This is a genomic window from Peribacillus simplex NBRC 15720 = DSM 1321 (assembly GCF_002243645.1).
Taxonomy (GTDB): Bacteria; Bacillota; Bacilli; order Bacillales; family DSM-1321; genus Peribacillus; species Peribacillus simplex.
The window spans coordinates 1,981,302-2,038,972 of sequence record NZ_CP017704.1 but is presented as its reverse complement, the minus strand read 5'-3'; the positions used below and the strand labels follow the sequence as shown (position 1 = coordinate 2,038,972).

Here is a 57,671-nt window from a genome sequence, read left to right as displayed (position 1 = left end):
AATCATATGCAAAAGGCGGCAAAATTTCTAGTATCGTTCCTTTCGTTTCTCATGTGGATCATACTGAACATGATGTGGATGTATTAGTGACAGAGCAAGGGATCGCTGATTTACGTGGTTTGGCACCAAAAGAGCGTGTAGAGTTAATCATAGAAAACTGTGCGCATCCTGACTACCGTCCACAGCTTCGTGCATACTTCACTGAAGCTGTTGCGCAAACGGGTGGGCATCAAACTCCACACATTCTTGAAAAAGCATTTTCATGGCATACAAACCTAGCTAAAAACGGTACGATGCTTGAAGCTGTACTTCAAGATCAAAAATAAGACTCAAAAAAACCCCGCCAATACAGCGGGGTTTTTTTTTGGGGTCCGTGTCCCGTATTGGCTGGAAACCGATGAATCTTTCGTCACACAGATGCAATATTGAAAGGTAAATAGATTATTTCTCCTAAGTAATTTGTATGATGTTGCGATTAGTTCTTTTTCCTACAACATATAACAGATTTAAAGTGTAAAATGAAGCTTAACCATTAAAAAGATAGGGAACTGTATCTTTAGGCTTTTTTCTTTTGTTTTTGTATATAATTATTCATTCAAGTTATAGAAATATGGTAAACTGCTAACAATGAAAGATTATCATACATAGGATTTTTCGTATTTATGATGTTGTTTCCTTAGAAATAGGGAGTTAAATAGAATGCTCATAGTGGAGGAGATAATTTGTTCAAGACAAAATTACATTTTTGGACGTTAGAGTTATTACTATTGTCTTTACTTTTTTATGTTGGTACAAAGATTTCTTTTCTTTTTGAACCAATAGTCATTTTTACATCTACATTGTTCTTTCCAATCTTGATTTCGGGTTTTCTCTACTTTTTGTTCAACCCCACTGTTGAATTCCTGGTTAAAAGAAGAGTGCCTAGGGGATTGTCGATATTATTGCTATATGTATTTTTCCTGGGATTGATTAGTTTGTTGGTCGGTCTGGTTGGCCCGTCACTGTCCAAACAGGTTACGGATTTAATCAATAACCTCCCGGAATATTTCAATCAAACAAGGAAGTTTATTGAAGATTCAGCTGATTCAAAATGGTTTTTGTGGACGATGGAACAAGACTATGTTTCCCTGAAAGAAGTGGGCGACTCGCTTCAGAAATATTTGACTGATTTACCTAGTAATATTACGAACAGTTTATCTTCCGTTTTCAGCGTAGTGACGAATATTACTTTAGTGGTCGTAACGGTTCCTTTCATCCTATTTTATATGTTGAAGGATGGGGATAAACTTCCGGCCGCCATTATGAAATTCGTTCCGGTTCGCTATAGAAAACCAGCTTTAACAGTACTTCAGGAAACTGGAGGGACGCTTACTACATACATACAAGGGCAGATGCTTGTTTGCATGTTTGTCGGGATCGGAACGTTCATCGGGTATGTAATCATTGGTTTGCCTTACGCGTTCTTATTCGCACTGATTGGTGCTGTAACCAATATCATTCCATATGTAGGTCCGTTTATCGGAGCCGCTCCTGCTGTCATTGTGGCATTGATTCATTCACCGACCGAGGCGTTATTGGTCATTCTGGTTGTAACGGTCATTCAGCAATTGGATGGTAATTTCATTTCACCGTTAGTCATCGGGAAAAAATTGAACACACATCCGCTTACCATCATCATCTTATTGCTCGTCGCCGGAAACATTGCCGGTATCATCGGCATGATTTTGGCCGTTCCGACTTACTCCGTTGTTAAAACGATTGTATTGAATATCGTAAAATTCATCAGGATCCGAAAAGAGGAAAAGCTTGAAGAAGATATATTGGAATGAAAAAACGGGTCCGACTCAAATGAGTCGGGCCCGTTTTCTTAGTGAAGGAGCAAAAGCGCCTAAATTGGTTACAAACCTAAGGAAATATATTTTACTTCCAGGAATTCTTCGATGCCTTGGTGTCCACCTTCACGGCCGAGCCCACTTTGCTTGAATCCTCCAAATGGAGCTTGAGGAACGGAAGGAAGTCCATCGTTCAAGCCTACAATACCGAATTCAAGTGCCTCGGTGAATTTTATGCCCTTGGTGATATTTTCAGTGAAGATGTAAGCTGCCAAACCGAAGATGGAGTCATTTGCCCTCTTGATTGCCTCTTCATCAGTCTTAAAGGAGGCAATAGGAGCTAGAGGTCCAAATGTTTCTTCCTTCATGCAGAGCATGCTGTCATCAATGTTGGACAGTACGGTTGGTTCAAGAAAAAGACCGCTTATTGATTTACCGCCAGCTTCAAGCTTAGCTCCGCTGCTGATTGCTTCATCAATTTGTTTTTGAACCTTATCCACTGCATTTTGATCGATAAGCGGACCGATATCGACGCCATCTTCCAGTCCATTTCCTACCTTTAGTTCTTTGACCTTGGCAACAAGCTTTTCGATGAAGGCTTCTTGAATGGCTTCGTGGACATATATGCGATTTGAACAGACGCATGTTTGTCCTGCGTTACGGAATTTTGAACTGATAATGCCATCAACCGCTTTATTAAGGTCGGCATCCTCAAGAACGATTGCGGGTGCGTGACCTCCGAGCTCAAGCGAGATTTTCTTTACCGTGTCAGCTGAGCCCCTCATAAGGGTTTTACCGACTTCTGTAGAGCCGGTAAACGTCAATTTACGAACCCTCGTATCTTGAAGCCAAGTTTCACCGATTTCTGATGATTTTCCTGTCACGACATTGATTACTCCTTTTGGAATGCCAGCTTCTTCAGCTAATTCAGCCATTTTTAAAGCTGTTATGGGAGTCAGGTTTGCCGGTTTAATGACGACTGTGCAGCCGACGGCAAGCGCTGGTGCAACTTTTCTTGTAATCATGGCTGCAGGAAAGTTCCAAGGCGTAATGACAGCTACAACTCCGACGGGCTGTTTAGTCACGAAAAGCCGCTTATTGGACACGGAAGCAGGAATCGTTTCGCCGTACACCCGTTTTCCTTCTTCGGCAAACCAAGATAAAAAGCCATTTGCATATGTCATTTCACCAAGAGCCTCTTTAAGGGGCTTGCCTTGCTCTTCAGTCATGATTTTGGCTAGTTCTTCTTTATTATCATCAATCAATCGATGCCATTTCCAAATTAGTTCAGCACGTTCGTAGACTGAGAGTGCAGCCCAGCCCGTAAAGGCTTCATATGCGGCATCTGCAGCCTTCGCTGCTTCAGTTGCACCGCCTTTAGGAACCGTGGCAACTATTTCATCCGTTGCCGGGTTTCTCACTTCAATTTTATCCAATCCAAAATCCGACCACTCACCGTTAATAAATAATCCGTAATCCTTCATGATAAAACCTCCTAATTTGGTTAAATCCATCAAACTACTAAAACTTGTAACTTTATACTTTTACCTGTTACATAAAAGTATAAACACTTTTCTGTGATTCTGAAATTTATTTGATTGGCTATTTATAGAAAATTGGCTATTCATCGATAGAAAGGGAGCATTACATAAAAAAAGAGGTGCAAGTTGCACACCTCTTCATTCAAATTCGATTATTTTTCCGATGAGACGGCCACTTCACTCATATCACCTGAGATGGCTTGATTTGGATTGAATTCACCTTCTGATTTAGAAATGACCACTGTAGCAACACTGTTACCGATTAGATTAGTGATGGCACGTGCTTCAGACATGAAGCGGTCGACTCCCAGCAGTAATGCCATTCCTTCAACTGGAATCATTGGGAAGGCAGCTAATGTTGCAGCAAGTGTAATGAAACCGGATCCCGTTACACCGGCAGCTCCTTTGGATGTTAACATCAAGATTCCTAGAAGGGTCAATTCCTGCCAGATGCTTAAATCGACACCATAGGCTTGGGCGATGAAAATCGCTGCCATGGATAAGTAGATGGATGTGCCATCAAGGTTGAAAGAATAACCAGTTGGGACAACTAAACCGACTACCGATTTTGAGCAACCGTATTTTTCGAGTTTTTTCATCACGCTTGGTAAAGCGGATTCCGATGAAGATGTTCCTAAAACTAAGAGGATCTCTTCTTTTAAATAGGCTATGAACTTGAAAATATTAAAATTGTAGATTTTTGCAATCGAACCAAGGATAAGAAATATGAATAGTGCCATGGTGATATATACGCTACCCATTAATTGTCCTAAAGAGCTTAAAGAACCAAGGCCAAACTTACCGATTGTATAAGCCATTGCTCCAAATGCGGCCAATGGAGATACTTTCATGATCATACCGACGATGCCGAAGAAAATATCGGCAATATGCTGAAAGAAAGAAACGACTGGCTGCACTCTCGGTCCCATTGCCGCCATTGATAATCCGAATAAAACGGCAAAGAATAAAATAGGGAGTAAGTCTCCGCCAGCCAGTGCGGCAACGGCATTATCAGGAATGATATTAGAAATGAAAGCAACGGCTCCATGTTCCGTTTCGGAAGCGGCCGTTGTATATTGTGATACATCTCCGCCCTCGACTGAATCGATGTTAAAGCCTTTACCAGGTCCCAGCAGATTGACTACGATGATTCCGATGGCAAGTGCGAAAGTGGTAACGATTTCAAAATAGAGCAGGGCCTTTCCGCCGATGCGGCCAACCTTTTTCATATCACCCATACCGCCAATTCCGATTACGACGGTTAAGAAGATGATTGGTGCAATGACCATTTTAATCATTTTAATAAATAAATCAGCTAATATCTTCAGCTGTTCACCGAAAGCAGGGAAGAAGAAACCGACTGTTATACCCAGAATGATACCGATGATGACCTGAACTGTTAGATTTTTTAATATTTTCAAGGTGCATTCTCCTTTGTTATATGATAGCGCTTTCGTAACTTGATAATAGTGTAACAGAAGAAAGAATCAGAATATTCTTTTGGTGATATTGTTTTCTTTTTGTTCTTTTTGGTCTTGGGGATTTTTTAATAACTGAGGGGTGGAAGAGGAATTAAAAGTGTCTATTAGGATATAGATAGATTACTAAACTGCAATAAAAAAATACCGGTGGAGTGCCGGTATTGGGGAAAATTAATTTTCAAATGGTTTTATAAGTGCATATAGGGTTCCGATCACAGGAAGTTTCAAACCGACCTTGTCGGCAAGGCGCAGTGCACCGCCCTGTAAATGTTCCACTTCTAGCGTTAGGCCCTTCCGGCGGTCCTGGTGCATGGAAGAGGTAGACTCTTCAGGTAAACCTGCCATGTTTTCCAACGCCTGAGCAATATTCTCCACAGTAATTCCGACGTCATAAGCATTCGCAAGCTCCTTCATTTCAACAAGGACCTTTTCTAGCAATCCATTGGTTTCCGGGAATCTCCGTATCGTGCCGATAGGGAGGTTGGAGGCAGTTGTCACACCGGAGAAAGCGGTGATGAACATGTATTTGATCCACATCCTGATTAATATGTTTTCCGTTCTGCTTACCTTCATGATAGCTGATCCGGCCGCCTGTTCGAATTCATCACAAATCTTTTTTTGTGACGGATGAAGCGGGCCATAGATTAAATCGTGATTATCATTGGAGTGAATGACATGACCTTTTTCATCAAGGGTGGCAATGATGAAGGCACTTCCTCCCAAGACGGCCTCATCGCCCAGCTCGTCCTGTAAAATGGATACATGTTCTAATCCATTCAAAAGCGGGAGGACCTTTGCGCCCTTTTCAACAAGGACCTTTAAATCTGTAAGGGTACCTTGCAGATGCTGGCCTTTTACGGCGAGAATCACGAGGTCGACCTTTTCTATATCACTTACTTTCTCTGTGATATGAAGGTCGTTAAATTGGTAGTTTCCATGTGGGCTGGTTATGCTGATGCCGTTTTCTTTCAATTGTTTGGCGCGGTTTTTACGGACAAGGTATTGAACATCCTGCCCGGCCTGCTGCAACCTGCCTCCAAAGTAGGAGCCGAGTGCCCCGGCCCCTATAATGACAATATTCAAAGTGTACACCTCTCTTTTGATTAAGATGTACTAATCATAACATTGACTGAAATTTCAGTAAATATTTCCGATTGAAGATAAACTGGTTGTTTAGATGTTTGTAAGAATGGGAAAAACAAAAGACCAGCCTGAAAGGTTTCAGGCTGGTACTTATCATTATTTATAGATTTTTACTTTAACGGTTTTTCTGCCCCAATTGATAGCTTTTGAGTGAGAAGAATAGAAGACGTCAATTTTATTCCCTTTGATTGCGCCGCCTTTATCTGCCGCAATGGCATCCCCGTATCCTTCTACATGAACTTTTGTTCCTAGTGGAATGACCTTAGGGTCGACTGAGATCGCTTTTGCGTTAGGGTTTTTCTTTAAGTTAAGACCTGATGCTGTAATACCGCTGCAACCTTTGCAGTTCGCAGTGTAAGCTGTAGCCTTCACGGTAATCGTTTTATATTTCTTGGATGATGACGTTTTAGCTTTAGCCTTAGGTTTAGCAGAGGTCGAAGTCTTCTTGACCTTTAAAACTTGTTTTGGATGGATGTTATCTTTTTTTAGGTTGTTCCAACTTTTGAGTTGATTGACTGTTATATTATGTTTATTGGCGATACCCCATAGTGTGTCGCCGCTTTTAACTTTGTATGTAGTAGTAGCAGCCGATGAAACTCCGGAAAAACTAAATACCAGGAAGAAAGCAGTGAATAGTGGAAGTAGTATTTTTTTCAAAATGAATAGTCTCCTTTGTTTTAAATCGTAGACTTAGAATAACAGGTCTTTATGACAAAGATGTTTCGGTGGAATAGTAATTGTGTTACAAAATCGTTTCCCTTGATAAATAAATGTAATATAAACTAGGACAAAGGGACTTATCTATTAAATGTAAATATATTATTTATTATGTCAGTATAAGCGTATTTTTGTTAAATAGTGTTGGTGTTATGGCGTATCCTGTTTAATGAGGTAAAATATGGAGATGTATTCCCTGGTTTTAAAGTCCTGTATATTTTGTAAAAAAACAACGTAATAATAGACGATTGAATGCTGTTTATTTTAGTAGGAGAGGATATTCGGAACATGGAAAAAGCCGACATCTATGTGATGCCGGCTTTTTTCATGATTTGGATTAATTTAAAACGAATGCAGAAGCGAAATCGACTAGCATTTTTTGATAGACTGCTACCGATTCAAGATTGACGTATTCCCTATCTCCATGCCAGTTCTCACCTTTTGGTCCGAATTCAATGGCTGGGATACCATATGCCGCAAAAAAAACGGTATCTGCGGAGCCGTGTTGTCCAAAAATGACAGCGTCTTGCTTGGTGTTTCTTTCGATAATTGGGCGAAGCAGAGTGATGAATGGGTCGGACTCTTCGGTTTTTACAGGTTTACTGTACATATTAAGGTGGACATTAGTTCCTGTCACACTTTCGATCTGAGCAATGATTTCTTCCATTGTTTGCGTAGGAAGATAGCGGATATCAAGACTTAGCAAACAGGCATCCGGTACCTTATTATAGACATCCCCGCCTTTTATTTTTGCTAGGTTAAGGGAAGGGGAAGAGTAAAGGGGAGTATGATCCCGGGTGAAAGGAAGTTCCTTTATTTTTTGATAGAGATCATAGGCCTTTTCAATTGCATTCACGCCTTCCCATGGACGGCTTCCGTGTGCCGATTTGCCGGATACTTCAATATCGAGACGAAGGGCACCCTTCGCCTGGAGTCCGATTCCCAATTGCGTCGGTTCAGCACAGATTACAAAGTCCCCTCTATAGCCATGTTTCGCTAAATATCCAGAACAGTTCAAGCCACCAATCTCTTCATCTGATACGATCTGTAGCTGGATTTTCAAACCTAAGTCCTTATCTTTCACATCGGTAAATGCACACATCATCCCTGCAACTCCAGCTTTCATATCGGCTGTCCCGCGTCCATATAAGTTTCCTTCATGAACCTCAGGGAAAAATTGATCCGGCGTTCCGCTGACAACATCGACATGGCCATTCCAAATTAGGGTTTTATCTCCGCTGCCAATCTCGCTAACAAGCATTTTATAACCGTTATTTACAATCACATTCACGGTAATTCCTTGTTTTTTAAGCCAGTCCGCACAGTAATCAACTGCTTGGTTAGCTCCTTCTTTCGATGAACTGTCAATAGATACTAAATCTTTAAGTAACTCGATGAGCAAAAAGAAAACCTCCTAAAAATATGCATACTATTATTATATATACCCTTTCCAAGTAAGGGCTAACTCAAAAATATTTTCCTGTTAAATAACGTTTAGCCTTTTCATCCCCTGGGGTATGTAAAGGGGGAGCGACAATTTACATTCTTTAAGGAGGATGATAGATATGGATAAACGTATAATTGGTGTATATGAAACTGGAGAAGAAGCCATAAAGGCTGTTGAGTCATTACAGGCCCAAGGGTATAATCGTGAAGATATTTCAGTGGTAGCTAAAGATAAAGAAGAATTAAAGTCAGTGAATGAAGAAACGGGTACAAAAGTTGAAGAGGGGCTCGCAGCTGGTGCGGCGACCGGAGGTATTTTGGGTGGTGCGGCCGGATTATTAGCAGGTGTGGGTGCGTTGGCGATTCCGGGAATCGGACCGGTACTGGCAGCTGGGCCGCTTGCTGCAACATTAGCCGGAGCGGCTGTAGGTGCTGGTACAGGAGGATTGGCTGGTACATTAATCGGTATGGGCATACCTGAAGACGAAGCGAATCGTTATGAAGCGGATGTAAAGAGTGGCAAGCTGCTTGTATTAGTCGATTCGGATGCGAGAAAATCCAGTTCTTCTTACTCAGGAATAACTGAAACCGATGAAACGCTAACGAACAGTAGAAGAACTCTATAAGTCGTAAGTAAAAAAGGACGGATCCCTTAGGACCCGTCCTTTTTTTGATTAGAATGTGAATTTCTTTATTTCTTTGTGCATTTCCTGGGATAGGGCATCCAATTCACTAGCCAGGGCATTTAATTGTTCCATGGAAGCATTCGTTTGTTCTACGGAAGCAGATACTTCTTCAGTTCCTGCTGCAGTTTCCTGACTGATCGAATTTAATTTTTCTGCATTGTTCGCCATCCTTGTGACCTCGTTTACCATATCGTTCATCATCTTTTTTATTTCATCAAAATTGCTGAATGTGTTTGCGATAATGGATGCAATGTGACTGAAGGCATTTTCCGTATCCGTTACAGAAGTATCCTGAAGATGGACTTTTTGATTGACTTGATCAATCAAATGAACGGTATTGGTTGTATCGGTTTGCATGGCTTGAATGATTTCAGAGATTTCTTTCAGTGAGTTTTCCGTTTGTTCGGCCAATTTCTTCACTTCATCGGCAACAACTGCAAACCCTTTTCCGTGCTCGCCAGCCCTAGCTGCTTCGATGGCAGCATTCAGAGCGAGTAAATTCGTTTGTCCTGCAATCCCGCTTATGGTCTTTACTATCGCACTAATATCATTGGACCGTGCATCCAAAGATTTGACTGCCGTACTCATCTTGCTGGATATCAGGGACGTTTCATTGAATTGTTGTTTTAGGCCCTGTACTTGAGTGATTCCGTCTTCGGAAGCCTTGAACATATTTTCGGATTCCGTGGCCATTTTGCCCGCTTGCGCTTCAAGATCATTGATTTTGTCAGCCAATAGCTTTACTGCCATTTCGTTATTCTGCCCGACTTCAATTTGGTCTATGGCACCGGCCGCTATTTGTTCCATCGTCATGGCCACCTCGTTAGCCGCCGCTGAATTTTCTTCTGCGCTAGCCACTAGTGTCATGGAGGAATCCGATACTTTATCGGAAAGGTTGTTGACAACCCCTAACATATGACTCATATTCCTTGTCATTAAGCTGGTGTCTTCTGCAAGTTGCCCTATCTCATCTTTCCTGGAAATGGAATTCTTGGATGTGAAATCGCCGTCAGCCATTTTCCGTATGGATTCCTGCAGCTTTTTAATAGGATTCGTTAAAGAACGGGTGATAAAGATGGCGGATAGTGCAGTGATCGTAAAGACAATCAACAGTGTGATGATATTATCGATTATCATCGGGCTTGCACGGACGAGCACTTCATTTTCATCCATTACCCCTGCTATTCTCCATCCAGTGGTAGGATTTGTGGCGTATCCGACGATCCGGCTTTGCCCTTCAAATTCCTCGATCATTGATCCGGATTCACTTTTCATTTTCTTGAAAATATTTTCCTTTGATATATCCTGTTGAATTTTTTCCTTGTCTGGATGTGTAACGAATGCCCCCTTCTTATCCAGCAAAACCGTATAGCCCGTTTCGCCGAATTTCGTTTGATTGACCATCGTGATCAATGTATCGATCGAGATGCCGACACCGAGCACGCCTATTAATTCATCACGATCATCATATATGGCTTTTGCTGCCGTAATGACAAGTGTATTCGTCGCCTGATCAGTATAAGGTTCCGTCCAAATGGTCTTGTTTTTTTGTTTCAATGCGGATTGATACCAATCCCTTTGTCTTGGGTCGAAGTCAGCCGGCAATTCAGCTTTTGGGAATATTAGTGTTTTTCCATTTTTCTCTGTGCCAAGGTATAAACCATTTATTTCAGAACTGCTTGACTGTGTATGGGAAAACTCATCTATTATGGATTCGGGGTTCTTGCCATAAGTACTCATGATAGGATACTTACCGATCCTATCCAATTGATTTTCCGTTTTTTGAAAGAAGATTTCGAAAGAATCGTTCATGGACTTGACTTGCTCTTCCGTCGTTCCGGTAAGTTCCTGGGTCGTCAACTCGATACTATTTTTATAACTCATGTAAGAGATGGCCATTCCGCTTATCATGATCAAAGCTAAAAAAGGAATCAATATTTGTTTTTTTAGCGAATTAAAATACCAGTCTGTCAGTCTTTTCATATGGACAATTCTCCTTATATACCTCAAATTAATTTAAGCTTCTATAGATATTTCGGTCTGCTTTGACTTTTTTGAAGTTTCAAGTTAGAAAATTCCCAATATTAATTTTGACGTGAGTCGACGACATATATTCTATGTATGAGGGGGGAATATATAGTGGATAAAAAAAGAGCTGACTGCGATGGTCAACTCTTTCATTCATTGATTACTATTCGACTTGGATATTTTTTGTCCTGCCCATATACCATGTGTAAAACTCGTCAGCATATTCAACGGATACATCTTGGAGCTTTGTGTGGTGTACAGGCTTGGAGCGGTTGATTGTTTCAATTGTGGCAAGCCCGAAAAGCTTTTGCAGCTTCGAACATTCCACCTCAATTTGAATGACCTTGCTTCTTTTGGTAATGAATAGTGATGTTTCCAAACTTCCGGATTTGAACTGAATGAACTCATCATTTAACAAGTAACGGCTATTCTTGTAATCCATTATTCTCAATGTATAAATGAGGACGAGTAGAGTCAGCGAGATATACCATAGGGAGGGTTTGAAATAATAGATTGCCAATGTTGTAAGAATCCAGAAAAAGCTGGGCCGCAGCATTCGGATTTTGAAGGCCTGTTTCGATAATGACTCCATTGACCGTTCCACTTTGTATGCGGGTAAAATCTCTTCTACCATCCCATATGCCCGATCAATTGATAAAAAAGGATAAAGAGTATTCGTTTCCAGCTCTTCATCACCCGTGCTTCCTGCACTGATCAGTTTCACTTCTGCCAACCCTAGCAATCTTTTAATGATTGATTGGGTGATTTCGACTGCTTGTACTTTTTCTTTCTGAATGGAAAAAGCAGATTCATCCAGTACGCCTTTCTTGATATATATACGCTCGTGATCGGATGAAATTTCATATTTTCCATATTTAACGAAGGTGGAAACGATTCCGAAGGTAACGGCGACACATATGAGGCCCGCAATAACGATGGTTATGATCCACCACGTATCCAATAACTTGGCAAGGAACCCTTCGGCATTCTCCAAATCGATAAAGTCATCGAGTGTATTATATAACGTAGCCAATATCGGGATAAGAGCCAGGAAGCTGAGTGATGTAAAGGAAGCTTTCAGCACATCTTGTTTGCTTGGCGTGAAATGGATCGTTTTTTCATTGATTGGTTCAATATCCTCAGCTATTCGTTCTTCGGGAATATCCACTTCGATAAGTGGAAGTTCCTGTTTTGAAGCATATTCTCCCTCAAGCCGTTCGGCCTCTTTTCGGGAAATCATCTCGAAAGGTACGGTACCCTGATCACCAGTCATACCGGTTTCGAATGTTAAAGAGGTTAATCTGAAAATCTTATGAAATAACGTCGTGCGTTGCTGAACATTCTGAACCTTATGAAGCGGGACAGTTCGATACGATTTCGAGATAAGCCCTGAAGTAATATATAGGGTACCTTCTTTGATTTGGTATGTATACGTATACCATTTAAGGATGACATAAATGACTTTCCAAATCAGATAAACTAGAAAACCGATTTGGAGTACCTTCATGTACATCTTTTCAGAACCGAAATTCAGGACATAAAGCATGATTATGAAAAACACATTTCCTTTCAGCAATTTCCAAAATTCGAAAGGGATTTTGAAAGGGTGTAATCGTTTTGTTAGTTCTTCCATCGTTAATCCACTTCCTTAATTTTTGCGAAATGAGCAATTTTATCTCGTAATTCATACGCCTCTTTCTCGGGGATGGCAGGTATGTCATGAGAGTCGCCCATTGTTCCGATGCTTAGGGAATAAAGGTTATATTTTCGCAAAAACGGTCCTTGGTTCAATTTGACGGATTGAACCTTCGTCATCGGAATGAGTTCATGCGTTTCACTCCAGGCTCCACGTTTTGTTTGAATGAATTCTTCGTTCACGTCGTAACGCCAATACTTTTGCAATAAAATCGGTTCAATGAAGATGGACCAGAATGCATTTAAAAAAGATAATACGATAAGTCCGTTTAAAATCCATCCAATCCATTCTTTCCAAGTGAAATAATCATCAACAAATAATAGGATGCCAAGGACGGCGAGGATAATAAGATTGGTAATGGCTTCAGTCATCCGCCAAACCTTGACTGATTCTTTGGAAATTTTCTTCGTTGGTGGCTGTATCTTGGAATACATATATTCACTCCTTACTATGTCTTTATACTTATACGGATTATCTTACAAAAAAGTTCCCTATTATCCGTACATGTAAAAGAAAAGTCTGGACCACTGATGGATTCCATGGAGTGGCGGCCGAATAATCCTGCGGTTACCTGAGTATGTATAAACTAGTGGATCTTTTCTTTTTATATGACCGTAAAATGGACAAGATAGAAGTGGTGAGTTTTTAGAGTGGGAGTGATAGGTTTGACATATAAAAGGAAGTTGAGTTTTATATTCTTCCTGTTTTGGATTTGTTTTTTTGATGGAGAATCGATGCAGGCTGCTAATGAGGATGGAAACCTTGGGCAGAAAATTCAACAAATATTGAATGATTCGCCGGGATTGGCTGGGGCGTTGACGGGAATTTCCATCCGTTCAGCTGAAACGGGGGAAATGATTTATGAACGGGGGTCGAAAACGAGATTGCGGCCTGCTTCGAACCTTAAGCTATTGACTGCAGCAGCTGCGCTGGAAACTTTAGGGGAAGATCATGCTTTTCAAACGGAACTATACATAAAAGGAGTGCAGGGTGGCCATGTTCTGCAGGGGAATGTATACCTGAAGGGAAAAGGCGATCCTACCTTATTGGAAAAGGATTTTGATGAGCTGGCAGCTACACTGAAGCACAGGCAAGTTAAGCTGGTTCATGGGGATCTTATAGGCGATGATTCCTGGTATGATGATGTTCGCTATTCCCAAGATTTAGTTTGGAGCGATGAACAGGAATATTACGGAGCAGCCGTTTCAGCTTTAACCGCTTCCCCGAATGAAGACTACGATACCGGTACCATCATCTTGGAGATAACCCCTGGGGGAAAGGCTGGTAAAAGGGCAACGGTGAAGCTGAAGCCGGAAACGGATTACGTGAAGGTCATCAACAAAACGAAAACTGAATCGGAAGACGGCGATAAAAAAATTGAAGTCGAACGGTCTCATGGCACACAAGTCATTACGGTGACCGGGACCATTCCGGTGCATGCCGGTGTGATTAAAGAGTGGATCTCGGTGAAAGATCCAACAGAATATGCCCTGAGCCTATTTGAAAAATCAATGAAGAAACATGGAATTAAAGTGTTGGGAAAAAGGAAAAAAGGGAAAACGCCAGTAGGAGCGGAAATGATTGCCACTCATCAGTCCATGCCGCTTTCACAAATGCTTATTCCTTTCATGAAATTGAGCAATAACAGCCATGCCGAGGTTTTGGTGAAAGAAATGGGCAAAGAGGCAGAAGGGGAGGGAAGCTGGAAAGATGGTTTGAAGGTTGCTCGAAATCAGATGAAGAGTATGGGTCTCAATATGCAAACGATCATGATGCGTGATGGATCTGGCATTTCCCAAGTCAATATGATCCCAGCGAATGAAATAACGAAGCTGCTGTATGCCGTACAGGAAAAAACGTGGTTTCCTGCTTACTTGAATGCTTTGCCGATTGCAGGCAACGAAAATCGGATGGTGGGCGGTACGCTAAGAAAGAGGATGAAAGGGACATATGCAGCCGGGAATGTTCGCGCGAAAACAGGGACGATTTCAGGAACGAGCTCCTTATCAGGTTATGTGACGACCAAAAGGGGGGAAAAAGTCATATTTTCGATCATATTGAATAATTTTGTAGAAGAAAAAGGCATCACGGCAATCCAAGATAAGATAGCCGTGATGCTCGCAGAACAGGAAAACCTATTGGGGAATGGCCTTTAGTATCCATGGAAAGCTAAGTTTGAAGTTCAGAAAAATCTGCGAGAAACAGACCCGCAACGGGCAATTCATTTTCTTCATCTAATCCGAATTGGCAGCATACAGCCGATAAGCCATTTTTCTGTGATGCCTCGATGTCGGGTTTCAATCGCAGATCCGAATGGCGTATTCAAATCGACAGTCATTGCAAATTGGATTTTATTCAATACCAGCACCTTCTTCTTAATATTTTCACTTTATCCTCTCAAGGAAGGAATTTAAGGGAGGATGAATAGAAATAAGAAGTATAGGGGGAATGCTTATGAACTTTCCAACACTTAATGGACAGTATACGATTAGCAGTCTTATAGCTGAAATTCACGGAATTTCCAAAAAACGATTTCTCTATATAGTGGCCATAGATGGCCGGGGCGGGTCTGGAAAAAGTACACTCGCTTCCCGTATCCAATCAGAATGTCCAGGTAGCGCGGTCGTTCATATGGATGATTTTTATTTGCCATCATCGGATAGGATTCAACTGCCTCCATCCCAAAAGCAGGTTGGTGCGGATTATGATTGGGAACGGGTTTATAACCAAGTCCTGAAACCGCTTACAAAAGGGAGGGAAGCAAGGTATCAAAGGTATGATTGGGAAACGGACACTATGGCCGAATGGCATGAGGTTCCTGCTAAAGGCCTTGTCATTATAGAAGGAACGTATTCTATCCGAAAAGAATTGGCAGGATACCATGATTTCACGATTTGGGTGGAATGTCCCCGTGATCAGCGTTTGAAACGGGGCCTTGAGCGGGATGGTGAAGATGCGCGTCAAATGTGGGAGGATAATTGGATGGTTCATGAAGATCTCTATGTGGGCGCGCACCAAGAAAGAGCGAGTCTTGTTGTGGACGGAACGAGCTGAATCCGGAGATATCTGGATCTCGCTTTTAATTGTAAGGGTTTACCTATAAAATATAGTGTATGTTTAGATAAATTTCTGGGGAGCCGGAAACATGGGGGGGAAACTATGTTTACTAATGAAGAACAAGCTGCCGTATATAAAGCCATTTATAACCGAAGGGATATCAGGAGTTTTTTGCCTAAGCCCATTTCAAAGGATATACTCCGCAGAATTTTGGATGCTGCACATCATGCGCCGTCTGTAGGATTCATGCAACCTTGGAGTTTCATCGTGATTTCATCTCAGGAAACCAAGAACAGTTTGGCATGGGCAGCGGATAAAGAAAGAAGGGCACTCGCAATTCATTATGAAGGAGGTAAAGAAAATAAGTTTCTTAGTTTGAAAGTGGAAGGGTTAAAAGAAGCACCATACACCATTTGTGTTACATGCGACCCGACACGGGGTGGCTCCCATGTTTTAGGGAGGAACTCCATTCCGGAAACCGATATCCTATCCACAGCCTGCGCGATTCAAAATATGTGGCTGGCTGCTTGTGCTGAAGGATTGGCAATGGGATGGGTAAGCTTTTATAAGAAAAATGACATTCGAGATATTTTGGAGATTCCGCCGCATATAGAACCTGTTGCACTCCTGTCGATTGGCTATACGGATCAATATCCGGATAAACCCATTCTTGAACTTGCTAATTGGGAAAAAAGAAGGCCGATGGATGAACTTATTTTCGAGGATAAATGGGGCAATAAATAAAACTATATTTTTTGTTACAAACCTTGTTTATTAAGCCCCTGGTTCAGGGGTTTTTTGTTGTGAGGTGATTATTTTACAAAAAAATGATATGAAGCAGTGAAAATATAGAAGACTCTTACGATAGATACATCCTTTGTAAGAGTCTTTTAAAATACGTTATTCCATAATGTGGACACAACATATAAAACAAAATTTGGTTTGATTTTAAAATCTGCGCCGTTTTGAAGATCCGGGTATTCCGAGATCTTCACGGTATTTTGCAATAGTACGGCGAGAGATCTTCGTCCCTTCATTTTCGAATATTTGACAAAGTTTCTGATCTGAAAAAGGCTTTATTTTATCTTCATCGGCAATCAAGACCTTTATTTTTTCTTTGATGGTGGTCGTTGATTCGGCTGCTTGGCTGTTCACGCGGTTTAACCCTCTAGTAAAGAAGTTCCTTAGTTTAAAGAGGCCATGCGGAGTCTGGATATATTTATTGCTCGTCGCCCTGCTGATTGTCGATTCATGAAGCTGAAGTTTTTCCGAAATGTCCTTCAATGTCATAGGTTTTAATCCCGTAATTCCCTTCATGAAAAACTCTTGCTGCTCGTCCACGATTGATGCTGTCACTTTGTAAAGTGTCATTTGCCTTTGTTCGAGCCCTTTTAAAAGTAATTGGGCATCGTTTATGTGCCCCTTTATATAATCTTTAGCTGGATTATCAGGATTCATAGCGATTTGGTTCTTGTAGTAAGGGTTGATGGAAAGTTTAGGTGTGCAGCTATCGTTGACTGTTATCAGAAAACCTTCTTTTTCTTTTTCCACGTAAACGTCCGGAACGATGTAATGAGTCATATCATTGGAATAGTGACTGACGGGACGCGGGTTTAACGTACGGATTAAATCCGAGGCCTCTTGTACTTCCTGAATGGTCACTTGGTAAAGGGCGGCAATTTTCCTGAAGCGTTTTTCTGCTAAATCTGTTAAGTGCTTTTTAACGATCTTATACGCCAATTCATTGTGATCCTCATGCTCACGCAGCTGAATGAGTAAACAATCGGTCAGATCTTTAGCCCCGACTCCTATTGGGTCAAGGGATTGCAATACGTGAATCATATTTTCTATTTCTTCCACGGATACGGAAAAATGCGAGGCAGCCCAATTGGCATCCAATTCAAGAAATCCATAATCATTTAAGTTCCCAAACAAAAATCGGAGAATCTTTTTTTCAAATGCTTTCAACGAACTTAGTAAACTCAATTGTTCCAGTAAATGGCCTTCCAGTGTTTCTGTGTTGATTGAATAATTGTTGATTGGATTGTAATCATTGTCTCCGTTGAAACTTTTACTTATAGAGGAGGATCCACGTATCTGAGAATTTATTTTTTGTGTCCGAATGCTAGATTCAGTAAGTGATGCGAGGGGTTCTTTAAAGCTAATTTCGAGAACGGGATTTTCGTGTGCCTGCCGGTTTATGAAATCTATTAGTTCATGGGTGGAATATTGAAGGATATTGATCGATTGCTGTAATTCAGGGGTTAATGACAATTTCAAGGTTTGTTTTTGGTACAGTTCAAATCCTACCTGCATATATATCAACTTCTTTCGTTTAGATTAACATAGCGGCTCAAAGGGAATGAAAAAATATTAACATGATAATAATACAAATCTTCCGAAAATTCAACATTGTGTGTCAGGTTTTATAACATCATTTAGAAAATAAAGAGGGGGATTCGAAAAAATGCATGTAATCTAATGAATGGGAATTAAATGATTCGAATATGAATCAAATGATTTATATATGAATCAACACATGCATCTATTGATTTATATATGAATCATTTAAACTTGAATACCTTTAATATAAGGCTCATATAATTTGGCATGCATCTTGCTATATCTATATATATAAATATAAAAATTAACTAACTTGAAAAAAATCTTACATGAGAAGGGTGTTTTTTACATGATTAAAGAGACGACGGGTATTCAGGAATTAATCGATTTGGATAAAAAGCATTTTATTCATCCGACTACGGCAATCGAACAACAGCAGGCAGATGGTCCAAGTTTCATCTTTAAGGAAGGGAAGGGAATATATCTTACGGATGTCACGGGCAGGACTGTCATTGATGGCATGGCTTCACTTTGGAATGTGAATATTGGACATGGACAAGAAGAGATGGCTGATGTCGCGAAGGAACAAATGGCGAAGTTAGCTTTCACCTCAAGTTTCGCCACTTTCAGCAATGAGCCGGCAATCCGTTTAGCGGCCAAAATCGCTTCCATCGCGCCTGGGGATTTGAATGCAGTTTTCTTCACTTCAGGTGGATCGGAGTCGAATGATACGGCCATCAAACTTGCTCGTCATTACTGGCTTTTGAAAGGGCAGCCTAATCGTCAAAAAATCATTTCCCGCTCGAAATCCTATCATGGAGTGGCAATGGGAGCTACAAGCGCGACTGGCCTGAAGCCGTTCCGTGACTTCACGAATTCAATCGCACCGGATTTTTACCATGTGGACGGTTCCTCCATTGAGGAGTTGCGTAAGGTCATAGAACAGGAAGGACCGGAAACGATTGCGGCATTTATCGCTGAACCGATTCAAGGGGCCGGTGGCGTGAACCTTCCTCCTGAAGGATATTTTAAGGAAGTAAGGGAGATTTGTAATGAATACGGCATTTTAATGGTGACGGATGAAGTCATTACAGGTTTTGGAAGAACAGGGACTTATTTTGGGATTGAACACTTTGGTGTTGTACCTGATATGATGTGCTTTGCAAAAGGTGTGACGAGCGGATATGCACAGTTAGGCGGGGTCGTCCTGAATGATAAGATGCATCAGGATTTCATTGCCCTTTCAAAAGGTACGCTTTTACACGGCTACACATACAGTGGCCATCCTATGGCTTGTGCGGTTGCTTTGAAAAATATTGAAATAATTGAACGTGAAAACCTTATAGAAAATTCGAAACAGCGTGGTGAAGAGTTGCTTGCCGGCTTTAAGAAGCTTCAAAGCAAACATCCGATTGTTGGTGATGTTAGGGCACTTGGACTAATTGGAGGCATCTCCATCGTAAAGGACAAACAAACAGGCGAAGGCTTTGAGACACAACTTGCTCCAAGACTGGTTGCTGAAGCGGCGAAGAATGGTTTAATTTGCCGGTCTGTTACGTTTGATCAAGATACACTCGTATTCGCACCGCCTTTAATCATTACTAAAGCGGAAGTCGAAAGAATAATTGAAATCCTTGATGAGACATTTACTGCTGTCGAAAAAGAAATTTTATAAGAGGTGAAAGTGATGGTCATGACAGAAACGCTGAAAAAGAAATTATTCATTAATGGTAAATGGCAAGAAGCTGAAAAGTTCACAACACTAAAGTCTCCCTATAGCGGGGAAGTTCTAGCGGAAATTCCTTCAGCAAGCCTTGAAGATGTCGAGTTGGCAATAGAATCAGCCTATCAAGCTAGAAAAACAATGGCAGCTTTACCTAGTCATAAACGGGCTGCCATCCTTGAAAAGCTCGCTAGTCTTTTGGAAAGCCGCAAAGATGAGGCAGCTGAAATTATTGCAAAAGAGGCAGCGAAACCGATTAAAACGGCAATGGTTGAAGTATCCCGGACGATTGCCACATATAAATTTGCAGCAGAGGAAGCAAAAAGGATTCATGGAGAAACATTGACGATGGATGCTACAGCTGACGGAGAAGGAAGGATAGGATACACAGTCCGTGAGCCTCTAGGCGTTGTGGGTGCGATTACACCATTTAATTTTCCGATGAACCTGGTTGCCCATAAAGTAGGCCCTGCCATTGCTGCGGGAAATACACTTGTCCTGAAACCTGCTAGCCAAACACCGCTATCTTCGCTATTTCTTGCTGAACTATTAGCCGAAACGGATTTGCCGGCAGGTGCGTTTAATTTAGTTACCGGAAGCGGTTCGGTAATTGGTGATAAATTAGTCACCGATTCACGGGTGAAGAGCATTTCATTTACTGGAAGTCCAGCTGTCGGAATCGGGATCCGTAATAAGGCCGGGTTAAAGAAAGTGAGTCTTGAACTAGGTTCGAATGCAGCTGTCATCGTCGATAAAGGGATAAATATCGATAAAATCATCCAACGCTGTGTATCGGCAGCATTCGCTTTTCAAGGTCAGGTCTGTATTTCCTTACAGCGTGCATATGTTCATGAAGAGGTATATGATGAGTTCGTCAAAAAATTCACAGAAGCAACGAATGGCTTGAAACTTGGAGATTCTTTGGACCCGTCGGTGGACATTTCGGCATTGATCAGCGCTGGTGATGTACAGCGAAGCCTGGATTGGATCGGTGAAGCTAAACAACACGGTGCAATTGTTGCAGCAGGAGGTAAATCTGAAGGAAATATCCTGCATCCCACTGTGTTGCTGGAAGTGGATGCAATGCTTAAAGTATCTTGTCAGGAAGTCTTCGCTCCCATTGTTTTGATCAATAAGGTTTCGTCCGTTGAGGAAGCGATTGATTTGGTCAATGATTCCGAATTTGGATTACAGGCCGGGATTTACACAGAAAATATCAATCTGGCTCTTTCTGCCGCAGAAAAATTGGAAGTCGGCGGTGTTATCATTAATGATATCCCAACTTACCGTGTCGACAACATGCCATATGGCGGAGTCAAAAAAAGCGGAACGGGCCGCGAAGGGCTAAAATATGCCATTGAAGAAATGACGGAAATGAAACTGGTCATTATTAACCGAAATTAATCAAAAAAGAGATGAGCAGCTGCTCATCTCTTTTTTTTGAGCTGCGGGTTTCATTTTTCTATGAATCTTGAAAGAGGCTGAGATGAAGGATTGTCCATATGTTATGCAAAAATGAATAGGTAATTCACGGTTGAATTTAAATGAGACAGGAAAGGGCAAAAAAACGAGAGTTACCTAATATTTCAAACTGGCATGAATCTTGCTCATATCTAATATATAGGTAGATAACTTAAAACCGAGGAGGAATTTACATGCAGGAAACTTTGCAAAATAATACGAAAAAAGAAGGAACGGGAGCACTGGACTTAAAGATGTTCATCAATGGGGAATGGGTGAATTCGACTTCAGGTGAGAAGAGGGATGTATTGAATCCGGCTACGGGGGAAGTTATTGCCAAAGCTGCGGAAGGAACACAGGAAGATGTGGATGCAGCGGTCGAGGCAGCAAAATATGCTTTCTATGAAGGTGGTTGGTGGGGAACTCCTGCGGTGGAAAGAGCGCGCATTTTATTCAAAATAGCCGACAAAATAGAAGAAAAAGCTGAAGAACTAGCTGCGTTGGAAACATTGGATAATGGGAAACCATTGCGTGAGGCTCGTTATGATATAGCGGATTCAGCAGCCTGTTTTAGATATTATGCAGGATTGGCTACAAAACCGACAGGTCAGACTTTTGAAGTTCCTGACGGTCAGCAAGCGATGGTCGTAAGGGAACCAATCGGTGTATGCGGGCAAATCGTTCCTTGGAATTTCCCTCTAATGATGTCAGCCTGGAAACTGGCTCCGGCGCTTGCTGCAGGAAATTCCGTTGTGTTCAAACCATCTGAGATTACTCCGGTGACAGCGGTCAAACTATTTGAAATCATGGATGAAGTCGGATTGCCAAAAGGTGTCGCAAACCTTGTGTTAGGAGCGGGGCCAGTTGTCGGACAAGCCATTGCCGAACATGAGGAAATCGATAAAGTAGCCTTTACAGGAGGAACGGCAACAGGACGTAAGATCATGGAGGCTTCAATGGGGAACCTAAAGAAAGTGACATTGGAGCTCGGCGGGAAATCGCCTAATATCGTATTTGCGGACTCTGACTTTGAGACTGCTGTTGATTATGCTCTATACGGGATTTTCTGTAATCAAGGACAAGTGTGTTCAGCAGGCTCCCGTTTATTGTTGGAAGAGTCCATTTACGATCAGTTCATTGCAAGTCTTACTGCGAAGGCGAAAAAGATCAAAGTAGGTTCAGGTTCTGATGAAAACAGCCAGATGGGACCTATCGTTTCAGAAGCCCATATGAACAAAATATTATCGTATATCCAAATCGGAAAAGAAGAAGGTGCCAAAATAATCGTCGGTGGAAATCGAATTAAAGAAGAAGGCTTGGATAAAGGTTACTTTGTCGAACCTACTATTTTCGTTGATACGACACCGGACATGCGGATTGTACAGGAAGAAATTTTTGGACCGGTGCTTGTCGTTCAAAAGTTCAAGGATGAAGCGGAAGCTCTTCGACTTGCCAATGATACGAAATATGGTTTAGCGGGAGCGGTGTTCACGAATGATATCGCAAAAGCGTACCGTGTCATTAAAAAAGTGCGTGCTGGCATCACGTGGATAAACTCATATCATCCTACTTATAACGAAGCTCCTTGGGGAGGGTTCAAACAAAGCGGAAATGGACGCGAACTGGGAACTTTCGGTTACGAAGCTTATACGGAAGTGAAGCAAATCAATAACAACTTGGATATCCAGCCAACAGGTTGGTTTGATGAAGAGTAAATAGCTTACTGAAAAGGCTGTTCCTTGTGGAACAGCCTTTTTTTGTGGAATCGGAGATATATTCCTAAATTCGCAGATAAAATGCCGGAACCGCAGATATAATCCGAAAACCCGCAGATAAAATGCCGGAACCGCAGATATAATCCGAAAAACGGAGATAAAATGCGGGAATCGGAGATATATTCCTAAATTCGCAGATAAAATGCGGGAATCGGAGATATATTCCGAAAACACGCAGATAAAATGCCGGGATCGGAGATATACTCCTAAATTCGCAGATAAAATGCCGGAACCGCAGATATATTCCGAAAAACGGAGATATAATCCGAAAACCCGCAGATAAAATGTCGAAATCGGAGATATACTCCTAAATTCGCAGATAAAATGCCGGAATCGGAGATATAATCCGAAAACCCGCAGATAAAATGTCGAAATCGGAGATATAATCCGAAAACCGCAGATAAAATGCGGGAATCGGAGATATAATCCGAAAACCCGCAGATAAAATGTCGAAATCGGAGATATACTCCGAAAACCGCAGATAAAATGTCGAAATCGGAGATATAATCCGAAAACCCGCAGATAAAATGCCGGAACCGCAGATATATTCCGGGAATCGGAGATATATTCCGAAAACCCGCAGATAAAATGTCGAAATCGGAGATATACTCCGAAAACCGCAGAAAAAATGCCGAAATCGGAGATATATTCCTAAGTTCGTAGATATATCCAAATCTTGATTACCAAACATGGATTTACTTTTGTTGGACTTTTTCAAGATCCACCCGTCCTGAAAAGAAAACGGCGCCATTACCCATATCTGAGAGTCGATCTGGGGTAAGGGAATTGATGTGTTGTTTTGTTTCAGGTGTGTTCTGCCACAAGCCTTGGCTGACAAGAACGCCGGGTAACACATTTTCACCGGGAGCAGCGGTAAGCAAACATTCACCGCGACCGTTCCAGATTTTAACCATATCTCCTGTGACTATCCCCATTGTTTTGGCATCAGCGGCATTCATGTGCAGTTTCGGTTCCTTTTCCAATGAGATATGTTTTGCATTATTTGAAAAGGTTGAATTCAAGAAATTGTGATTAGGTGCCGGAATGAATAAAAATGGCAGGTCGCTGTCTTTTATGATTGGCGTATATGTTGGCAAAGGCTCGTATCCATGCTGCTTCATCCGTTCGGAATAAAGTTCGATTTTACCGCTTGGTGTCGGGAGTTTGCCTGGGAACATCGGCTGCATCTTGGCTTTGACAAATTGATTCCTTGAAAGGGTGTCATAGGTGATGCCTTCTAAATGCGGGTTATCGGGAAAATTCAGTGCCTGCCGTATCATATCTTCCTCTGAATCTCTAAATGCTTGTTCCCCAAATCCCATTCCAACGGCTAACAGTTTGAACAATTCAACATTCGATTTTGACTCGCCATATTTTTCAACTACAGGTTTTTGTATTTGTACGTAATTATGCCAGTATGAATTATAAAAATCCTCCGTTTCATAAGATGATGTGGCAGGAAGGACGAGGTCAGCAAACATGGCCGTTTCGGTTAAGAATAGGTCATGTACAACTGTGAATAGATCTTCCCGCATTAGACCATCCTGCACCTTATTTGCATTCGGAGCGACAAGTGCTGGGTTGGAGCCATATACAAACATGGAGCGAATCGGGTTTTCTTTTTCCAGAAGAGCTTGACCGATTTGGTTCATATTAATGGTCCGGGTAGCTTTATTATGCAATAAATCAGGACGTCTTAAGGCATTTGTATTAAAAGCCAGATATCCTGAATTCCCTTTGATGGCTCCGCCGCCTTCAACCATCCATTGGCCGGTAAGTGCAGGCAGGCAGGCAATGGTACGTATCGCCATGCCGCCATTGTCATGGTGCTGCAGGCCATTTCCTATCCGAACGAATGATGGTCTTGTGGTGCCGTACATCCTGGCTAATTCATATAAGTCATCAATAGGAACGCCAGTGATCGCGGATACTGTCGCAGGATCATATTGGCGGACGTGTTCGCGCAATTCAGCTGCACCCACTGTGTATTCATCGAGAAAGGGCTGGTCGACTAAATTCTCGGCATATAGAATATGCATTAATCCGAGGGCGAGCGCACTATCGGTGCCAGGCAGAATTGGTATGAACCAATCAGCCCACTTGCCGGTTTGATTTTTATGTACGTCAATGACAATTACTTTGGCCCCGTTTTTTCGGGCTTGTTGGGCAAACGTAACTTGGTGCATATTAGTGCTCACAGCGTTAATGCCCCACATGATGAAAAGCTTTGTGTGAATCGTTTCTTCTGGGTCGGTGCCGAATGAACCACCCATTGTATAGCTGTATCCGACTGAGCCGGCCGCGTTACAAATGGAACGCTCGAGCATGCTTGCACCGAGTTTGTGGAAAAAACGGCGATCCATCCCCTCTGCGCTGAGGTTGCCCATGTTTCCGTAAAAGCTGTAGGGGAGTATGCTTTCCGGTCCGTGCATTTTGATCAGGTCTTTCCATTTTGAAGTGATTGTGTCAATGGCCTCATCCCAGCTGATTGGAGCGAAATTCCCTTCTCCTTTTGGACCGATTCGTTTTAATGGCTGCTTTAAGCGCTTGGGGTCATATAGGCGGGCAGTCATGTTTCGGACTTTGTTGCAAATATTCCCTTTGGTGACTGGATGATCAGGGTCTCCTTGAACTTTAATGATTTTCCCGTCTTTTTTGTGCAGCAGTAAACCGCATTGATCAGGGCAGTCAAGAGAGCAAACAGAGGGAAAGACTCCATCTGGCTGATTGATATAGGATTGCATGGCGTATTCCTCCTAATAATTTAATCTAATAAAATGAATTTTCTTAATTATATTGAAAGTGAAATCGTTGATAGGTGCAAGAACTTCTTAACATATGTTTTTTTTTCTGATAAGCTTACAAGATGAAAATTAACCTATAAATAGGAGGATTCATTTTTGGAATATGGAATTATAATATCAATTGGAATATACATGGCAGGCATGCTGTTAATTGGTTATTTGGCCTATCGGAGAACGGCCAACTTAACCGATTACATGCTTGGCGGCCGGAACTTGGGCCCAGCTGTAACTGCATTGAGTGCAGGTGCTTCCGATATGAGCGGCTGGCTGTTGATGGGTCTTCCCGGTGCAATGTACATAAGCGGGTTAAGTGCTGGCTGGATTGTCATCGGCCTGTGTGCAGGGTCTTATTTAAACTGGTTATTCGTGGCGCCGCGACTTCGGACATATACGGAAGTGGCCGGCAATTCGATTACGATTCCCGACTTCTTGGGAAATCGGTTTAAAGATGGCTCCCGTGTCTTAAAAGTGGTATCAGCATCGGTCATTTTAATTTTCTTCACCTTTTACACCTCTTCAGGCATGGTAGCAGGCGGTGAGCTTTTCCGCTCGGCTTTCAATTTGGATTACCGGTGGGGCATCTGGCTGACGGCGAGCGTCGTTATTCTTTATACGTTATTTGGTGGATTCTTGGCTGTTAGCTGGACGGACTTTGTACAAGGTACAATTATGTTCATTGCCTTAATTCTAGTACCAGTTGTCACGATTGTAAATATTGGTGGCTGGGATCCTACCTTCAATGAAATAAAATCGATTAACCCGAACCTATTGCATGCATTTGAAGGAACATCGACCATTGGCATCATATCTCTTCTGGCATGGGGGCTTGGTTATTTCGGGCAGCCTCATATAATCGTTCGATTCATGGCGGTTTCATCTGTTAAAGAATTGAAAAGTGCACGGCGAATCGGTATGGGCTGGATGATTTTTGCTATCGTCGGAGCGATGTTCACCGGATTGGTGGGAATAGCTTATTTTAACCTGACAAACAGTCCTTTAGGGGAAAAAAATGCTGAGTCCGTCTTCATCATTTTAGCAAAAGAACTATTTCCTTCTTTAATTACAGGCTTCTTGTTGGCTGCGATTTTAGCAGCGGTCATGAGTACGATTGCATCACAGCTGTTAGTATCGGCAAGTGCTTTGACCGATGATTTCTATAAGCAGTTCATTCGGCCGAAGGCATCTGATAAGGAATTAGTGCTGGTAGGTCGGTTTGGTGTATTGGCGATATCTGCCATTGCCCTATTGTTGGCTTTTAATCCAAGCGGTACGATCCTTAAATTGGTGGGTTATGCATGGGCTGGTTTTGGAGCGGCATTCGGTCCTGTCATTCTGTTAAGCCTGTACTGGAAACGGATGACGAAATGGGGAGCCCTTGCGGGAATGATTGTCGGTACGGCAACCGTGATCGTCTGGGATATGATCGATAAGTTCGCTGAAGTATACGAAATCATTCCTGGTTTCATCGCTGGTTCAATAGCGGTGGTCGTTTTCAGCTTATTATCGGCCAAGCCTACAAAAGATATAGAAGAAGAATTCAATCAAGCCATTAAAAACCTCTCTTGATCATTGAAGTTCCAGTTAAAATGCTGCTGGATTTTTTAACGATATAAAACAATGAATGCAATATATATGGTACAATATCCATAGAGTCCTTATGTTGAAAACATGAGGGCTTTTTTTGAGTGATTTGGGAATAATAAACCAAAAACAATACAAAGGAAAAAACATGAACCAATCTCATAAAATTGCATGTAAAGTGGCTATTATATATATAATCATTGGCGTCTTATGGATTTTCGTTACGGATTACATCTCTATGACACAGGCAAACGCAGATGTTCAGATATATGCAATGTTTCAGCATTCCAAAGGGTGGATGTTCATTTTCATAACTGGGCTTTTCCTATACTTCATAATCAGGTATTGGACGGGGAAAATGTTGAGGTCCCAGCAGGAATTCATACTGAAGGATGAACAGTATCAGTCGTTGTTCAAGCATAACCCGGATTGTGTCCTTGAGCTGAATCTCGAAGGAAATGTCGTTTCGATAAACCCGGAGGCTGAAAAACTGTTAGGTCATAATAGTGACAATTTGAAAGGCAAGAATGCGAATCATCTCATCAACTGGAATGAAAGTGATAAAGTTTCTGTATTCTTTATGCAGTCCCTTCAAGGGGAGGCTGTAAAATTCGAAACGACCATCCAAAATAGTAGTGATGAAAAAAGGATAATCCGTGTAACCTTTTTACCGATCATCGTTCAAGCGGAAATGCTTGGAGTATATGCAATCGTTAGGGATATTACTGAATTGCGGCGCGAAGAGGAATTGATGATCATGTCTGAAAAGCTATCTGTTATCGGACATTTGGCTGCGGCCGTCGCACATGAGATAAGGAATCCACTGACATCGTTAAAAGGATTTGTACAGTTAATGGATATGACCCAGGAAGTAAACCCGCTGCATTCTGATATCATGTTGAAGGAAATTGACCGAATTAATATTATCTCAAGTGAACTTTTGGTTCTCGGGAAGAAACAGGATGTCGCATTTTGCAGGATCGATCTTGCCGACAGTTTACAACAGGTATTCACGTTGATGAAAGCAGAAACGAATTTGAATAATATCGAAATGGGGTTCAGGGTTAAAACCGCCGAACCGATTTATATTATGGCTGATTCAATTGAACTTAAACAGTTGATAATCAATATCGTCAAGAACAGCATTGAAGCGATTGAGGATAATGGGAAGATTGATATATCGCTGCAAATCATCGATGGACAAGCTGTGGTCAGCGTGAGTGATAATGGCATGGGTATGGTGCCCGAGCGCCTTGAACGGATTGGTGAGCCTTTTTATTCGACGAAGGAAAAGGGCACAGGGATTGGGCTTGCAATTTGCCGGAAGATCGTTCATCGCCTTCAGGGGGAAATGCATTTTGAAAGTGAGATAAACAAAGGGACGACGGTTACAATTCGTATTCCGTTGGCTACAGGACAAGAATAAATGGTACTATGAAAGATAGGAAAAGTTTTATATTAAAGGAGAACGATATGAGCGAATTACCTGCATTAGTGAACGATAGAAAATCATATATACAAGAGGTCTGGAAAAAGTCCGGATTCGGACAACTTACTCCGATTCAAACGAAAGCGATTCCCGTGATTGTCGAGGGAAAAGATATCATGGCCGAATCACCGACTGGTACAGGAAAAACATTAGCATATTTACTGCCATTGCTGGAAAAAATAGATCCTGAAAAAAAATCGCCCCAAGCTTTGATTCTGGCATCATCACGAGAACTGGTCATGCAAATCAATGAAGAAATTCGCATTTGGTCAGAGGGAAGCGGCATAACGGGTGCAGCATTCATCGGCGGTGCTAATGTGAAAAGGCAGTTGGACAAACTGAAGAAGCATCCACAAGTGATTGCTGGGACACCTGGACGGATTTACGAATTGATTGCCCAAAAGAAATTGAAGATGCATGAAGTTAAGACGATAGTACTTGATGAAGGTGACCAATTGATCACTCCGGAGCATATGGGGACGATCAATAATATTATTAAAACTACGCTAAAAGACCGGCAAATAATGGTTTTTTCAGCGACCCTGCCAGAGGAAACGGAAAAAGCGGCCCGGGGATTCATGAATGAACCCGAAATGATCAAGGTCGATAAGCATGAAAAAATGGAATCAAAGGTGGACCATCTTTACTTTGTTGTTGAGAGACGGGAAAAGTCCAAGATTCTCGAGAAAATCACAAGAATTAAAGATGTGAAGGCCCTTGCCTTCCTGAATGATATAGCAGAGCTGAGCGTCTTACATGAAAAGTTGAGTTATAAAGGTATTGAAATGGGCGTGCTTCACGGTGAATCCAATAAAGTTGACAGGGAGAAAGCGCTGCGCAAGCTTCGTTCCGGAAAATCCCCAATGCTGATAGCAACGGATGTAGCGGCAAGGGGGCTTGATATTAAAGGTCTTACTGCGGTCGTTCATATTGATATGGCTGACAACATTGAACAATATATCCATAGATCCGGGAGAACTGGGCGTGCAGGTGCAGATGGCACTGTCATTTCAATCGTAACGGAAAGAGAAGAGCGAGAGTTGAAAAAAATGGCTCGTGAACTGGAGATTCCATTAACGAGAGTAACCTTCTATGGTGGAAACATCGTAGTCGATGAATGATTCGGAAAAAGGGACAGCCATGGCGGCTGTCTCTTTTTTTATAAATGCCCGTTAAGATTTAAAATTAGAAAGTTGCTCATTTTGCAGAATCCACACTACATGCCTTTTCCACTGCCTGAATATGGTGGGCTTCCCAGTTAACCAAAAAGATGCCGATGAAAATGAGCGATCCTCCAACTGCAACATACCAGTGAACAGGCTCATCCAGCAAGAGGTAGCCAGATAGGACACCGAAAAAGGGAGCTAGAAATAGGAAAGCGCTTGTTTTTGCTGGATCACCGTTTTGTAATAGGAAATACCAAACCGAAAATTGAACGATGGATGCCATGATGGCCAGCCATAACAAAATAATGATGGATGCCTGGGTAATCTTGAAAAAGGGCTGTTCAAAAAGAAATGATCCAATGAGCAGGAGAATACCCCCGCACAGCATTTGATAGGCTGACATGACCCAAGTGTCGAAAGTATGTCCCCAATTTTTCATCAATAGGGTTGCAATCGACCAGGAAATGGCTGACATCAATCCAAGGAGGGTGCCGGTCTTCAAATCAAGATGTGCGCCCATTGTGATAAACACGCCGATAAAGCCGAGCAAAACCCCTGACCATTGTTGGAGGGTGTATAACGTTCTAAGAAATAACGTGCCAAAAATGACCACTAATAATGGGTTCATGAATGTCAAGATCGAAAGTTCCCCGGCTGAAATGGTCCTTAAACCTACAAAGATGCATCCCATGACACCAGCTGTCTGGAAAAAACCGATGATACTCAATTTCGTCCAATCCATAATCTTTTTTGGATGCGGGCGCTTGATGAGCTTAACGACAATGGCCATGATGAAACCTGCTAGGATGAAACGAATCGCTGCAAGTAACATGGGGGAAGTATATGCTAAACCAATTTTTCCTATTGCGAATGATGACCCCATTAAAGCAGTCGTTAAAATGACCAGAAAACCAAAAATGAATTTGTTCATCTTTTGCACTCCCAAAATCTTCAACTATAAATATTAGATTGTTAAACTATATCATATTTACTAAATTCAGGAGTTCATAAATGAGGGATAATCATGAATGAAAACGCTTCCTTTATATGGTTTTTTGACATATGATAGCAATAGACATAGGTTAGGAGGAGACGGTATGACAGGAAAGTATAAACAGTTTGAAACTGCAGTCATCCATGAAGGATATGACTCGAAGAAGCATTTAGGAAGCTTGGCAACACCCTTATTCCAAACCTCGACATTCACTTTCGAAAATGCCGAGCAAGGGGAAAGGCGTTTTGCCGGTATGGAAGATGGATATATTTATTCTCGCCTTGGAAATCCAACGGTACAAGTGCTTGAAGAAAAGATTGCCGCTTTGGAAGGCGGGGAAGCTGGCCTTGCTTTCGGTTCAGGCATGGCTGCCGTTTCAGCAGTACTTTTTGCGTTAACAAAAACAGATGACCACATCCTGTGCTCACAGGGGTTATATGGTTGTACATTTGGCCTTCTGCAGCTAATGAAAAATAAATACCGCATCACTCATGATTTTTGTGAAATGGATACAGAAGAACAGGTAAGGAATATGATCCGGCCGGAAACGACCTGCATATATGTAGAAACCCCGATCAATCCGACGATGAAATTGATTGACTTACAGATGGTGGTGAGAGTTGCGAAGGAATATAATGTGACGGTCGTAGTCGATAATACGTTTTCGACGCCCTACCTACAGAGACCGCTTGAATATGGCTGTGATATCGTCCTTCATAGCGCTACGAAATATCTTTGCGGGCATGGGGATGTCGTTGCGGGCCTTGTCGTCGGTAAAAAGGAATTCATGAATCATGTAGCTGGGACTACACAGAAAGATATCGGTGGAATCATTTCACCATTCGATGCTTGGTTACTATTGCGGGGGTTAAAGACCTTGCCTGTCAGGATGGACCGTCATTCGGACAATGCAATGGCAATCTTTCATGAACTTAAGAAACATCCAAAGGTGAAAAAGGTATATTATCCAGGTGATGATGCTTCACCGGATCATTATATAATGCAAAAACAGATGAAACATGGCGGCGGTCTTATCTCTTTCGAATTGCATGGCACAAAACAGAATGCACAGGAATTCCTCAATAAATTGAAACTTATCAAAATTGCTGTCAGTCTGGGGGATGCCGAAACATTGATCCAGCATCCCGCTACCATGACGCATTCTGCCATTCCTGAAGATTCGCGTGAACAAATGGGCATCAGTGACCAACTGGTCCGTCTCTCAGTTGGCCTTGAAGCTTGGCAGGACGTCTGGCAAGATCTTCAGCAAGCATTTTAACTACCATATTCCTTATTCAGTTCCTTCTATTTTTAATGAATATGGTGATGGATACGATAAAAGTGATGGCTGCCAGGATATAAGAAATGTCTGTGATTACCGGATAGGCGGCGATATTTCGTATCCCGATGCCTATGAACGCCCAAACGAATACGAGTGGATAGCACCAATCCCGGTTTTTACCTGCAAAGACAAAGGCCAGGATTGTTGCTGCAATCAGCAGGACAATCGTCCAGGTTAAACTGGAAAGCCCAAAACCGTCCCATTTGATATAGGTGAGGTAATAAGAAATGTCAGCGATGGTTGCAACACTTACCCAGCCTGTATAAACGGAAAACGGAAATAGGTCGAAAGTAGTGTGCTCCACTTTTTTTATACTTGTATAAATGACCACTAAAGTAACAAACAGAGCAATGATAATGAATACGGATAACAGAAAGTGCTCGTAGTGCCAAGCCAAAAGCCAAGCGCCATTTAGGACACAGCTTAAAGCGAACCATGGAAAGGATGCCTTATAAGCAGGGCTGTTTTGATGTTTACTTAAAAACTGCCTGAATACCCAGATGGCGAGCAGAAAATAGATTAAGCCCCATATGGAAAATACATAACCGGCAGGAGTGAAAAGGACATCCAGTTTATCGGAAATCTCTCCTGATGTTTGGCCGTTCAATGGCAGGGAATTGGCTAAAAAATTCATCGTGACGACGAACAGATAGAAAATCAAGTTTATGATGGAAATAATCATGGGCTTCCTCCTTGTATGAATTGTGATCCTGCTAAGCTTATTCCACATATTTAGCCTGGTTAACCTTTTTGGAGCACACCGGGGGTACTTGGGGGTCATTTTTCCATAAAGAGAGGAAGTTCCTGTAACAATTGAACCATTTAAGGTTAGAAATTTTACATCTTCACTTTATGGTGATAAAATATTCAAAGATTCATATTATTTTAGTCCTTCGGGGTCGGGTGAAAATCCCAACCGGCGGTGATGAAGAAATTCTAAGCCCGCGAGCCTGTTAAAGGCAGGATTTGGTGAGATTCCAAAGCCGACAGTACAGTCTGGATGGGAGAAGGACGTGTGGAACCCAAGTGTATACGTACGCCTAATTTTTCGAAATGAAAATATTAGGCTTTTTAGGTATACAATTTTTTTCACTCATTTCTCCTGCTAACTCCTTAGGTCATCCTAAGGGGTTTTTTATATTTTATAAAAGGGGGAAAAACATGTTTACGGGAATCATTGAGGATATCGGTACCGTGCATTCCTTGAAAAAAGGAAAAAGCAGTATGGAGTTATCGATTCGTTCTGAAAAAATCCTTGAAGATGTGCATCTGGGGGATAGTATTTCAGTCAACGGGGTCTGCTTAACGGTAACGTCCTTCACGAAAAGTTTGTTTACGGTCGATGTGATGCCGGAAACGGTCAAAGCTTCCTCGATCCGGACGTTAAAATTGGGATCACCTGTAAATCTCGAACGAGCCATGAGTGCACAGGGAAGGTTTGGAGGTCATTTTGTTTCAGGTCATATCGACGGGACCGGAACAATCATAAAAAAAGAACGGAAAGAAAATGCCGTATATTATGTAATCCAATTGGAAGAAGGGCTTAGTACTTTTTGCATTCCAAAAGGTTCCGTGGCCATTGATGGAACGAGCTTGACGATATTTGGGATTGAAAGGAACCTTTTGACTGTATCATTGATTCCATTGACTCATCAGGACACCATATTGGGACAAAAAACGGCTGGTGATATAGTTAACATCGAAAACGATATGATAGGGAAATATATAATACATCAAATGAAAAATGGCAATCCAAAACCAGGACTGAATTTAGAGTTTTTGGCAGAGCATGGATTCTAATAAAAGGGCGGTGTAATGATGTTCCATACAATAGAAGAAGCAATAGAAGATTTGAAGGCTGGAAAGGTAGTAATCGTATCCGATGATGAAGACCGTGAAAATGAAGGGGATTTTGTAGTGTTGGCCGAAAAGGCGACACCGGAAGCGATTAATTTCATGGCGACTCATGGACGTGGTTTGATTTGTACAACCATCACTGAAGAACTGGCAGCGAAATTGAAACTGCATCCTATGGTAGGAGAAAATACCGATCATCATGGCACAGCTTTTACGGTAAGTGTCGATCATAAAAGCACCTCTACAGGAATCAGTGCTTTTGAAAGGTCCTTGACCATCCTTGAGCTTCTTAATGAAGATTCGGTGGCTGAAGATTTCCAAAGGCCTGGTCACACTTTTCCGATAGTCGCTAAAGAAGGCGGCGTATTAAGAAGGGCAGGACATACGGAAGCATCGGTGGACTTGGCAAAGTTATGCGGTGCCGCTCCAGCTGGTGTCATTTGTGAGATCATGAATGAGGATGGATCGATGGCCCGCGTATCCGATTTAGAAGTCATCGCTGATAAATTCAACCTGAAATTCATTACGATAGCCGATTTGATTCGGTATCTTCAACAAAATGATACAATCGGGAAACAGGAACTTGAACTGAACATCCCAAAAGCTTGAAGGGTTTTAAGGAATTAAATCTTAACATAAAAAAATGATATTGTTTTTAAAAATTAGGAGGAATTGGACATGGGGAAAACTATTGAAGCACAATTAATCGGATCAGGATTGAAAGTCGGTATCGTGGTAGGAAGATTTAATGAGTTTATCACAAGCAAGCTTTTAGGAGGGGCATTGGATGGCCTTAAGCGTCATGGCGTTGATGAGAATGATGTTGACATCGCGTGGGTCCCGGGTGCTTTTGAACTTCCGTTAATTGCTAAGAAACTTGTGAATACAGGTAAATATGATGCAGTAATCGGTCTTGGAACGGTAATCAGGGGTGCCACTTCACATTATGATTATGTCTGTAATGAAGCAGCTAAAGGCATGGCTTCCGTTTCATTGGAAACAGGTGTACCGGTTATCTTCGGTTTGCTGACAACTGAGAATATTGAACAAGCCATTGAACGTGCAGGAACAAAATCAGGTAACAAAGGCTATGAAGCTGCTGTTAGTGCCATTGAAATGGCCAACCTTGGAAAATTGATAGAACAGTGATTTCACATAAGGAAGCCGCAGGGATTACATTCCTGCGGCTTTTTTTGATGTGCCGGATCATGTTAACTTTCTTAAACCATTAAGCAATTCTTCAGAGTTCGTAAAGTTCCTAACCATTTGATCGATTAGCAATGCTGACCTTCGACACTCACCGCAACCTCTACAAAGGAAGCGGCATTCTCTTCTATGATGAAAGCTACATTGGCAATTTCATTTGTTGCTGTGCACTTCCTCGGATATTTTCCCTTCTAGTATGGACGTTTTCTTGAAGCCCATAAAAAAACGGTCAATCCTTTAACGGACCGGGTGATCTTATCAAGCATGGCCGATTGTTTGATTTCTGCTTTCTGGCTCATTTCCAATTCTAACAACGCGACGTTTATGGATGCGACTCCAATCAAACTTAGAAGGATGGAGAGGGCGCAAGTGGTAAGAATTATGGGAAATAAAGAATCATTAGGGGATTTTCGAAAAAAAAACCGAACAAAAGCATCACGTAATGGAAGCATGTTAAAATATGCGGATATGATTATGCTACAATTGTAAAGATTGCAATTGAAATTCATGACTTTAGGGAAAAGTAAATTTATTAGTTATTAGGAGGGGTTTGTGTGTACCATCTCTTTACACATAATGATTTAGATGGAGTCGGCTGCGGCATTGTAGCTAAGCTGGCATTCGGAGAAGAAGTAGTGGTTAGTTATAATTCGATTGGTCGCCTTAATCAGAATGTAGGAGTATTTCTTGAGCAGGCTAAGATTGAAGATACATTGATCGTTACTGATCTATCGGTTGATGAAGATAACGAAAAAATGATTACTCAGTTTGTGGAAGATGGAGGCAAGGCGCTGCTGATTGATCATCATAAGTCAGCACTGCATTTGAACGAACATGATTGGGCATCTGTAACTGTCGAACAGGAAGATGGTAAACAGACGGCAGCGACATCATTATTCTATCAGTATGCAGTTGAAAATAAATTGCTGGAACCTTCAAGCATTGTCGCTGAATTCGTTGAATTGGTCCGTCAATACGATACCTGGGAATGGGAAGTCAATAAAAATACAACGGCAAAACGATTGAATGACCTGTTTTTCATGATTCCGATAGAGGAATTCGAAATGAAAATCGCAAATAAGTTGTCGACGGCTGAAAGTTTTACTTTTGACGAAGTGGAGCAAACCCTTCTGAATGTTGAAGAGAGTCGGGTAGATCGGTACATAAACAGGAAAAAAAGAGAAGTCTATCAGGCTACTGTCGGTCCCCATACAGCTGGTGTGGTCCATGCAGAGTCATACCACTCAGAATTGGGTAATGAATTGTCGAAAGAGTTCTCACATCTGGATTATATAGCCATCCTGATGGTAGGAAGTAAAAGAATCAGCTTCCGGACAATCCACGATGATATAGATGTTTCTGAGGTTGCTGGCAAGTACGATGGAGGCGGCCACCAAAAAGCCGCTGGTTGTACCATGTCCGAAAAGGCATATAGCCAATATGTCGAAAAGACCTTCTATGCCGAGCCCCTTAAACGAGACGCACATAAGAATCAATTGAATGTAAAAGAATCCCCCGAGGGTTGCCTATATTCAACGAGAGACAAACAGGACATATTCATCTATGAGGATGAAGAAGAGGAATGGATAGTTGAAATTAACGGAAAACAACAGAAAAAAACATTCGATACATTCGCGGAAGCGGAAAAATACATGAAGCGGAAATACGCTGCATGGCTGACCCATGATGAAAGATATGAAGAGTTTGTCAATAAGGGATGAATAGGAAAGCGGCTGTCCGAATGGGACAGCCGCTTTTCATGATTTACCTTTTAAGCGGGACAGGATGAACGATCGTCCGCGATGGTTTTTTTGGAATGGAATTTTGACGATGAAGAATTGCATTGATTTCTCCGCCTACCACAAAGATCAGACCACTCAAATACAGCCATAGCATCAAGATGATGACGCCTCCTAAACTGCCGTAAGTGGAAGAGTAGTTGGCAAAGTTACTGACATAGAATGAAAATCCAAGTGATATTCCCAGCCAAAGTACAGTTGCGGTCACTGCCCCTGGGATGACATGTTTAATGGGAAAACTTTTATTCGGTGCAAAGCGATATAAAAAGGCCAGGACAAGTGAGATGATCACAACCGCGATAACCCACCGTAATAAGCTGAATAATATTTGCGTTTCTTCAGGGATCGGAATGACTTGCTGTAATAAATCGATGATGACTTTTCCGAAGACGGGGAGACCCAACATGACGATGAATGCTACAACCAGGCCTAATGTCAATACAATGGAAATGAAACGGGCTTTAATGAAATTCCTTGTTTCCTCAACATCATAGGCGATATTCATGGAATGGATGAACGCATTCATTCCATTGGAAGCTGACCATATGGTGCCAAGGAAACCAAAAGTCAGTAAGCCACCGTTCCGTTCAGATAATATATTGATGATATTTTTCTCGATGACTTCCATCGTTTCCGAAGGCATGAAGGTTTTTATCGTGTCAAGGGCTGTCTGAATATCGATGTTCAGATAAGGTAATATGGACAGCAGTAAAATGAGCAAAGGGAATAGTGCCAGTAAATAGTAATAAGCTTGTTCTGCTGCCAGGCCCGTCACACGATCTTCCTTTATTTCTTTAATCAGTTTCTTTGAAAATTTTATCGACTTATTCATCTGGGCATCACTCCTGAATAGTTACTTAGGTTATCTGCTTCTTTTCCCTCTGTTACTGTAAGTTAATCCTAAAAAGAAAAGAAATTGAAAGCTCTAATCCGCACGCTTGTAGAAGCTTTTGACAATGACATAACCTGCAACTACTCCAGCGATCGAATGTAACGTGGTTGATCCATTTGCTCCGTAATAACCAAAAACAAATTTGGAAAGAGGCTTTTAAATGCTTCATTAAGGATGACCAACCTTAGCCAATTCACTTACCAATGCCCATTTTTTTAAAGGTTTTGCAGAATTCGGGGAATGGCGAGTATCATGCCTAGAAAAACCGGGAGTGAAGATTCGTACAGCAAGTATCCCTAAATCTCGAAAGTTTCGCGATTAACTGTAAATAGGTACTGTTGATACTTTAAGCCTATGAATAATACGGCCAAACACTACTACTAGTATGATTTTATGCCCCCTTTATAACAAGGATAATAATATTCGAAAAATCATGGAAGTGAGTTGTAAATGGTAAACAGAAAAAAGGCCAGACAGCAATGTCTGGCCTTTTCAGACTGTAGACAAACTCGATGAAAATCGAGTTTGTCTACAGTTTTTTTTTGGCTTGTACAAATTTGGACGTTGATTTCCACTTCAGGCACTCGCTTTCCGCGGGCGGTCCGGGAGCCTCCTCGGCGCACTTGCGCCTGTGGGGTCTCCCTTGGACTCGCTATTCCCGCAGGAGTCTCGCACCTTCCGTTCCAATCAACTATGTTTTAAATTTTAGATGGAACTCCTTTTGTCTATAGTCTTTTTTGTTTTAAAATAGAACTATTAAAACTTGAGGTGATGAGGATGCTTTCGAAACATAATTCTATTCAGCGAGACCAACTTGAAATGATTACTTTAGATCAACTGGTGCCGGCGAATCATTTGGTTCGTAAAATTGAGGCTTCTATTGACTTCACTTTCATTTATGACTTGGTGAAAGATATGTATTCAGAGGTAGGACGCCCAAGTATTGATCCAGTTATTTTAGTTAAACTGACATTCATTCAATATACCTTCGGTATTCGTTCCATGCGTAAAACGATTGAAGAAGCTGAAACAAATATGGCTTACCGTTGGTTCTTAGGCTATGGTTTCCATGATAAAGTACCTCATTTCTCAACGTTCGGGAAAAATTATGAGCGACGCTTTAAAGATACAGACCTGTTTGAACAGATTTTCTATCGCATCTTAATGACAGCTGCTGATAGAAAGTTAATAAGTGCTGAACACGTATTCGTCGATTCCACACATGTGAAAGCCAATGCGAATAAGCGCAAATTTGAAAAGAAAATCGTACGCAAAGAAACACGAGCATATCAAGGGCGTCTTCAAGATGAAATAAATCAAGATCGTGAAAACCATGGTAAGAAGCCTTTTCCACCAGATAAATTTGATAAGGAAGAAACCAAAGCAATTAAAGAAAGTACTACGGATCCTGAGAGTGGCTACTATGTGAAAGATGAACGAACAAAACAGTTTGCCTATTCATTCCACGCGGCCGCAGACCGCAACGGTTTTGTATTGGGAACGATTGTAACACCTGGTAATACACATGACAGTCATATTTTGGAGCCACTTATTGAGCAAGTGATTGAGAAAGTTGGAAAACCAGAAGCAGTTGCAGCAGATGCAGCTTATAAAACACCAGCGATTACAAGCTACCTATTTAACAAAGAAATCACACCTGCTTTACCTTATACACGTCCTCGTACAAAAGAAGGGTTCTTTCGCAAACATGACTATGTTTACGATGAACACTTTGATTGTTACCTTTGCCCTTCGGGCGAAACTTTAAAGTACACAACAACAAATAAAGAGGGCTATCGCGAGTACAAATCGCCAAAACAAATTTGTGCAACATGCTCATTTTTATCACGGTGTACAGAAAGCAAAGACCATCAAAAAGTAGTGACACGGCATATTTGGCAAGCATATGTGGAAGAAGCAGATCATCTGCGTCATCATCAAGAGGTAAAACCTATATATGCGAAACGCAAAGAAACGATTGAGCGTGTATTCGCAGATGCAAAAGAAAAGCATGGTATGCGTTGGACTACTTTAAGGGGACTTAAAAAATTGTCGATGCAAGCGATGCTTACTTTCGCTGCCATTAATTTAAAGAAGATGGCCACTTGGACATGGCAAGGTCCTAAAATGGCTTAACATAGTGGCTCGAAGAGCCCAAATCTCTTAACCTTTGGTCAAAATTTCAAAGGGAATTTCAAAAGGGGTTCGGAATTTTTAATTCCGAACCCCTTTTGTCTACAAACTGAAAAGGCCAGACAGCAATGTCTGGCCTTTTTTCACTATTGCACTTCTTTTCCATGTTCCTTTTGAACCTTCGGAGGGGTCCATTTGAAGACTTTATTTAGGATGTTATAGATGTGTTTGGATTCTTTTGTAAGGATCGGCCCAAGAATCGCTAAGGTCAAAACATAAAGTGCCGCAAACGGGGTTAGTATAGGCATTAAACCGCCAGCAATGCCTAAGTTGGCTAAAATAATGGAGAATTCGCCGCGTGAAACGATCGTTAAACCGATGTTTGCGGAAGCTCTGTGAGATAAACCGGATTTGCGTCCGGCAATCATACCAGCGGCAAAGTTACCGATTATGGTGATGATGACGGCTCCAAGAACCATCCAGACAGCTCCACCAAGGGTCGTCGGATCGATACTCAAGCCAAAGCTGAAGAAAAATATGGCCCCGAAGAAGTCTCTGAAGGGAATGACAAGTTTCTCAATCCTGTCGCTATGTTCCGTCTCAGAAAAGACTAGGCCGAGCAGTAATGCACCGATGGCTTCCGCAACATGAATCGTTTCCGAGAAACCGGCAATGAAGAATAGTAATGCGAACACAACGATGATAAAAATCTCATCGGAGGTTATGTTGAATAATTTGTTAAGGACCCCAGATGCTTTCCGGGCGATAACAAAAAATATCAGCATATACCCAATCGCGATAAATGTAGAAAGTAATGTTCCCCAAACGGAACCAGAAGAGCTTAATACCAATCCGGATACGACTGATAAATAAACAGCGAGGAAGATATCTTCAAACATGATGATGCCAAGGATTAGCTCGGTTTCATTGTTACCGGTCCTTTTAAGGTCCACAAGTACCTTTGCCACAATGGCACTTGAAGAAAAACTGATGATCCCGGTTAATATCAGAACCTCTTTTAATGGAAGGCCAAGCAGGAAACCGTACAGCAAGGCCATTCCCACGTTGATTAAAATGTAATAGGTTCCGCCTGTCACGATATTTTTCCCGGACTTCATAAGCTTTTTGACGGAAAATTCAAGCCCTAGGTAAAACAGAAGGAATAAAATACCGACACGACCGAGGAATGCTAAGATTTCATCACTTTCAATGAAACGCAGGTCAATTAATCCGAAGTGCGGGGCATGGGGGCCAACGAGCATCCCGATGATAATTAATAGTGGAACATTTGATATTTTGAATTTACCTGCAACGAGAGCAGCTAATGCTACTAGAAGTAGGGCAGTTCCCACTTCAAAGACTAAATGGTCCATATGAGCTTAGTCACTCCTTTCGTCGGTCAATAATTCTCTTATAAGGTTACGGATATCTTTTCTTTCACCGGATATCACAAGGGTATCGCCTGTTTCGATGATGGAGTCAGGACCAGGATTATTCAGTTGTTTTTTTCCTTTTTTAGAATGGGCGATGACGGTCACGTTATAATTGCTCCTGATATCAATCGATCCGATCGTTTGATTGATGGCCTTTGAACCCGGTTCGACTTTGAACCATTCAATCACCAAGTCACCCAATGACATTTCAATCGTTTCAAGTGCTTGTGGTTTATAAACCATGCCGCCTATGATGGAAGCCATTTGCCGGGATTCCTGATCGTTAAGGGTGATGCTTGATATGACATCTTCATGCTCATTATCAAAATGGTATAATTCCCGACGGCCGTCATCGTGAATGACGATTACTAACTTTTCATCATTTCTCGTTATGATTTCGAATTTTTGGCCAATACCAGGAAGTTCACTTTCTCTAATTTTCACTGGAATTCCTCCTTAAAATGTTGGTTAGAGTAATAGAAGATAGCAGAATGTTTATAAGTTAACGTCAATGTTCGTCTTGAATTTCTTCTCCTTTGATATGCCGATGTATTTTAATGTCTCCGATGGACTGGAATGATGGTAGTGCTTCTGTATCAAGGCCAGTGACACTCCTTGTTTATAGGCATGGTAGCCAAAAGTTTTACGCATCGAACTTGCTCCGAATTTGCCTGTCAGCCCTGCACCTTCCACAGCATCATGGATGATTCGATGTGCCTGTTGACGTGTAATCGGCTTTTTTGTCTTAGGGGAAAGAAATAAAAATTGACCTTCGATAACCTTCGAGCCTTTAAGGTATTCTTGTAAGGCGGTACGGACTTTCAGGTTCAAATAAATTTGGTTGACTTCGTCATTTTCCGTCCGTTGCTCATAGAACTCCTTGATTTTGCCCGTTTCATCCAGAACGCTGGCGACGGTGATTTCGAGCATTTCATTTATCTTCATACCTGTATTGATGCCGAGTACAAACAATAAATAATCCCGACTGGAGTGAGCGCGTAAGTATGTTTTTATTTTGCTGATTTGATTGATATCCTTAAAGGCTTCTACATATTCCATAGATCTTCTCCTCTTGCCAATGTAACATAATTACATTATAACACAAGTTATGTAACATTGCATGCAATAGGTCCTGCGGGATTGATTCCTATCCAAACAGTAATGCATGCTGTCGAACGTAAAAAAACCTTTTCCTTATTCTCTACTCAAACGAGGTAAAATATTTCAGGGAAGTTATTTAACGTGAGATTGCTGTTTCCATCATGGGGGACATCAGCCTGGAATGAAAAAAAAGAAACCCCAAGTTGGGGTTTCTTTTTTTTAGTACACGGCTTTTTGTAATTTGTGAATGACCTCAAGTGAAAGCCCGGTTCCGATGGCAACTGATTCAAGCGGGTTATCTGCAAGTTGGACTGGGACGACAATTTCATTCGTCAGCCATTCTTGTATCCCGTTGAGAAGTGCACCTCCGCCGGATAAGATGACACCTTGATCGACGATATCCCCGCTCAATTCAGGAGGACAATCTTCCAAAGTGGCCCTGATTGCTTCTAGTATATGAAGCAGCGATTCCTGAATGGCTTCCTGGACGTCAGTGGATGATATTGTAATCGGCTTAGGAAGACCCGTTACAAGATCGCGGCCCCTGACTTCCATGGTGATCACGGAATGTTTAACGAGTGCGTAGCCGATTTCTTTTTTTATTTCCTCGGCTGTTCTTTCCCCAATCAGCACATTATGTTTTTTTCTAACATATTGGCTGATATCTTCATCCAATTGATCTCCGCCAATTCTGATTGAATTGCAAGAAACGACGCCGCCATAAGAGATGATTGCGACCTCAGTCGTTCCACCGCCGATATCAACGATAACATTGGCAATGGGCTCTTCGACAGGCAGGCCCGCACCGATTGCTGCTGCTACTGGTTCCTCGATAAGGTGGACCTGTTTCGCTCCGCAGCTTTTGACTGCATCCTGAATGGCCCTTCTCTCAACTGATGTGGAACCTGATGGTGTACAGACCACTACACTAGGTTTGCGTATCGATAAACCTAGGGCCTTACTTGCTTTTTTCATGATTTCCCGAAGCATTTGCGCGGTCACATCAAAATCCGCAATGACACCATCCTTAAGCGGACGGATTGCCACAATATTTCCAGGTGTTTTCCCGATCATGTTTTTTGCATCCACACCGACTGCCAATACTTTATTAGTCTCTATATCAATGGCCACCACAGATGGCTCATTAAATACGATTCCTTTATTTTTACTGTAAACTAGCGTATTTGCAGTTCCTAAGTCAATGCCTATTTCTGTATTTGATAACATCTAGTCACCCCTCCATAAGAGTTTGACCCCTATATACTCATTCTACCTTTTATATCGAGTTTGTGGGGGTGGGAAATCTAGTAAATGGTGGAAGTGTTGAGCTATTCCTTTTCATAGAGCGAAAACATGATGAATTATAAAAGTGCACTGGCGATGGCAAGCGCGCCAAAAACGGCAAATGTCCAATTGTAACCAATCAATCCTTACATCGGAATGGCTAATGGCGCCAACATTCTGCTTATTGTAAGACGTAAACTGGATGCTGCAAAATATTGTTCCCTCATATGTGCCGTTTTTAATATATTTCACCACTGCACCCCTCGCTCAAGTCGAAAACAAGTGTGGATGGCAGCTTTGAATCAGCTTATTTTATGTTAAGATATAGATGAAAATCCGCTTAGATAAAGAAGGTAATTTTGTGAGTGCAAATTTAATCGAGAGTAAGAGTTTTAGAGTCATTTTTACAGCTTTTCTAGCTTTCCTGGGTGGTTATGCTTTTGATAGCCTTGGAATATACTTGCCATGGATGCTTGGACCATTATTCGTCGTGATGATCGCGAAAGTGAAGTTAAGGAAGTACCTGTTATGGACTAAAACCTTTAGAAGTACTGGATTGGTCATTCTAGGTTTACAACTGGGCAGTTCATTCACGAAACAATCGTTAAATGAGATGTTTGAATATCTGCCTGTTATGCTTTTTACGACAATCGCAATCATTTCATTTACAGTGTTGACTGGCTGGTTTGTCGGGAAACGAATGAACTTATCCTTAGGCACATCCATGCTTGGTAGTTTTCCTGGAGGTCTTTCCCAGATGGTGGTCTTAAGTGAGGAAATGAAGGATAGTGATGAAACGGTTGTAGGTTTTATGCAAACACTTCGTGTCATCCTGGTGATATCCATTGTTCCTTGGATTGTAACACATGTAATGTCAGTTGAATCAGATGCGGTAATGGCCATACCGGAGCGGCCGTTTTTCTTATTTGAATATGATTGGAAATTAGCCATCATGATGTTGTTAACCTTGCTATTATTCATCTTCATCACAAAGAAAGCGAATTTTCCGCTCCCTTTTTTACTAGGACCTCTCATGGCTGCAGCACTATTCAATTTAGTAGGCCCAGGTGCCCCGCAGATTCCAGACTTTTGGTTGAACTTGTCACAATTGTTGATCGGCGCACATTTAGGCTACACACTGAAGGTTGATAATCCCCGACTTTTCAGAAAGATGTTCGGGGCCGTATTCGTAAGTAATGTTCTATTGATTGGATTTTGTTATTATCTTTCCATTCAGTTTGCCCCGATCCTATCTTTACAGGCGAATGAATTATTTTTGAGCATGGCGCCAGGCGGCGTCGCCGAAATGGCAGTCACAGCCATGTCTGTGCATGTGGATTTATCCGTTGTCACAAGCTTTCATTTATTCAGGATCTTATTCATTTTATTTTTTCTTTCACCCATCATAAAATGGTTGATAGGAAGAAAACAGGTAAAACAAGAACAGGGACAAAGCTGACGGGCTTTGTCCTTTTTTTCTTTTCGGAAAAACTGAAGAGTGAAAAGAACAAATGTCAGGTGTTATACGGAATTCACGAGTAAAATGCTGAAGCTCACGAGTAAACCCAAAAAATTTACGAGTAAAAACGCATATTCCAGACGTTATAAGAAAATTACGTACGGAACCAGCTTGTAATTCTATTCTCGAAAGAATATTGTGCCCGGACAAATGAAATGTGCTGTTTAATAAGCTCATGTAGGCAATAAAGTTGGTGGATTTTGTGATGATTTAATGAAAATTGGAATCGAATAGTAAAATAATCCTCACTTTTTTTGAATTTCATCCGATATAAGGAGGAGAAGTGACTTTAAATGAATGGGTGAGTATTATGGATATAACATCAGTTTTGGGCGTAGTTCTGGGTATTGTGGCCATCTTAGTCGGAATGGTGTTGAAAGGCGTTAGTGTAACGGCGTTGATTAACCCGGCGGCTATTTTGATCATTATTGTAGGGACGATAGCTGCTGTCGTAACGGCTTTCCCTTTGTCGGAATTAAAAAGACTACCAAAAATATTCAAGATTTTATTCTTTGAACAAAAATTGACAAAGCCTGAAGATTTAATAAAAACCTTTTCGGAATGGGCGGTCATTGCCAGGAAAGAAGGCTTATTGGCATTGGAAAGCATTTCGGATCAAGTGGATAATACCTTTTTGAAAAATGGCTTGAATCTTGCAGTCGAAGGTCAAAGTGCCGATTATATTCGTGATATTTTAGCAGAGGAAATAGACGCGATGGAAGAACGTCATTTAAGTGCGGCAGCGATTTTCAGTCAAGCCGGTACATACGCCCCGACGCTTGGCGTATTGGGTGCGGTAATCGGACTGATTGCTGCATTGGGTAATATGGCTGATACGGAGGCATTGGGACATGCCATATCTGCCGCGTTCGTCGCAACCTTGATGGGGATTTACACGGGGTATGTGTTATGGCATCCATTTGCCAATAAGCTCAAACGGAAATCGCGGCAGGAAGTCCGAATCAAAGAAATGATGATAGAGGGTATTTTATCGATCATCGAAGGGGAAGCGCCAAGAACGATTGAACAGAAATTAACATCATATTTGCCTGCTGGAGATCGTAAAAAGTGGTTAGAAGGCGATGTGAGAGAAGATGGCTAGGCGCAAAAAGAAACAAAGGCATGAAGAGCATATCGATGAATCATGGTTAGTTCCCTATGCTGATATATTAACATTGCTTCTCGCGCTTTTTATCGTCTTGTTCGCTTCAAGTTCGGTTGATGCAGTAAGGTTCCAGCAGTTGTCAAATGTATTTAACCAGGTTTTTACAAGCGGAACGGGTTTTATGGATTTCCCAAGTGATTCCCCTAGCAATGAGCCGACGTCACCAGAACAAAGAACAGGTGCAGAAGATCTTGAAAAGCTAGGGAAAAACGAGCAAGAAGAACTTATGGAAGTTCAGGAGCGTGTAAATGCCTACATCCAAAAGAATGATTTAACGGATAAATTGGGAACGAACCTTACGGATGAAGGCATGTTGATTTCAATTAGGGAAAACGTGCTGTTCGAATCGGGTGTGGCTGAGGTGAGAAGTGAAAACCGAAAAATCGCTAAGGAAATCTCGGATTTACTGGTCATGGATTTACTCAGAAACATTATCGTAAGCGGACATACCGATAATATTCCTATTAAAAATTACCAGTATGAATCCAACTGGGATCTGAGCGTGATGCGATCCGTGAATTTTATGAAACTTCTCCTCGAAAATAAAGAATTGGATCCCGAAATGTTCAGTGCTAAAGGACATGGGGAATTCAAGCCGGTTGCTTCTAATGAAACGAAAAAAGGAAGAGCGAAAAACCGGAGAGTTGAAATCCTAATTGTTCCACGGACAGCTATAAATGGGTGAAAACCTGTCAGGAATGGACGGGTTTTTCTTTTTGAAGGAGAATTTATGGAAAGAGAATATACAAATGTGATGGAAGAAATCGTTGTGACATGGGTGCAGGTTTTAATATCAGGTATGGAATACCAAACATTTTGTTCATGCAGGAAATGTAAAAATGACATCATCACATTATCATTCAATAACCTGCCTAATTACTATGTAACCACGGAAGAATGGCGGAAAAGGATATTTGGAAATTTGAATACAGAGGAAAACAGGAAATGGATCAATAAAAGAATCATCAATGCGATACACGTTGTTGGCCAGTATCCTAAACATTGATCAAAAGGCTGCCCTTATCTTTTTTCTGATATATAAAAAGGTGGATAGCAACGGCCGAAGGGATGTCGGAAAAATAGCGGTATTTTACTCATAAACAAAAGGGACAATCAATTATGTGTTTTATTTATGGTGGCAGAGGGAACATAAATAAAGTACAAAGTAGGTTCATTCGATCAAATATTGAGGAGATGAATTATTATGGGTAAAAATATCGCATGTGTAGTAACGAATATGTTTGAGGACTCGGAGTATAGTGAACCGGCAAAAGCATTTGAAGAAGCCGGCCATACGGTAACGACGATTGAAATGATAAAAGGGAAAACTGTTAAAGGGAAACAAGGGGAGGTAGAAGTCGAGATTGATGAAAGTATCGACTCGGTGAAACCAGAAAATTTCGATGCATTATTCATCCCCGGTGGGTTCTCGCCTGATCAACTGCGTGCTGACGGACGCTTCGTATCTTTCGCCAAATCGTTCATGGAGGATAAAAAACCTGTATTTGCTATCTGCCATGGACCGCAGTTGCTGATTACAGCCAAAACACTTGAAGGACGCCACGCAACAGGATATACATCCATTAAAGTCGATATGGAGTATGCAGGTGCCACATATTTGGACAAAGAGGTTGTGGTTTGCGGCAACCAGCTTGTAACCAGCAGGACACCCGAAGATCTTCCGGCATTTAACCGAGAATCGCTCAATTTATTGAAATAATGAAAAATCCCGGCAGCAGCCGGGATTTTTCATTTTAAAGGATTCATATACTTCCATCTTTGCAGTAAAATAAAAGGAGAGACGAATAAAAAAGGAAGTGTCATTATTGATCGTATTAAAATCTGCACGTGAAATTCAAGCGATGCATGAATCGGGTAAAATTTTGGCAGCTTGTCATAGGGAGATTGCAAAGTTGATTGTTCCTGGGGTGACAACATGGGAAATAGAAGAATTTGTTGAAGGGTTCTTAAAAAAACATGGTGCGAAGCCGGAACAAAAGGGTTACAAAGGGTATGAGTATGCGACATGCGCCAGCATAAATGAAGAAATCTGTCATGGTTTCCCTCGTAAGACCCCTTTGAAAAATGGAGATATCGTAACGATTGATATGGTCGTCAATTATAACGGGGCCCTTGCTGACTCTGCCTGGACGTATACGGTCGGTAAGGTTTCAAAGGAAACCGAACATTTAGTGCATGTGACGAAAGAATCTTTATATAAGGCGATTGAAGTATGTGTGGAAGGAAATCGGATTGGAGATATTGGTCATGCCATACAAACGTATGTCGAAGCTGAAGGCTTCTCTGTCGTTCGTGATTTCATCGGACACGGGATAGGAAATGTTATTCATGAAGAGCCGCAGGTTCCGCATTATGGACTGCCGAATAAAGGTCCGCGTCTTAAGGAAGGCATGGTATTCACCATCGAGCCAATGGTAAACGTAGGTACATATAAAGCAAGCCGGAATCCGAATGGATGGACGGCATCCACTGCAGATGGGAAATACTCGGCTCAATACGAGCATACGATTGCCATTACGAAAAACGGTCCGCTTATTCTGACCGAACAATGAACATAAAAAAACAGCATCGATTATGATGCTGTTTTTTCATTTTAATCAATTGGACGTTCCAATGAATACAAATCTTCTTCGATATTTCCTAATCTGTCCTCTATGACTTTTTTAGCATCTTTGATACCTTCATTATAAATAAAGGGAGCAATATTTTCGAAAATGAACTGCAAGTGATTTTCAGCAGCGATTTCTCCGATTTCCTTGCCATGTTCCTGATATACATATTCTTGGATACTTTCGATCATCTTACGGCGTTTTTCTATGGGAAATTGAATGAACATTGTGCACTCCTTCATATTTGTTCTAAAAACCATGCAATGAATTGATCCGAATCCAAAGGGAAGACGGGTACTGAAGCATGATTCCTGGTTCGTTCCAGGCATTCAGGCCAAGCCACCGCAGCTTTGACATTAGTAAGATGTTCCAATAACAGAAGGTCACTTTCTTCTTTGATTAAAATGACCTTAGGAAAGTCCTCCTGCTTATAACCTTCAATTAAAATCACATCAGGGAGAAATAGACACAGTAATTGAATCAGCTCAGTGATAGAGGCTTCCCCTTTGAAATTGCCGAGCAACTCGATCGTTCCATCTCCTTCAACAAGTGAAGCGGCCGCCCCTGCCTGAAAGTGTTTATTGGAATCCTTCATGCCAGTGACATCTGGTTTTCCGCCATGTCCATGATGTTTTAATACGGCTGTCTCTAATTTTGCTGCACGAAGCTTTTTGATAATATTCGTTATGAAGGTCGTTTTTCCTCTATTTTGGTAGCCAACCACCTGAAAAATAAAGGGCTTCACCAAGGCCATTTGCATCCTTCTTGGTCATCGAGAAGAAGGATGTCCACAAAATCTCCCGTTTGGAAACCACGGGTCCCCCCAGGTAAGACGGTCAGTGAATTGGCACCTGCCAAGCTTGTTGTAATATTGGATTTATCCACACCGCTAGGAATTACCTTCAACTGGCCGGATTCGTAAAATAATCGGGTCCGAAGCAGACGTGAGAATGGGTTGGGTTTTAAGAAGTCCTCTGCCAATTGTGCCGTCTCTTTTCGTAAATGCGGATGTTCAGAAAACAGCATGGTGCGGATGATCGGTCTTGCAAAAAGTTCAAAGCCGACATAACTGGCGGATGGATTGCCGGATAAACCGAATAAAAATTTGTTATTATATACCGCTACGGTCGTCACGCTACCGGGGCGCATGGCCACTTTGTTGAATAAGACATCAGCGCCAATTTTTTGATAAATATCCGGGAGAAGGTCAAAATCACCGACAGAAACTCCTCCTGTTGTAATGAGCAGATCCACTTCCTCCAAGGCAGTTGAAATGGCCTCGTAGCTTAATTTGAATTCGTCCTTAAGCTTTCCATAAAAACGGACTTCTCCTCCGGCCCTCCGAATTTGGGCGGAGATGGCATGTGAATTACTGTTGCGAATTTTCCCGGGCTGCAACGGTTCATTAACATCAAGAAGTTCCGAGCCCGTAGCGAATAATCCGACGACAGGCTTCATGGCAACTGGCACTTCGGCATAACCGAATGTTGCCAGCAAGCCGATGATCCCTGGATTGATAGCTGTTCCTTTTTTTACAAGAACATCGCCTTTCTTTGCATCCTCTCCTTGAAAAGAAACGTTTTCGCCTTCCTTAAGTGAGCGTTTAAATGATATGTACTTCTTTCCGTCTTTTTCGAATTCCTTCGTAAGCTCGAGCATGATTACGGCATCACACTCAGCTGGCATCTGAGCTCCAGTCATGATTCTTGCAACTTGATTTTTTTGTACAGGAATAGTCGATACCATACCCGCAGCCAACTCTTCAACCACTTCGAACTCGAGAGGGTTATTTATGGAACCTTCAGCTGTATCCTTGGACCTGAGGGCGAATCCATCATAGGGCGAGCGGTTAAAATGCGGAACATCATTTGTAGCTACTATATCTTGAGCCAAAAAACGGTCTTGGCTTTCCTCGAGGGGAATCAGTTCCACATGTCCTATTAATTTATGCTTCATCACTTTTTCCACTGCTTCTGCAATACTTATAGGCGTTCTTCTTTCTACCATGCTTACAACTCCTGTCGGTTTTCAATTTCTATATCAAATGTAGCAGAATTTTAAAAAAAATGAAAAAAATCCTCACCGGTATGGGAGGATTTGAATGTTACTTATTACGCAGTCTTCCAAGTTCTTCAGCGATCGCTTCCATTTCACGGACACTGAAATTCGTTTTTTTCATCACCATTGTATAAATATCGTGCAACTCTTCGTACATTTCAATATCAAAATGGGTCGATTTGATTGCACCGAAGTTCATCACTTTTAATTTATCCTTAATTGCTTCGATCATAAACTCGACACTTTCGGCTGTGTTTTGCGTTAAATCCAATTCCCTCATCCTTTCATACGTTCCTAAATTATTTTCATCTTTGCATGATTATCTCTAGAAGTCAATGAATATTCGGGTGGAAAACGAAGCTTGATTCCCGATTCACTTGGTCATCTCCCGCGTTTTAAAGTGAAAGAGTTTGGGAAAAGATAGGAAAAAACTTTTTTAAACATTGTATAATGGAGATAGCTACCATTATCCATCACTAATATATGAGGAGGAGGAGAATATATGAGCAACATTCGAGAAGAATATAAGTGTGCCAAGAAAAGTAAATTTATGCAAGCGGTCTTTATTGGGGCGTTAGCTGGGGCTGCGATAAGCCTTTTTGATAAGGATACGCGTAATTCTGTATTGGAAAACAGCAGAAGCTGCATGAGTAATATGAAAGAATTCGTGAAGAATCCCAATGGGGTGCTTAAACAAGTAAGTGAAACATCATCTAAGGTCCGTTCCACTGTTGAAAAAATTTCCGATGATGTATCCTTCATTTCCCAAAAGGTGGAGGAAATGAAAGACATTCCATCGCAAGTTGCCCAAGTGGTGATGGAGACGAAGGAAGTTTTTGCTGCAGAGGAAGAAGAGTCGTCTTCAAGTCAACAGGAACGTAATTCCTTAAATTAGAAAATGGGGTGGAGGTATGGCCAATAAAAAAGAATGGCTGAAAGGCTCATTCTTCAAGACATTCATAAAACGGTTACATGTGGATGATGTGTCGGGGCTTGCCGCACAGCTGTCTTATTTCTTCTTACTTTCCCTATTTCCGTTACTTATTTTTTTATTCACTTTATTGGCCTATCTGCCATTTTCCCAAGAAGATATATTAAACACCGTCCGTACATATGCGCCTGACGATTCGATGAATATCATTGAGGCAAACCTATCTGAAGTGATGGAAGCGAACGGGACTTTATTGTCGTTTGGTGTCATTGGAACGATATGGTCGGCCTCAAATGGGATGAATGCAATCATTAAAGCATTTAACCATGCATATGGTGTAAAAGAAAGTCGAACTTTCTTTATTTCCCGGGGAATGTCGATTCTTCTTACTTTAGCGATGATTTTTGTTTTTATTGTCGTTTTATTGCTGCCGGTATTCGGAAAACAGATCGGAGTATTCCTATTTGCCGAAATTGGACAATCCGATGAGTTTCTTACGATTTGGAACCAACTTCGCTGGGTGATCAGTACGCTTGTATTTTTAATTGTGTTCACCATCCTTTATTGGATTGCGCCAAACATAAAGCTGAAATGCATAACCGTAATGCCTGGAGCTATCTTTGCAACGGCAGGATGGAGTCTTGCTTCCTTTTTGTTTTCTTTTTATGTGGAGAACTTCGCAAATTATTCCGCAACATATGGAAGTCTTGGCGGTATAATCGTATTAATGATCTGGTTTTATTTATCAGGACTCATCATCATACTGGGCGGGGAAATAAATGCGCTCATAAGTGAAAGGGAAAAACCAGAATGTGTATGAGCTTCCTGGAGTTCCCGTAATAGCAAACTGACATGCTGCGGATACTATTCAAGAAATAACAACTTTAGAAGAGGAGGAGTTCTTTCATGAGTAAAAAGGATGGCAGCACAAAGCAAAAAGGAAAAAATAAAGGTTCGAACCATAAAACATCAGGTTCTGCAAACGGTAAGAACGGATATCACTAAATGAAAATATCATAAAAAAAGGGAGCCTTGGTAGGCTCCTTTTTCATGTTTAGTTTCTCAAAAGTCTTAAGCTGTTCAGTATAACGAGAATTGTACTTCCTTCATGGCCAATGACGCCATATGGGAGGTCTAGGAATTGAAGGAAATTGGATGCTATCAGGATCATGATGACCGAAATTGAAAAGATGACGTTTTGTTTAATGATTCGATTCATCTTCTTGGATAATTTGACTGCTTCCGCGATGCGCGGCAGGTCATTTTTCATCAGAACAACATCCGCTGTCTCCAAGGCAACATCCGTGCCTTCGCCCATTGCAATTCCGACAGATGCTGTTGCTAATGCAGGTGCATCATTGATGCCATCCCCAACCATTGCTACAGTGCCAAAATGTTCTTTCAGCCTTTTCACTTCCGTTACTTTGGTTTCTGGTAGGCATTCGGCAATATATGCATCAATATGGCTTTCCGACGCAATCGCTTTAGCGGTTTTTTCACCATCACCTGTCAGCATGACGGTATGGATGCCCTCATTTCTCAAAGCTTCGATGGCTGTAACGGTTTCTTCACGCACGACATCTTTCAAAGTGAGTATACCGGCAATCCCTTGATCATCTTTTGCATAAACGATTGTCTTACCTTGTTCAGCCAATGTCAGTGCAATGCCATTTTGGAATCGTTCTGCTTCACTGCGACCAACGAAATCAGCTTTTCCGACTTGCCAAAGCACGCCATTGATGTATGCTTGAACCCCATTACCTGAGATATCTTCCATGTTATCCGGTTTAATGAGGTCCTTTTGCAATTTCGTTTTGGCATAACGTACGATCGATGTTGCCAAAGGGTGATTCGAATAATTTTCAACAGATGCAATATGAAATAAGAAATCTTCTTCGTTTAAATCTTCGCGGATAATGACATCCGTTACCTCCGGTTTTCCTTTTGTCAATGTACCGGTTTTATCTAAAGCAATTGCCTGCAGGTTACCTAGATTCTCAAGATGGATGCCGCCTTTAAATAAGATGCCATGACGAGCACCATTTGAAATGGCAGAAAGTGTTGCCGGCATAATAGAGGCCACAAGTGCACAAGGAGAAGCGACAACGAGCAGGATCATCGCTCTGTAGAATGTTTCGGTCCAACTCCACCCCAATATGAAATGGGGTACGAACATCATTAAGCCGACAACCGTCAAAACCACTTTTACATAAGTCCCTTCAAACCGTTCAATGAACAGCTGGGAAGGGGACTTTTCACTTTGAGCGGATTGAACGAGGGTGATGATTTTTTGAAATAATGTTTCACTTGCTGGTTTGGTGATTTCCACGGTAATCGTACCACGGAGATTAACCGTTCCGGCAAAAACTTCATCATCCAATGATTTACTTACTGGTATGGATTCGCCAGTGATGGCGGCTTCATCGATATTGGTACGGCCGTCTGTGATTTTCCCATCTGAAGGAACTCTCTCACCTGGTTTCACTAAAATCAGATCCCCGACATGCAGCTGTGAAACGGATACGGTTTCTTCATATCCGTTTGTGATGCGCAGTGCTTCCTCAGGCTGTAAGTCCATAAGTGCCGAGATTTCTTTATGGCTTTTATTCATCGTGTATGTCTCAAGGGCACCGCTTAAAGCGAAGATGAAAATCAAAATGGCACCTTCCGTCCAGTATCCGATGACCGCAGAACCGATGGCCGCAAAAATCATCAGCATCTCAACATTCAATTCCCGGTCGGCAATCGTATCTTCTATGCCTTCTTTTGCCTTGGCATATCCTCCAATCAAGAAAGAGGCTAAGTATATGACAATGGAAGTGGACTCCATTCCGTTCTTTGAAAGGGCCCAGCCCAATACTATTAATAATCCGCTGAATAATGCAGCAATAAGTTCTAGATGAGGTTTGGCTTTTTCCAACCAAGAGGTTTTGCATGTAGCCGGTTGGGTTAAATGTTTAGTATCTGTAGTCATAAGATTCCCTCCCACATTCTTCTCTATTTTGTGTAAATGATATAGATTATCATTTGTATGATATCTAATTGAGAAAGATAATCAACGTCATTTCTCTGGATAAAATATGAAAGCTGCCACCGTAATTGCGATGACAGCAATGTTTTCAAAGGTTTATAAACTTGATGTCCCTTTTGTTATTATTATAATACCACATATCTTATTCAGAAATAAAGAATAATGATTCTAATCTAGTAAAAAATATAAAGTATCGCCTATCCAATATAGTCACTATTGATAAATACCGTTCAAATTGAATAATAAAAGAAGTAGTCCAGATAATAAACTATATTACATAACTGAAGCAGGCATTTTCTCCTTAAACAAAGCCAATGAAATGAAGACAAGGAAAAGCATGATACTGATCATGTAGAAAAAATTTCCACCTTGTATATGTTCAATAACCAGGCCGCCAAAGAATGGACCGCCGATGCTGCCGAGACTAAAGAAAATACTGCATAATAAATTTCCAGCAGGTAATAGGTTTCGAGGCAAAAGATCTGCCATATAACTGATTCCCAGCGAGAAAGTGGAACCAACCATCATTCCGCCAAACATAAAGCAGATGAAAATGCCAAGCACTGAAAAGGAGTAAATCCCTGCAAGAGTGAATATGGTAAACCCTGAAAAAAGGATCGTCAGCAAGGTCTTTCGCCTGCCAAAGCGGTCACTGATCATCCCCAAGGGAATCTGTGTAAGCAAAGTCCCCGCAGAAAATGCCGGAATGATGATGGATACTGCGGTTAAATCGATTCCGGAGCGCAGGGCGAATACAGGGAAATTGCTATTCAATGATGCTTCAAGCACGCCAAATGTGAAAGGAAGTAAAAAAGCGACCCAAGCTATGCGGCTCACTTTTGTAAACCTTTTGAGTGTGCCAAGGAATGATGTGCTTTCAGAATCATCTTGTTCAGGAAGCTCATTTCTAATAAGGAAAACAGTGGACCAAGTTAGAAGGCTAAGTATGGATGTGATGATGAAAGGCAAAGCCTGATTAATCTCGAGAAGTTTCGTCATCAGCGGGCCAACCATGAAGCCAAGACTGAAGAAAAGTCCATAAATGGCAAGATTCCTTCCGCGCTTTGCTATTGGTGAAATGGCAGTGATCCATGTCTGGGTAGCAAAGTGAAGTGTATGATCGCCGATTCCAATGAAGAAACGCAGTACGAACCAAAACCAGAATGATTTCCAAACAGGAAATAAGGCAAGTGATACAATGACCGTTATCCCGCCAAATAATATCAATGGCTTATACCCGTATTTACGGAGTGGGGCTTCCATAAAAGGAGAAATCAACAGAATTCCAATATAAAGGGAGGCTGCATGGAACCCGTTTAGGGATGAGCTAATTCCGTCATTTTCAAAAATGATGGCAATGATCGGCAGAAGCATCCCTTGAGAAAACCCCGATATGCCGACAATTAAGATTAAAACGCTAAAAAGCAATTTATTATTCATAAAATCATGTCTCCTAAGAAATGTATACCTTCTTGATGTTACATCTTAGGAAGAGGATTAAGCAATAGAAATTTGGGTAAATATTGACAAGTAAGAAGTGATGATAAAATTTTCCTTTGTCTTCGCACGAAGATTATGTATGATAGTTTTTGTTACATAAAAAGAACTATAGGATTGTGAGGAGAAGTATCGTGAATAAAATATTTTTGGGGCTTGTCCTGTTAGGCGTCCCTTTATCTGTCATTGGGTCATTATTACATTGGCCGAGTGTAATCATGTTCATAGTATATTGCTTAACAATCGTGGCGCTTGCAGGCTTCATGGGCCGGGCCACTGAAAGCTTAGCGATCGTAATGGGACCAAGGATTGGCGGTCTGTTGAATGCAACCTTTGGTAATGCAGTAGAATTGATCATATCCATCTTTTCATTAAAGGCGGGTCTTGTGGGTGTCGTGTTGGCGTCTTTGACTGGTTCCGTTTTAGGAAACTTATTGTTGGTGGCAGGACTTTCATTCTTTGTCGGAGGGACTAAATACAAACGGCAGAAATTTAATGTATTCGATGCCAGGCATAATGCCGGTCTAATGATTTTTGCAGTTATTGTAGCCTTCGTCATACCGGAAGTATTCACACAAAATATGAGTGAATCAAGCACGATGTCGCTAAGTGTCGGAATTTCCATTATTTTGATCTTATTATACCTAGCTGCATTATTCTTTAAATTGGTTACTCACCGCGGGGTATATCAGCATACGGAGAAACCCGAGGAACATGAAGAGGAAGTACCGGAGTGGAGCAGAAAAAAGGCAATTATAATACTTGCTGTCGCTACATTGGCTGTTGCGTACGTATCGGAAAAACTTGTCCATACTTTCAGCGAAGTAGGG

50 protein-coding genes, 1 pseudogene and 1 riboswitch (2 of these 52 cut by a window edge) are annotated in these 57,671 nt (G+C 41.6%); of the genes and pseudogenes, 27 read left to right on the top strand and 24 right to left on the bottom strand.

Features of this window, described 5'->3' with window-relative positions; translation table 11 throughout:
* Window positions 1-326, top strand: the 3' portion of a protein-coding gene (locus BS1321_RS09685; RefSeq protein WP_063235329.1) for a succinyl-CoA:acetate CoA-transferase ScpC. 1,201 nt of this gene lie to the left of the window's left edge; 326 of the gene's 1,527 nt are visible here — the last part of the coding sequence; its start codon lies beyond the left edge, outside the window; it ends in the stop codon at window positions 324-326.
* 396 nt (window positions 327-722) lie between these two features.
* On the top strand, window positions 723-1,829 hold the full coding sequence (locus tag BS1321_RS09680) for an AI-2E family transporter (RefSeq protein WP_063235330.1): 1,107 nt from the start codon (window positions 723-725) through the stop codon (window positions 1,827-1,829).
* Between the two features lie 68 nt (window positions 1,830-1,897).
* Here BS1321_RS09680 and BS1321_RS09675 read toward each other — a convergent pair whose 3' ends face one another.
* The 5 genes from BS1321_RS09675 to BS1321_RS09655 form a co-directional block, all read right to left on the bottom strand.
* The gene (locus tag BS1321_RS09675) at window positions 1,898-3,316 is read right to left on the bottom strand and encodes an NAD-dependent succinate-semialdehyde dehydrogenase (protein ID WP_063235331.1); all 1,419 of its coding nucleotides are present in this window, start codon (window positions 3,314-3,316) and stop codon (window positions 1,898-1,900) included.
* Window positions 3,317-3,525: 209 nt separating this feature from the next.
* Complete coding sequence (locus BS1321_RS09670; RefSeq protein WP_063235332.1) at window positions 3,526-4,794, bottom strand: dicarboxylate/amino acid:cation symporter; 1,269 nt, start codon at window positions 4,792-4,794, stop codon at window positions 3,526-3,528.
* A gap of 231 nt (window positions 4,795-5,025) precedes the next feature.
* Window positions 5,026-5,937, bottom strand: coding sequence for a ketopantoate reductase family protein (locus tag BS1321_RS09665; protein ID WP_063235333.1), 912 nt, complete (start codon window positions 5,935-5,937; stop codon window positions 5,026-5,028).
* Between the two features lie 156 nt (window positions 5,938-6,093).
* Window positions 6,094-6,654: a 3D domain-containing protein gene (locus BS1321_RS09660; RefSeq protein WP_063235334.1), complete on the bottom strand. Its 561-nt coding sequence runs from the start codon at window positions 6,652-6,654 to the stop codon at window positions 6,094-6,096.
* 397 nt (window positions 6,655-7,051) lie between these two features.
* Window positions 7,052-8,116, bottom strand: coding sequence for a M20 family metallopeptidase (locus BS1321_RS09655; protein WP_063235335.1), 1,065 nt, complete (start codon window positions 8,114-8,116; stop codon window positions 7,052-7,054).
* Between the two features lie 163 nt (window positions 8,117-8,279).
* Between BS1321_RS09655 and BS1321_RS09650 the strand changes: the two genes are divergently transcribed.
* Entirely contained in the window at window positions 8,280-8,786 is a 507-nt protein-coding gene (locus BS1321_RS09650) for a general stress protein (protein WP_063235336.1), read from the top strand.
* 48 nt (window positions 8,787-8,834) lie between these two features.
* Here BS1321_RS09650 and BS1321_RS09645 read toward each other — a convergent pair whose 3' ends face one another.
* From BS1321_RS09645 to BS1321_RS09635, 3 genes are all read right to left on the bottom strand, one after another.
* The gene (locus tag BS1321_RS09645) at window positions 8,835-10,829 is read right to left on the bottom strand and encodes a methyl-accepting chemotaxis protein (protein ID WP_063235337.1); all 1,995 of its coding nucleotides are present in this window, start codon (window positions 10,827-10,829) and stop codon (window positions 8,835-8,837) included.
* Window positions 10,830-11,037: 208 nt separating this feature from the next.
* A complete protein-coding gene (locus BS1321_RS09640) occupies window positions 11,038-12,507 on the bottom strand; it encodes a PH domain-containing protein (protein ID WP_063235338.1) in 1,470 nt (489 codons plus the stop codon).
* Between the two features lie 2 nt (window positions 12,508-12,509).
* Entirely contained in the window at window positions 12,510-13,004 is a 495-nt protein-coding gene (locus BS1321_RS09635; protein ID WP_063235339.1) for a PH domain-containing protein, read from the bottom strand.
* A gap of 231 nt (window positions 13,005-13,235) precedes the next feature.
* Between BS1321_RS09635 and dacB the strand changes: the two genes are divergently transcribed.
* Window positions 13,236-14,726 carry a D-alanyl-D-alanine carboxypeptidase/D-alanyl-D-alanine endopeptidase gene (gene dacB / locus BS1321_RS09630; protein ID WP_232522781.1) on the top strand — a complete coding sequence of 497 codons (1,491 nt, stop codon included), beginning with the start codon at window positions 13,236-13,238 and terminating at the stop codon, window positions 14,724-14,726.
* A 74-nt stretch (window positions 14,727-14,800) separates the two neighbouring features.
* Here dacB and BS1321_RS28510 read toward each other — a convergent pair whose 3' ends face one another.
* On the bottom strand, window positions 14,801-14,929 hold the full coding sequence (locus BS1321_RS28510) for a hypothetical protein (RefSeq protein ID WP_257790336.1): 129 nt from the start codon (window positions 14,927-14,929) through the stop codon (window positions 14,801-14,803).
* 95 nt (window positions 14,930-15,024) lie between these two features.
* Between BS1321_RS28510 and BS1321_RS09625 the strand changes: the two genes are divergently transcribed.
* On the top strand, window positions 15,025-15,624 hold the full coding sequence (locus BS1321_RS09625) for a uridine kinase family protein (protein ID WP_063235340.1): 600 nt from the start codon (window positions 15,025-15,027) through the stop codon (window positions 15,622-15,624).
* Window positions 15,625-15,729: 105 nt separating this feature from the next.
* Complete coding sequence (bluB, locus tag BS1321_RS09620) at window positions 15,730-16,371, top strand: 5,6-dimethylbenzimidazole synthase (protein ID WP_063235341.1); 642 nt, start codon at window positions 15,730-15,732, stop codon at window positions 16,369-16,371.
* A 204-nt stretch (window positions 16,372-16,575) separates the two neighbouring features.
* Here the strand turns inward: bluB and rpoN are convergent, their stop codons facing one another.
* Window positions 16,576-17,943, bottom strand: a complete 1,368-nt coding sequence (gene rpoN, locus BS1321_RS09615) for an RNA polymerase factor sigma-54 (protein WP_063235342.1) — start codon at window positions 17,941-17,943, stop codon at window positions 16,576-16,578.
* A 376-nt stretch (window positions 17,944-18,319) separates the two neighbouring features.
* Between rpoN and BS1321_RS09610 the strand changes: the two genes are divergently transcribed.
* The 3 genes from BS1321_RS09610 to BS1321_RS09600 all read left to right on the top strand — a co-directional run bounded on the left by BS1321_RS09610 (window position 18,320) and on the right by BS1321_RS09600 (window position 22,869).
* Window positions 18,320-19,645 carry an aminotransferase family protein gene (locus BS1321_RS09610; protein ID WP_063235343.1) on the top strand — a complete coding sequence of 442 codons (1,326 nt, stop codon included), beginning with the start codon at window positions 18,320-18,322 and terminating at the stop codon, window positions 19,643-19,645.
* Between the two features lie 18 nt (window positions 19,646-19,663).
* Complete coding sequence (locus BS1321_RS09605) at window positions 19,664-21,097, top strand: aldehyde dehydrogenase family protein (protein ID WP_063235350.1); 1,434 nt, start codon at window positions 19,664-19,666, stop codon at window positions 21,095-21,097.
* A 251-nt stretch (window positions 21,098-21,348) separates the two neighbouring features.
* Window positions 21,349-22,869 (top strand): aldehyde dehydrogenase family protein, encoded by a 1,521-nt coding sequence (locus tag BS1321_RS09600; RefSeq protein WP_063235344.1) that lies wholly within the window; start codon window positions 21,349-21,351, stop codon window positions 22,867-22,869.
* Between the two features lie 755 nt (window positions 22,870-23,624).
* On the opposite strand, the gene BS1321_RS09590 is transcribed toward BS1321_RS09600, so the two are convergent.
* A complete protein-coding gene (locus BS1321_RS09590) occupies window positions 23,625-25,673 on the bottom strand; it encodes a molybdopterin oxidoreductase family protein (protein WP_063236438.1) in 2,049 nt (682 codons plus the stop codon).
* Window positions 25,674-25,829: 156 nt separating this feature from the next.
* Between BS1321_RS09590 and putP the strand changes: the two genes are divergently transcribed.
* From putP to BS1321_RS09575, 3 genes are all read left to right on the top strand, one after another.
* Window positions 25,830-27,299, top strand: a complete 1,470-nt coding sequence (putP, locus tag BS1321_RS09585; RefSeq protein WP_063236437.1) for a sodium/proline symporter PutP — start codon at window positions 25,830-25,832, stop codon at window positions 27,297-27,299.
* A gap of 115 nt (window positions 27,300-27,414) precedes the next feature.
* Window positions 27,415-28,740 (top strand): ATP-binding protein, encoded by a 1,326-nt coding sequence (locus tag BS1321_RS09580; protein ID WP_063236436.1) that lies wholly within the window; start codon window positions 27,415-27,417, stop codon window positions 28,738-28,740.
* Window positions 28,741-28,787: 47 nt separating this feature from the next.
* Window positions 28,788-29,924, top strand: coding sequence for a DEAD/DEAH box helicase (locus BS1321_RS09575; RefSeq protein ID WP_094246599.1), 1,137 nt, complete (start codon window positions 28,788-28,790; stop codon window positions 29,922-29,924).
* 76 nt (window positions 29,925-30,000) lie between these two features.
* Here the strand turns inward: BS1321_RS09575 and BS1321_RS09570 are convergent, their stop codons facing one another.
* On the bottom strand, window positions 30,001-30,900 hold the full coding sequence (locus BS1321_RS09570) for a DMT family transporter (protein ID WP_063236434.1): 900 nt from the start codon (window positions 30,898-30,900) through the stop codon (window positions 30,001-30,003).
* A gap of 166 nt (window positions 30,901-31,066) precedes the next feature.
* Between BS1321_RS09570 and megL the strand changes: the two genes are divergently transcribed.
* The gene (gene megL, locus BS1321_RS09565; protein ID WP_063236433.1) at window positions 31,067-32,242 is read left to right on the top strand and encodes a methionine gamma-lyase; all 1,176 of its coding nucleotides are present in this window, start codon (window positions 31,067-31,069) and stop codon (window positions 32,240-32,242) included.
* A 16-nt stretch (window positions 32,243-32,258) separates the two neighbouring features.
* Here megL and BS1321_RS09560 read toward each other — a convergent pair whose 3' ends face one another.
* A complete protein-coding gene (locus tag BS1321_RS09560) occupies window positions 32,259-32,987 on the bottom strand; it encodes a TspO/MBR family protein (RefSeq protein WP_063236432.1) in 729 nt (242 codons plus the stop codon).
* Between the two features lie 203 nt (window positions 32,988-33,190).
* Window positions 33,191-33,321, top strand: a riboswitch (FMN riboswitch).
* 145 nt (window positions 33,322-33,466) lie between these two features.
* Between BS1321_RS09560 and ribE the strand changes: the two genes are divergently transcribed.
* The 4 genes and pseudogenes from ribE (at window position 33,467) to BS1321_RS09540 (ending at window position 37,089) form a co-directional block, all read left to right on the top strand.
* Window positions 33,467-34,105: a riboflavin synthase gene (gene ribE / locus BS1321_RS09555; protein ID WP_063236431.1), complete on the top strand. Its 639-nt coding sequence runs from the start codon at window positions 33,467-33,469 to the stop codon at window positions 34,103-34,105.
* A gap of 18 nt (window positions 34,106-34,123) precedes the next feature.
* Window positions 34,124-34,762: pseudogene (ribB, locus tag BS1321_RS09550) on the top strand (3,4-dihydroxy-2-butanone-4-phosphate synthase); the annotation flags it as partial.
* 78 nt (window positions 34,763-34,840) lie between these two features.
* Window positions 34,841-35,311 (top strand): 6,7-dimethyl-8-ribityllumazine synthase, encoded by a 471-nt coding sequence (ribH, locus tag BS1321_RS09545; RefSeq protein WP_048685088.1) that lies wholly within the window; start codon window positions 34,841-34,843, stop codon window positions 35,309-35,311.
* Between the two features lie 611 nt (window positions 35,312-35,922).
* Window positions 35,923-37,089 carry a DHH family phosphoesterase gene (locus BS1321_RS09540; protein WP_063236429.1) on the top strand — a complete coding sequence of 389 codons (1,167 nt, stop codon included), beginning with the start codon at window positions 35,923-35,925 and terminating at the stop codon, window positions 37,087-37,089.
* Window positions 37,090-37,132: 43 nt separating this feature from the next.
* On the opposite strand, the gene BS1321_RS09535 is transcribed toward BS1321_RS09540, so the two are convergent.
* Complete coding sequence (locus BS1321_RS09535; RefSeq protein WP_063236428.1) at window positions 37,133-37,999, bottom strand: YihY/virulence factor BrkB family protein; 867 nt, start codon at window positions 37,997-37,999, stop codon at window positions 37,133-37,135.
* A gap of 837 nt (window positions 38,000-38,836) precedes the next feature.
* Between BS1321_RS09535 and BS1321_RS09530 the strand changes: the two genes are divergently transcribed.
* The gene (locus BS1321_RS09530; RefSeq protein WP_063236579.1) at window positions 38,837-40,195 is read left to right on the top strand and encodes an IS1182 family transposase; all 1,359 of its coding nucleotides are present in this window, start codon (window positions 38,837-38,839) and stop codon (window positions 40,193-40,195) included.
* Window positions 40,196-40,338: 143 nt separating this feature from the next.
* Here the strand turns inward: BS1321_RS09530 and BS1321_RS09525 are convergent, their stop codons facing one another.
* The 4 genes from BS1321_RS09525 to mreBH all read right to left on the bottom strand — a co-directional run bounded on the left by BS1321_RS09525 (window position 40,339) and on the right by mreBH (window position 43,953).
* Window positions 40,339-41,565, bottom strand: coding sequence for a cation:proton antiporter (locus BS1321_RS09525; RefSeq protein WP_063234691.1), 1,227 nt, complete (start codon window positions 41,563-41,565; stop codon window positions 40,339-40,341).
* 6 nt (window positions 41,566-41,571) lie between these two features.
* On the bottom strand, window positions 41,572-42,069 hold the full coding sequence (locus BS1321_RS09520; RefSeq protein ID WP_063234692.1) for a cation:proton antiporter regulatory subunit: 498 nt from the start codon (window positions 42,067-42,069) through the stop codon (window positions 41,572-41,574).
* A gap of 51 nt (window positions 42,070-42,120) precedes the next feature.
* On the bottom strand, window positions 42,121-42,684 hold the full coding sequence (locus BS1321_RS09515) for a tyrosine-type recombinase/integrase (protein WP_063234693.1): 564 nt from the start codon (window positions 42,682-42,684) through the stop codon (window positions 42,121-42,123).
* Window positions 42,685-42,945: 261 nt separating this feature from the next.
* Window positions 42,946-43,953, bottom strand: coding sequence for a rod-share determining protein MreBH (mreBH, locus tag BS1321_RS09510; protein ID WP_063234694.1), 1,008 nt, complete (start codon window positions 43,951-43,953; stop codon window positions 42,946-42,948).
* Window positions 43,954-44,371: 418 nt separating this feature from the next.
* On the opposite strand from mreBH, the gene BS1321_RS09505 reads away from it, so the two are divergent.
* The 6 genes from BS1321_RS09505 to map all read left to right on the top strand — a co-directional run bounded on the left by BS1321_RS09505 (window position 44,372) and on the right by map (window position 49,267).
* On the top strand, window positions 44,372-45,469 hold the full coding sequence (locus BS1321_RS09505; RefSeq protein WP_063234695.1) for an AbrB family transcriptional regulator: 1,098 nt from the start codon (window positions 44,372-44,374) through the stop codon (window positions 45,467-45,469).
* A gap of 370 nt (window positions 45,470-45,839) precedes the next feature.
* Window positions 45,840-46,631 carry a flagellar motor stator protein MotA gene (motA, locus tag BS1321_RS09500; protein ID WP_063234846.1) on the top strand — a complete coding sequence of 264 codons (792 nt, stop codon included), beginning with the start codon at window positions 45,840-45,842 and terminating at the stop codon, window positions 46,629-46,631.
* Entirely contained in the window at window positions 46,624-47,379 is a 756-nt protein-coding gene (gene motB / locus BS1321_RS09495) for a flagellar motor protein MotB (RefSeq protein ID WP_063234696.1), read from the top strand. The genes motA and motB overlap by 8 nt, the downstream gene beginning before the upstream one ends.
* Window positions 47,380-47,424: 45 nt before the next feature.
* Window positions 47,425-47,700: a late competence development ComFB family protein gene (locus BS1321_RS09490; protein ID WP_063234697.1), complete on the top strand. Its 276-nt coding sequence runs from the start codon at window positions 47,425-47,427 to the stop codon at window positions 47,698-47,700.
* Window positions 47,701-47,898: 198 nt separating this feature from the next.
* Window positions 47,899-48,414 carry a type 1 glutamine amidotransferase domain-containing protein gene (locus BS1321_RS09485; RefSeq protein WP_063234698.1) on the top strand — a complete coding sequence of 172 codons (516 nt, stop codon included), beginning with the start codon at window positions 47,899-47,901 and terminating at the stop codon, window positions 48,412-48,414.
* A 106-nt stretch (window positions 48,415-48,520) separates the two neighbouring features.
* Complete coding sequence (gene map, locus BS1321_RS09480) at window positions 48,521-49,267, top strand: type I methionyl aminopeptidase (RefSeq protein WP_063234699.1); 747 nt, start codon at window positions 48,521-48,523, stop codon at window positions 49,265-49,267.
* A 41-nt stretch (window positions 49,268-49,308) separates the two neighbouring features.
* On the opposite strand, the gene BS1321_RS09475 is transcribed toward map, so the two are convergent.
* The 4 genes from BS1321_RS09475 to BS1321_RS09460 form a co-directional block, all read right to left on the bottom strand.
* On the bottom strand, window positions 49,309-49,551 hold the full coding sequence (locus BS1321_RS09475; RefSeq protein WP_063234700.1) for a DUF2164 domain-containing protein: 243 nt from the start codon (window positions 49,549-49,551) through the stop codon (window positions 49,309-49,311).
* 11 nt (window positions 49,552-49,562) lie between these two features.
* On the bottom strand, window positions 49,563-50,078 hold the full coding sequence (gene mobB / locus BS1321_RS09470; RefSeq protein WP_063234701.1) for a molybdopterin-guanine dinucleotide biosynthesis protein B: 516 nt from the start codon (window positions 50,076-50,078) through the stop codon (window positions 49,563-49,565).
* Window positions 50,066-51,331, bottom strand: coding sequence for a molybdopterin molybdotransferase MoeA (locus BS1321_RS09465; RefSeq protein ID WP_063234702.1), 1,266 nt, complete (start codon window positions 51,329-51,331; stop codon window positions 50,066-50,068). Before BS1321_RS09465 ends, mobB begins: the two co-directional genes overlap by 13 nt.
* A gap of 97 nt (window positions 51,332-51,428) precedes the next feature.
* On the bottom strand, window positions 51,429-51,653 hold the full coding sequence (locus BS1321_RS09460) for a DUF1128 domain-containing protein (RefSeq protein ID WP_034305672.1): 225 nt from the start codon (window positions 51,651-51,653) through the stop codon (window positions 51,429-51,431).
* A gap of 231 nt (window positions 51,654-51,884) precedes the next feature.
* On the opposite strand from BS1321_RS09460, the gene BS1321_RS09455 reads away from it, so the two are divergent.
* Both BS1321_RS09455 and BS1321_RS09450 read left to right on the top strand, forming a co-directional pair.
* Window positions 51,885-52,277, top strand: coding sequence for a YtxH domain-containing protein (locus tag BS1321_RS09455; protein ID WP_063234703.1), 393 nt, complete (start codon window positions 51,885-51,887; stop codon window positions 52,275-52,277).
* A 16-nt stretch (window positions 52,278-52,293) separates the two neighbouring features.
* Window positions 52,294-53,133: a YihY/virulence factor BrkB family protein gene (locus BS1321_RS09450; protein WP_063234704.1), complete on the top strand. Its 840-nt coding sequence runs from the start codon at window positions 52,294-52,296 to the stop codon at window positions 53,131-53,133.
* 234 nt (window positions 53,134-53,367) lie between these two features.
* On the opposite strand, the gene BS1321_RS09445 is transcribed toward BS1321_RS09450, so the two are convergent.
* Both BS1321_RS09445 and BS1321_RS09440 read right to left on the bottom strand, forming a co-directional pair.
* Window positions 53,368-55,287 carry a heavy metal translocating P-type ATPase gene (locus BS1321_RS09445; protein ID WP_063234705.1) on the bottom strand — a complete coding sequence of 640 codons (1,920 nt, stop codon included), beginning with the start codon at window positions 55,285-55,287 and terminating at the stop codon, window positions 53,368-53,370.
* 330 nt (window positions 55,288-55,617) lie between these two features.
* The gene (locus BS1321_RS09440; protein ID WP_063234706.1) at window positions 55,618-56,784 is read right to left on the bottom strand and encodes an MFS transporter; all 1,167 of its coding nucleotides are present in this window, start codon (window positions 56,782-56,784) and stop codon (window positions 55,618-55,620) included.
* Window positions 56,785-56,972: 188 nt separating this feature from the next.
* On the opposite strand from BS1321_RS09440, the gene cax reads away from it, so the two are divergent.
* Window positions 56,973-57,671, top strand: the 5' portion of a protein-coding gene (gene cax / locus BS1321_RS09435) for a calcium/proton exchanger (protein WP_063234847.1). Its footprint extends 360 nt past the window's final position; only the first 699 of its 1,059 coding nucleotides appear in the window; it begins with the start codon at window positions 56,973-56,975; its stop codon lies off the right edge, out of view.

What these genes read in the sequence shown, in the direction of transcription:
- BS1321_RS09675 (WP_063235331.1), bottom strand. Translation starts at nt 3,316, where the DNA reads ATGAAGGATTACGGATTATTTATTAACGGTGAGTGGTCGGATTTTGGA.
- BS1321_RS09650 (WP_063235336.1), top strand. Translation starts at nt 8,280, where the DNA reads ATGGATAAACGTATAATTGGTGTATATGAAACTGGAGAAGAAGCCATA.
- BS1321_RS09645 (WP_063235337.1), bottom strand. Translation starts at nt 10,829, where the DNA reads ATGAAAAGACTGACAGACTGGTATTTTAATTCGCTAAAAAAACAAATA.
- BS1321_RS09640 (WP_063235338.1), bottom strand. Translation starts at nt 12,507, where the DNA reads ATGGAAGAACTAACAAAACGATTACACCCTTTCAAAATCCCTTTCGAA.
- BS1321_RS09635 (WP_063235339.1), bottom strand. Translation starts at nt 13,004, where the DNA reads ATGTATTCCAAGATACAGCCACCAACGAAGAAAATTTCCAAAGAATCA.
- BS1321_RS09625 (WP_063235340.1), top strand. Translation starts at nt 15,025, where the DNA reads ATGAACTTTCCAACACTTAATGGACAGTATACGATTAGCAGTCTTATA.
- bluB (WP_063235341.1), top strand. Translation starts at nt 15,730, where the DNA reads ATGTTTACTAATGAAGAACAAGCTGCCGTATATAAAGCCATTTATAAC.
- rpoN (WP_063235342.1), bottom strand. Translation starts at nt 17,943, where the DNA reads ATGCAGGTAGGATTTGAACTGTACCAAAAACAAACCTTGAAATTGTCA.
- BS1321_RS09610 (WP_063235343.1), top strand. Translation starts at nt 18,320, where the DNA reads ATGATTAAAGAGACGACGGGTATTCAGGAATTAATCGATTTGGATAAA.
- BS1321_RS09605 (WP_063235350.1), top strand. Translation starts at nt 19,664, where the DNA reads ATGACAGAAACGCTGAAAAAGAAATTATTCATTAATGGTAAATGGCAA.
- BS1321_RS09600 (WP_063235344.1), top strand. Translation starts at nt 21,349, where the DNA reads ATGCAGGAAACTTTGCAAAATAATACGAAAAAAGAAGGAACGGGAGCA.
- BS1321_RS09590 (WP_063236438.1), bottom strand. Translation starts at nt 25,673, where the DNA reads ATGCAATCCTATATCAATCAGCCAGATGGAGTCTTTCCCTCTGTTTGC.
- BS1321_RS09575 (WP_094246599.1), top strand. Translation starts at nt 28,788, where the DNA reads ATGAGCGAATTACCTGCATTAGTGAACGATAGAAAATCATATATACAA.
- BS1321_RS09570 (WP_063236434.1), bottom strand. Translation starts at nt 30,900, where the DNA reads ATGAACAAATTCATTTTTGGTTTTCTGGTCATTTTAACGACTGCTTTA.
- megL (WP_063236433.1), top strand. Translation starts at nt 31,067, where the DNA reads ATGACAGGAAAGTATAAACAGTTTGAAACTGCAGTCATCCATGAAGGA.
- BS1321_RS09560 (WP_063236432.1), bottom strand. Translation starts at nt 32,987, where the DNA reads ATGATTATTTCCATCATAAACTTGATTTTCTATCTGTTCGTCGTCACG.
- ribE (WP_063236431.1), top strand. Translation starts at nt 33,467, where the DNA reads ATGTTTACGGGAATCATTGAGGATATCGGTACCGTGCATTCCTTGAAA.
- ribH (WP_048685088.1), top strand. Translation starts at nt 34,841, where the DNA reads ATGGGGAAAACTATTGAAGCACAATTAATCGGATCAGGATTGAAAGTC.
- BS1321_RS09535 (WP_063236428.1), bottom strand. Translation starts at nt 37,999, where the DNA reads ATGAATAAGTCGATAAAATTTTCAAAGAAACTGATTAAAGAAATAAAG.
- BS1321_RS09530 (WP_063236579.1), top strand. Translation starts at nt 38,837, where the DNA reads ATGCTTTCGAAACATAATTCTATTCAGCGAGACCAACTTGAAATGATT.
- BS1321_RS09525 (WP_063234691.1), bottom strand. Translation starts at nt 41,565, where the DNA reads ATGGACCATTTAGTCTTTGAAGTGGGAACTGCCCTACTTCTAGTAGCA.
- BS1321_RS09515 (WP_063234693.1), bottom strand. Translation starts at nt 42,684, where the DNA reads ATGGAATATGTAGAAGCCTTTAAGGATATCAATCAAATCAGCAAAATA.
- mreBH (WP_063234694.1), bottom strand. Translation starts at nt 43,953, where the DNA reads ATGTTATCAAATACAGAAATAGGCATTGACTTAGGAACTGCAAATACG.
- motA (WP_063234846.1), top strand. Translation starts at nt 45,840, where the DNA reads ATGGATATAACATCAGTTTTGGGCGTAGTTCTGGGTATTGTGGCCATC.
- motB (WP_063234696.1), top strand. Translation starts at nt 46,624, where the DNA reads ATGGCTAGGCGCAAAAAGAAACAAAGGCATGAAGAGCATATCGATGAA.
- BS1321_RS09490 (WP_063234697.1), top strand. Translation starts at nt 47,425, where the DNA reads ATGGAAAGAGAATATACAAATGTGATGGAAGAAATCGTTGTGACATGG.
- BS1321_RS09485 (WP_063234698.1), top strand. Translation starts at nt 47,899, where the DNA reads ATGGGTAAAAATATCGCATGTGTAGTAACGAATATGTTTGAGGACTCG.
- BS1321_RS09475 (WP_063234700.1), bottom strand. Translation starts at nt 49,551, where the DNA reads ATGTTCATTCAATTTCCCATAGAAAAACGCCGTAAGATGATCGAAAGT.
- mobB (WP_063234701.1), bottom strand. Translation starts at nt 50,078, where the DNA reads ATGGCCTTGGTGAAGCCCTTTATTTTTCAGGTGGTTGGCTACCAAAAT.
- BS1321_RS09465 (WP_063234702.1), bottom strand. Translation starts at nt 51,331, where the DNA reads ATGGTAGAAAGAAGAACGCCTATAAGTATTGCAGAAGCAGTGGAAAAA.
- BS1321_RS09455 (WP_063234703.1), top strand. Translation starts at nt 51,885, where the DNA reads ATGAGCAACATTCGAGAAGAATATAAGTGTGCCAAGAAAAGTAAATTT.
- BS1321_RS09450 (WP_063234704.1), top strand. Translation starts at nt 52,294, where the DNA reads ATGGCCAATAAAAAAGAATGGCTGAAAGGCTCATTCTTCAAGACATTC.
- BS1321_RS09445 (WP_063234705.1), bottom strand. Translation starts at nt 55,287, where the DNA reads ATGACTACAGATACTAAACATTTAACCCAACCGGCTACATGCAAAACC.
- BS1321_RS09440 (WP_063234706.1), bottom strand. Translation starts at nt 56,784, where the DNA reads ATGAATAATAAATTGCTTTTTAGCGTTTTAATCTTAATTGTCGGCATA.